Source organism: Plantactinospora sp. ZYX-F-223 (assembly GCF_039649625.1).
Classification (GTDB): domain Bacteria; phylum Actinomycetota; class Actinomycetes; order Mycobacteriales; family Micromonosporaceae; genus Plantactinospora.
The window spans coordinates 114,926-155,889 of the sequence record NZ_JBDJAV010000024.1 but is presented as its reverse complement, the minus strand read 5'-3'; the positions used below and the strand labels follow the sequence as shown (position 1 = coordinate 155,889).

The 40,964-nt window shown below is 72.4% G+C and carries 35 protein-coding genes (1 of these 35 cut by a window edge); 26 read left to right on the top strand and 9 right to left on the bottom strand.

Going from position 1 to position 40,964, the window contains the following annotated elements; genetic code table 11:
- A partial coding sequence (locus tag AAH979_RS24290; protein ID WP_346260422.1) for a transposase occupies positions 1–898 on the bottom strand: 898 nt, incomplete at its 3' end.
- Positions 899–1,032: 134 nt separating this feature from the next.
- Here AAH979_RS24290 and AAH979_RS24285 point away from each other — a divergent pair.
- From AAH979_RS24285 to AAH979_RS24265, 5 genes are all read left to right on the top strand, one after another.
- Complete coding sequence (locus AAH979_RS24285; protein ID WP_346260421.1) at positions 1,033–2,421, top strand: metallopeptidase TldD-related protein; 1,389 nt, start codon at positions 1,033–1,035, stop codon at positions 2,419–2,421.
- Between the two features lie 80 nt (positions 2,422–2,501).
- On the top strand, positions 2,502–3,203 hold the full coding sequence (locus tag AAH979_RS24280; RefSeq protein ID WP_346260420.1) for a hypothetical protein: 702 nt from the start codon (positions 2,502–2,504) through the stop codon (positions 3,201–3,203).
- Between the two features lie 332 nt (positions 3,204–3,535).
- Entirely contained in the window at positions 3,536–4,357 is an 822-nt protein-coding gene (locus AAH979_RS24275) for a hypothetical protein (RefSeq protein WP_346260419.1), read from the top strand.
- 12 nt (positions 4,358–4,369) lie between these two features.
- Entirely contained in the window at positions 4,370–6,295 is a 1,926-nt protein-coding gene (locus AAH979_RS24270; protein ID WP_346260418.1) for a fumarate reductase/succinate dehydrogenase flavoprotein subunit, read from the top strand.
- Positions 6,295–7,386, top strand: a complete 1,092-nt coding sequence (locus AAH979_RS24265) for a succinate dehydrogenase/fumarate reductase iron-sulfur subunit (protein ID WP_346260417.1) — start codon at positions 6,295–6,297, stop codon at positions 7,384–7,386. The genes AAH979_RS24270 and AAH979_RS24265 overlap by 1 nt, the downstream gene beginning before the upstream one ends.
- Before the next feature lie 113 nt (positions 7,387–7,499).
- Here AAH979_RS24265 and AAH979_RS24260 read toward each other — a convergent pair whose 3' ends face one another.
- The gene (locus AAH979_RS24260; RefSeq protein ID WP_346260416.1) at positions 7,500–7,883 is read right to left on the bottom strand and encodes a (deoxy)nucleoside triphosphate pyrophosphohydrolase; all 384 of its coding nucleotides are present in this window, start codon (positions 7,881–7,883) and stop codon (positions 7,500–7,502) included.
- A gap of 269 nt (positions 7,884–8,152) precedes the next feature.
- Here AAH979_RS24260 and AAH979_RS24255 point away from each other — a divergent pair, with 269 nt between their 5' ends.
- Positions 8,153–8,464, top strand: a complete 312-nt coding sequence (locus tag AAH979_RS24255) for a 4a-hydroxytetrahydrobiopterin dehydratase (RefSeq protein ID WP_346260415.1) — start codon at positions 8,153–8,155, stop codon at positions 8,462–8,464.
- Positions 8,465–8,548: 84 nt separating this feature from the next.
- Positions 8,549–8,911, top strand: coding sequence for a PH domain-containing protein (locus tag AAH979_RS24250; protein ID WP_346260414.1), 363 nt, complete (start codon positions 8,549–8,551; stop codon positions 8,909–8,911).
- Positions 8,912–8,977: 66 nt separating this feature from the next.
- Here AAH979_RS24250 and AAH979_RS24245 read toward each other — a convergent pair whose 3' ends face one another.
- Positions 8,978–9,397, bottom strand: coding sequence for a helix-turn-helix domain-containing protein (locus AAH979_RS24245; RefSeq protein WP_346260413.1), 420 nt, complete (start codon positions 9,395–9,397; stop codon positions 8,978–8,980).
- Positions 9,398–9,511: 114 nt separating this feature from the next.
- Here AAH979_RS24245 and AAH979_RS24240 point away from each other — a divergent pair, with 114 nt between their 5' ends.
- Positions 9,512–10,387 carry an SDR family oxidoreductase gene (locus AAH979_RS24240; RefSeq protein WP_346260412.1) on the top strand — a complete coding sequence of 292 codons (876 nt, stop codon included), beginning with the start codon at positions 9,512–9,514 and terminating at the stop codon, positions 10,385–10,387.
- 17 nt (positions 10,388–10,404) lie between these two features.
- Here the strand turns inward: AAH979_RS24240 and ychF are convergent, their stop codons facing one another.
- Positions 10,405–11,493 (bottom strand): redox-regulated ATPase YchF, encoded by a 1,089-nt coding sequence (ychF, locus tag AAH979_RS24235; RefSeq protein WP_346260411.1) that lies wholly within the window; start codon positions 11,491–11,493, stop codon positions 10,405–10,407.
- A gap of 254 nt (positions 11,494–11,747) precedes the next feature.
- Between ychF and AAH979_RS24230 the strand changes: the two genes are divergently transcribed.
- The 8 genes from AAH979_RS24230 (at position 11,748) to AAH979_RS24195 (ending at position 22,021) form a co-directional block, all read left to right on the top strand.
- Positions 11,748–13,397, top strand: coding sequence for an AlkA N-terminal domain-containing protein (locus tag AAH979_RS24230; protein ID WP_346260410.1), 1,650 nt, complete (start codon positions 11,748–11,750; stop codon positions 13,395–13,397).
- 5 nt (positions 13,398–13,402) lie between these two features.
- Entirely contained in the window at positions 13,403–13,906 is a 504-nt protein-coding gene (locus AAH979_RS24225; RefSeq protein WP_346260430.1) for a methylated-DNA--[protein]-cysteine S-methyltransferase, read from the top strand.
- A 195-nt stretch (positions 13,907–14,101) separates the two neighbouring features.
- Positions 14,102–14,284, top strand: coding sequence for a hypothetical protein (locus AAH979_RS24220; RefSeq protein WP_346260409.1), 183 nt, complete (start codon positions 14,102–14,104; stop codon positions 14,282–14,284).
- A gap of 195 nt (positions 14,285–14,479) precedes the next feature.
- Positions 14,480–16,507, top strand: coding sequence for an ABC transporter ATP-binding protein (locus tag AAH979_RS24215; protein WP_346260408.1), 2,028 nt, complete (start codon positions 14,480–14,482; stop codon positions 16,505–16,507).
- Positions 16,504–18,414 (top strand): ABC transporter ATP-binding protein, encoded by a 1,911-nt coding sequence (locus AAH979_RS24210; protein ID WP_346260407.1) that lies wholly within the window; start codon positions 16,504–16,506, stop codon positions 18,412–18,414. Before AAH979_RS24215 ends, AAH979_RS24210 begins: the two co-directional genes overlap by 4 nt.
- A 156-nt stretch (positions 18,415–18,570) precedes the next feature.
- Positions 18,571–20,262 (top strand): serine hydrolase domain-containing protein, encoded by a 1,692-nt coding sequence (locus tag AAH979_RS24205; RefSeq protein ID WP_346260406.1) that lies wholly within the window; start codon positions 18,571–18,573, stop codon positions 20,260–20,262.
- A 32-nt stretch (positions 20,263–20,294) separates the two neighbouring features.
- A complete protein-coding gene (locus tag AAH979_RS24200; protein ID WP_346260405.1) occupies positions 20,295–20,966 on the top strand; it encodes a response regulator transcription factor in 672 nt (223 codons plus the stop codon).
- A complete protein-coding gene (locus AAH979_RS24195) occupies positions 20,963–22,021 on the top strand; it encodes an ATP-binding protein (RefSeq protein WP_346260404.1) in 1,059 nt (352 codons plus the stop codon). The genes AAH979_RS24200 and AAH979_RS24195 overlap by 4 nt, the downstream gene beginning before the upstream one ends.
- Positions 22,022–22,080: 59 nt before the next feature.
- On the opposite strand, the gene AAH979_RS24190 is transcribed toward AAH979_RS24195, so the two are convergent.
- The gene (locus AAH979_RS24190; protein ID WP_346260403.1) at positions 22,081–23,001 is read right to left on the bottom strand and encodes an aminoglycoside phosphotransferase family protein; all 921 of its coding nucleotides are present in this window, start codon (positions 22,999–23,001) and stop codon (positions 22,081–22,083) included.
- A 126-nt stretch (positions 23,002–23,127) separates the two neighbouring features.
- On the opposite strand from AAH979_RS24190, the gene AAH979_RS24185 reads away from it, so the two are divergent.
- Together AAH979_RS24185 and valS are read left to right on the top strand one after the other, a co-directional pair.
- Positions 23,128–23,730: a hypothetical protein gene (locus tag AAH979_RS24185; protein WP_346260402.1), complete on the top strand. Its 603-nt coding sequence runs from the start codon at positions 23,128–23,130 to the stop codon at positions 23,728–23,730.
- A gap of 71 nt (positions 23,731–23,801) precedes the next feature.
- Entirely contained in the window at positions 23,802–26,414 is a 2,613-nt protein-coding gene (valS, locus tag AAH979_RS24180) for a valine--tRNA ligase (RefSeq protein WP_346260401.1), read from the top strand.
- A gap of 127 nt (positions 26,415–26,541) precedes the next feature.
- Here valS and AAH979_RS24175 read toward each other — a convergent pair whose 3' ends face one another.
- A complete protein-coding gene (locus AAH979_RS24175; protein ID WP_346260400.1) occupies positions 26,542–27,807 on the bottom strand; it encodes a M14 family zinc carboxypeptidase in 1,266 nt (421 codons plus the stop codon).
- A gap of 494 nt (positions 27,808–28,301) precedes the next feature.
- On the opposite strand from AAH979_RS24175, the gene AAH979_RS24170 reads away from it, so the two are divergent.
- Complete coding sequence (locus tag AAH979_RS24170; protein WP_346260399.1) at positions 28,302–28,898, top strand: hypothetical protein; 597 nt, start codon at positions 28,302–28,304, stop codon at positions 28,896–28,898.
- A 391-nt stretch (positions 28,899–29,289) separates the two neighbouring features.
- Here AAH979_RS24170 and AAH979_RS24165 read toward each other — a convergent pair whose 3' ends face one another.
- Entirely contained in the window at positions 29,290–31,185 is a 1,896-nt protein-coding gene (locus AAH979_RS24165) for a serine hydrolase (RefSeq protein WP_346260398.1), read from the bottom strand.
- A gap of 114 nt (positions 31,186–31,299) precedes the next feature.
- On the opposite strand from AAH979_RS24165, the gene AAH979_RS24160 reads away from it, so the two are divergent.
- The 5 genes from AAH979_RS24160 to AAH979_RS24140 all read left to right on the top strand — a co-directional run bounded on the left by AAH979_RS24160 (position 31,300) and on the right by AAH979_RS24140 (position 36,794).
- Positions 31,300–33,117, top strand: a complete 1,818-nt coding sequence (locus AAH979_RS24160) for a glycoside hydrolase family 3 N-terminal domain-containing protein (protein WP_346260397.1) — start codon at positions 31,300–31,302, stop codon at positions 33,115–33,117.
- Between the two features lie 95 nt (positions 33,118–33,212).
- Positions 33,213–34,109, top strand: coding sequence for an ATP-binding cassette domain-containing protein (locus tag AAH979_RS24155; protein WP_346260396.1), 897 nt, complete (start codon positions 33,213–33,215; stop codon positions 34,107–34,109).
- The gene (locus AAH979_RS24150; protein ID WP_346260395.1) at positions 34,106–34,888 is read left to right on the top strand and encodes an ABC transporter permease subunit; all 783 of its coding nucleotides are present in this window, start codon (positions 34,106–34,108) and stop codon (positions 34,886–34,888) included. Before AAH979_RS24155 ends, AAH979_RS24150 begins: the two co-directional genes overlap by 4 nt.
- 48 nt (positions 34,889–34,936) lie before the next feature.
- Positions 34,937–36,076, top strand: coding sequence for a sensor histidine kinase (locus AAH979_RS24145; RefSeq protein WP_346260394.1), 1,140 nt, complete (start codon positions 34,937–34,939; stop codon positions 36,074–36,076).
- 40 nt (positions 36,077–36,116) lie between these two features.
- On the top strand, positions 36,117–36,794 hold the full coding sequence (locus AAH979_RS24140) for a response regulator transcription factor (protein ID WP_346260393.1): 678 nt from the start codon (positions 36,117–36,119) through the stop codon (positions 36,792–36,794).
- A gap of 27 nt (positions 36,795–36,821) precedes the next feature.
- Here the strand turns inward: AAH979_RS24140 and AAH979_RS24135 are convergent, their stop codons facing one another.
- Positions 36,822–37,436, bottom strand: coding sequence for a hypothetical protein (locus tag AAH979_RS24135; protein WP_346260392.1), 615 nt, complete (start codon positions 37,434–37,436; stop codon positions 36,822–36,824).
- 151 nt (positions 37,437–37,587) lie between these two features.
- Positions 37,588–38,361, bottom strand: coding sequence for a hypothetical protein (locus AAH979_RS24130; RefSeq protein WP_346260391.1), 774 nt, complete (start codon positions 38,359–38,361; stop codon positions 37,588–37,590).
- Between the two features lie 59 nt (positions 38,362–38,420).
- On the opposite strand from AAH979_RS24130, the gene AAH979_RS24125 reads away from it, so the two are divergent.
- Together AAH979_RS24125 and AAH979_RS24120 are read left to right on the top strand one after the other, a co-directional pair.
- Positions 38,421–39,614: a DNA recombination protein RmuC gene (locus tag AAH979_RS24125; protein ID WP_346260390.1), complete on the top strand. Its 1,194-nt coding sequence runs from the start codon at positions 38,421–38,423 to the stop codon at positions 39,612–39,614.
- Between the two features lie 186 nt (positions 39,615–39,800).
- A protein-coding gene (locus AAH979_RS24120) for a S8 family serine peptidase (protein WP_346260389.1) crosses the window boundary here: on the top strand, positions 39,801–40,964 show its 5' end (the start). 2,115 nt of this gene lie beyond the right edge of the window; only the first 1,164 of its 3,279 coding nucleotides appear in the window; the start codon lies at positions 39,801–39,803; the stop codon falls past the right edge of the window.

Below are 40,964 nucleotides of genomic sequence, written 5' to 3'. Positions count from 1 at the left end.
AGCCACGATCGACAAGTTCCCGCTTCGCCGCACCAATCGCCGCATCAGCAGCCTTGCCCGCCATCCGGGACCTGGCCAGGAACGTCGGCTTGAAATCCTCGACCGCGATCGTCGCGTGGTTGTCGACGATCTTCTTCGCCCAGACACGGGCATCGTGGGCGTTCTGCCGGGCCGCCTTCTTCGCCAGCTTCGCCGCCTGACGCTTGGCGCGCAGGTAGCCGTTCGACGGCTTCACACCCCTGGGCCGCCGGCGGCGGGCCATCCGGCGTTGGAGTTTGGCGAGTTCGGCGGCGCACCGTTTCCGGTGGCCGAGGTACGGCAGGTCGTAGGCCGCGTCCGTCGTTGTCGCGGTCGTGGTGACACCCCAGTCGACACCGATCGCACCCTCGGCATCGGGGGCGGGCGCGATGTAACGGCGCACGACGAAGGAGGCGTACCAGTGCCCGAGCGTGTCCCGGTAGACCCGGACACTGCTCGGATCGGACGGCAACTCGCGAGACCAGACGACCGGAACGGTGACGCCGCCGGGCAGCCGCAGCCGACGGTCGCGAACCGAAAACCCACGCCTGGTGTATTCCAGACTGGGCACGGCGTCCTTACGCCGTTTGACCCTAGGCCGACCCCGTCCCTTCACCCTGAACGAGTGCTGAAGGGCCAGAGCGTAGCTACGCAACGTCTGCTGCTGCGCGACCTGAGACCCTTCGCGCAGCCACGACGAGCGGGCCCGCGCCTCGGTCAACAACCTCGACAACCTGCCAAAGGTGGGTCTGCGGCCGGTTCTGTACTGGTGGACAGCCTCGTTCCACAGCCAACGACACCGCCCCCACTCGCCAAGCAGCGCGGCCTCCGCAGTCGCGCCAGGACGCAACCGGAAGGTGTACCGCACCACCTCTTCCACACCCGCGAGCATCCCAGCCCCATCCGACAGTTCCGGCCCCGCAGAGGAGTCGACGCCATGCCAAAAACCAACAGCACACCGGACCACCCTTACCTCCCCATGGCCGAAGCCAGCGGTTTCTCGGGCGGCTCTTGATGACATCCCCACTCGACCTCGCCGGCCAGGTCGTCGAACTCGTCCGGCAGGTCGCCGGGCCGGGTGCCGAGGCGGAGGCCGGCACCGAGCACGCCGAGCTGGCGCTGACCAGGTTCGCGAACTCCTTCATCCACCAGAACATGGCCGACGCCGTCACAACCGTGCGGCTGCGGCTGCACCTCGACGGGCGTACCGCCACCGGGTCGTCCACGATGGTGAGTGCCGAGGGAGTGCGTGACCTGGTCGAACGTACCGTCGCGGCGGTCCGGCACTGCCCGCCCGACCCGGGCTGGCCGGGGCTCACCCCACCGACCACGGTGGACGGGAGCGGCAACTGGGACGAGGCCACCGCCGTGGCCGGGCCGGAGCAGCGGGCCGAGCGGGTACGCGAGTTCGTCGAGACCGCCGGTGGGCTGGAGGCGGCCGGCTACTGCCGTACCGGGCAGCGGACCGCGGCGTTCGCCAACACGGCCGGGCACGCGGTGACCGGGCGGAGCACCGAGGCGGCGATGGACGGGATCGCCCGGTGCGGTGGCGCGGACGGGGTGGCCCGGCTGGGCTCGTTCCGCCTCGCCGACCTGGCCGGCGGCGTACTCGGCGCGCGCGCGTCGGTGAAGGCGCGGGCCGGGGTCGCCCCCGTCGAACTGCCCCCCGGGCGGTACGAGGTGGTGCTGGAGCCGACCGCCGTCGCCGACCTGCTACAGAACTTGTCGACCTACGGCTTCAACGGAAAGGCGTACAACGAGCAGCGCTCGTTCGCTGTGCCGGGGGAGGAACAGTTCGACCGGTCGATCACGCTGCTGGACGACGCGCTGGCCGGACCGGCGCTGCCGTTCGACGCCGAGGGCAGCCCCCGGACTCCGGTCGCGCTGGTCGAGCACGGCGTCACCCGGACGGTGGCGCACGACCGGCGGACCGCCGCCGAGGCCGGCACCTCCTCGACCGGGCACGCCGTGCCGGGCGGCGCGGCCACCGGGGCGGTCCCGCTGCACCTCGGGCTGGCACCGGCCGCGTCGCCGAACGGTGTGACCAGGCCGGGCGAGGTCTCCGGGCCGGTGGTCGACGCGGACACCGCCGCGCTGGTCGCCCAGGTACGGCGCGGGCTGCTGGTCACCGACCTCTGGTACACCCGGGTCCTCGACCCGAGGAGTCTGGTCGTCACCGGGCTCACCCGCAACGGCGTGTGGCTGATCGAGGACGGTGAGGTGGCCGCCGCAGTGCAGAACTTCCGGTTCACCCAGTCCTATCCGCAGGCGCTCGCCCCCGGCGCCGTACTCGGGATCGGCCGGCACTCGGTGTTGCAGTCCCAGACCTTCAGCAGCGCGTGGTGGTCGGCGCCGCCACTCCGGCTGGCCTCGTGGAACTTCACCGGCGGCGCCTCCGGCTGACCGGTCTCCGGGACGGCGGAACCTCCCCGTCGCCCCGCGCGGGGATGCCCGGATCGCGTCACGGTGCTTCACTGTGTGGCGTGACGGACGACGCGACCACCCCTGCCGCCGACGACGCGGGCACCGGCTCCCGGTACGGGCCTGACAGCCCGGGCCGGGCCGAGCCGGCGGGCAGGGCCGGCGACGTACCCCCGGGTGCGCCGGCCGGCACCGACCAGCCGGCCGGGCAGCGACGTCCGCCCGACCCGGCCGCCCGGCGGCGCCGCCGGCTGACCATCGCCGGAATCGCCGGTGCGGCGGTCCTGGTACTGCTGGTCTGCGGCTGCCTCGGCGCGTTCGCGGCCGGCCTGGGCCGATTCGCCCGGGAGTCCGACCACGAGCGGACGGCCCAGGCCCGGGGCGAGGATGCCTGCCGCGAGCTGGAGAGGCGGCTCAACCGGTTGACCCCGCCCGGTGCCGCCGGAAGTCCGGGCGAGCGGGCGGCGGCGATCCGGGACGAGAACGCCGCGGTACGGCCGTTCCTGTCCGAAATCGAGCGACTACGCGGCTGGTGGAACGAGGACCCCGACGACGACCGGGACGGTCGTGGCGAGTCCTGGCAGCGGCTGGTCGACGCCCGGGCCAGTTACGCGGACGCACTCGACCGGCAGGTGACCAACGGCGAGCCGGCGTTCTTCATCGCGCCGCGCGATCCGGCGGGCCGGCCTGTGGTGGACCGGTTGCAGCACGGGCCCGAGGAGTGCGCCTCGGCCGCCCGCAGACTCGGCGCGCCCGACCTGTAGACAGCGCACCAGAGCTGTCAGCAGTTCACGTTCCGCCGCTGAACCGAATCGTCCGCGCCCCGCTCGGCCACACCGATCCGGCCGTACCCGGCACGGTGGGCGTCACCGAGTGAAGTTATGCACAACCGCGCCCGGATCCGGGAACAGGACTTTCGTAATCGGCGGGAAACCCGCGAGACTCCCTTGCGCATGTGCTCGTCAACGTGCGGCGTAACGTGTGCACCGACGCGGACGCAGGTAGCGCGGCTGCGGGTCCTCCCCTGCCCCCGCGCGCCCCGCCGGAACACCATCCGTGCCCGTCAGCCAGACCGGGCCCCGTCAGGGAGACATAGATGACTACGAGGACGGCCCCACCTCCGGCCGGACTGCCGGGGAGCGTGCGCCAGCGCGCGGCCATCACGGCAAAAACCCTGCGTACCGACCGCTGGTGGTTCGCTCCACTGATCACGGTGATCGGACTCGGCGCCTGGGTCACGTACGCCACGGTGCGGGTATTCATGCACGACTTCTACTGGGTCGCGGATTACCACTACCTGACCCCGTTCTACTCGCCGTGCGTGACGGAAGCCTGCATCCCCGAGGCGGCGCACTTCGGCCGGGTGCTCCCCGGCTGGTGGATCATCCCAGACGCCGCGCTGACCCTGCCGTTCCTGCTGCTGTTCCGGCTCACCTGCTACTACTACCGCAAGGCGTACTACCGGTCGTTCTGGCTCTCGCCGCCGGCCTGCGCGGTCCCGGACGGGCACAAGACCTACACCGGCGAGACCCGCTTCCCGCTGCTCGGCCAGAACCTGCACCGCTACACCTTCTACGCCGCCGTGATCATCTCGCTGATCAACAGCTGGGACGCGGTCCTCGCCTTCCACAGCCCGAAGGGCTTCGGCTTCGGCCTCGGCAACCTGGTCCTGCTCGGCAACGTGGTGATGCTCTGGGCGTACACGCTCTCCTGCCACTCCTGCCGGCACATCGCGGGCGGCCGGTTGAAGCACTTCTCCCAGCACCCGGTGCGGTACCGGTTCTGGACGTTCGTCTCGAAGCTCAACGTCCGGCACATGCAGCTCGCCTGGATCACCCTGGGCACCTTGGCGCTGACCGACTTCTATGTCATGGCGCTCTCCGCCAACTGGTTCGACGACCTGCGGTTCATCAACTAAAGGGCCTCTGACATGACTACCCGAATCGAACGACACCACTACGACGTCGTCGTCATCGGTGCCGGTGGTGCCGGCCTCCGCGCGGCGATCGAGGCCCGGCTGGCCGGGAAGCGCACCGCGATCATCTCGAAGTCGCTGTTCGGCAAGGCCCACACCGTGATGGCCGAGGGCGGCGCCGCCGCCGCGATGGGGAACGTGAACAGCCGGGACAACTGGCAGGTGCACTTCCGGGACACCATGCGGGGCGGCAAGTTCCTGAACAACTTCCGGATGGCCGAGCTGCACGCCAAGGAGTCGCCGCAGCGGATCTGGGAGCTGGAGACGTACGGTGCGCTCTTCGACCGCACCAAGGACGGGAAGATCTCGCAGCGCAACTTCGGCGGCCACGAGTACCCGCGGCTGGCGCACGTCGGCGACCGGACCGGCCTGGAGCTGATCCGCACCCTGCAACAGAAGATCGTCTCGTTGCAGCAGGAGGACAAGAAGGCGCACGGCGACTACGAGGCCCGGATCAAGGTCTTCGCCGAGACCACCATCACCGAACTGCTGCTCGACGGGGACCGGATCGCCGGCGCGTTCGGCTACTACCGGGAGTCCGGCGAGTTCGTCCTCTTCGAGGCCCCGGCCGTGGTGCTGGCCACCGGCGGGGTCGGCCGGTCCTACAAGGTCACCTCGAACTCCTGGGAGTACACCGGGGACGGGCACGCGCTGGCGCTGCGGGCCGGCGCCACGCTGATCAACATGGAGTTCCTCCAGTTCCACCCGACCGGCATGGTCTGGCCGCCCTCGGTGAAGGGCATCCTGGTCACCGAGTCGGTCCGGGGCGACGGCGGGGTGCTGAAGAACTCCGAGGGCAAGCGGTTCATGTTCAACTACGTCCCCGACGTCTTCCGGAAGCAGTACGCGGAGACCGAGGAGGAGGCGGACCGCTGGTACACCGACCCGGACAACAACCGGCGCCCGCCGGAGCTGCTGCCCCGGGACGAGGTCGCCCGGGCGATCAACGCCGAGGTCAAGGCCGGTCGGGGTACGCCGGCCGGCGGCGTCTACCTGGACATCGCCAGCCGGCTGCCGGCCGAGGAGGTACGCCGCCGGCTGCCCTCGATGTACCACCAGTTCAAGGAGCTGGCCGACGTCGACATCACGGCCGAGCCGATGGAGGTCGGGCCGACCTGCCACTACGTGATGGGTGGCGTCGAGGTCGACCCGGACAGCGGCGCGGCGGCCGGACACGTGCAGGGGCTCTTCGCCGCCGGTGAGGTCTCCGGCGGCATGCACGGCTCCAACCGGCTCGGCGGCAACTCCCTCTCCGACCTGCTGGTCTTCGGCAAGCGGGCCGGCGAGCACGCCTCGTCGTACGCCGGAGGGCTGGCCGCCCGGCCGAAGGTGTCGGCGGCGGACGTCGAGGCCGCGGTGGACCGGGCGCTGGCTCCGCTGGAGCGCGAGGGCGGGGAGAACCCGTACACGTTGCAGCAGGACCTCCAGGCGGTGATGGGCGACCTGGTCGGCATCATCCGGCGCAAGGGCGAGCTGGAGGAGTCGCTGGTCAAGCTGGCCGACCTGCGGGACCGGGTGACCCGGGTGTCGGCGGCCGGCGGTCGCCGCTACAACCCCGGCTGGCACCTGGCGCTGGACCTGCGCAACATGCTGGTGGTCTCGGAGTGCACCGCCCGGGCGGCGCTGGAGCGCGAGGAGTCCCGGGGTGGCCACACCCGGGAGGACTTCCCGACCATGGCGCCGCAGTGGCGCACGGTCAACCTGGTCTGCTCGCTCGACGGCGACAAGGTACGCCTGGAGCACAAGCCGCTGCCGAAGATGCGGGGCGAGCTGATCCAGCTCTTCGACCGCACCGAGCTGGCCAAGTACCTGACCGAAGAGGAGCTGGCGGACTTCGACGCCCTCACCGCAGAGGCGCACGCTGAGGAGGCGGCCAAGTAATGGCGACACAGAACGCGCCGGGCGGCACCGGCAAGGCCGGCGCCACCCGCCACTTCAAGGTCTGGCGCGGGGACGAGTCGGGCGGGGAGCTGACCGACTACCAGGTGCAGGTGAACGAGGGTGAGGTGGTCCTCGACGTCATCCACCGGTTGCAGGCGACCGAGGCGCCGGACCTGGCCTGCCGGTGGAACTGCAAGGCCGGCAAGTGCGGCTCCTGCTCGATGGAGATCAACGGCATGCCCCGGCTGGGCTGCATGACCCGGATGTCGACGTTCGAGGAGAACGAGACGGTCACCATCACCCCGCTGCGGACCTTCCCGGTGATCCGGGACCTGGTCACCGACGTCTCGTACAACTACGAGAAGGCCCGGGAGACCCCGGCGTTCGCCCCGCCGACCGAGTTGAAGCCGGGTGACTACCGGATGCAGCAGGTCGACGTCGAGCGGTCGCAGGAGTTCCGCAAGTGCATCGAGTGCTTCCTGTGCCAGAACACCTGCCACGTGGTCCGGGACCACGAGGAGAACAAGGTCGCCTTCTCCGGGCCGCGCTACTTCATCCGCGCCGCAGAGCTGGACATGCACCCGCTGGACGCGAAGACGGACCGCAAGGAGTACGCCCAGGCGTCGCAGGGTCTCGGCTACTGCAACATCACCAAGTGCTGCACCGAGGTCTGCCCCGAGCACATCAAGATCACTGACAACGCGATCATCCCAATGAAGGAACGCGTCGTCGACCGACGGTACGATCCAGTTGTGTGGCTCGGTAGCAAGATCTTCCGCCGTGGCAAGCAGAACGAGGTCGCGCAGGGCCAGCCCCCGCGCGACCCGGACGAACTCGGCTCGGTGCACTCGCACGCGGGCGGTTCGCACGAGCCCGAGGCCGAGGCCGGGGCGGAGCACGGCGTGCACTGGGGCCGGCAGGTCCCGCACCCGACCGCGCCCCCGCTGGACTCCCGGGGTCGGTTGGCGATCAGCGAGTTCACCTTCGACAAGGCGGCCGCGCCCTCACCGTTCGGTGACGACGTGACCTTCCCGCTGCCGGCCGAGGGGCTCAACTACAGCCACCCGGCACAGCCGCGCGACAAGGACTGACCCGTCTCGTGGCGCGGGCCGAGGTCACCGGAGGGTGAGTTCGGCCCGCGCCCGGGGCCGGTACCGGTCCGGCGACGGGCGACGGGCGACGGTGTTCAGCACCAGCCGGTCGGTCAGGACGCGGCCAGCACCGGGCGCAGCGCCGCCACGATCGGTACGTCCGCCGGCAGCCACGGCACGCTGTCCAGCTCTTCCGGGCGCAGCCAGCGCAGTTCGGAGTGCTCCAGGGGCTGCGGCTGGTCCCCGTCGACGAGTGCGGCCAGATAGACCCGGAGCACCGAGCGGCCATGACCCATCCGGACATCCCGGCCGACCCGGTCACCGATCTCGACCCGTACGCCCAGCTCCTCGGCACACTCCCGGACCAGCGCGGCGACCTCGGACTCGCCCGGCTCGACCTTGCCACCCGGGAACTCCCACCGGCCGGCCACCTCCGGCGGGTGAGATCGCGCACAGGCGAGTACCCGGCCGGCAACCACGATGGCTGCCCCCACCACGACTTTCGGCTCCCGCCGTCCGCGCCCGGAATGTCCCCCAGTCGGCCCATCCCGGTCGTTACCGTTCGCCCAATCGGTCCGCACGGGCGTCCAGCGTGCCAGATCAATCGGGAATTCGGGTAGCTGCGCCGGACCCACCGGCCAATAGAAGACGGAAGGGTGGACGTGGACACACCAGCCGGCCAGCGACAGACTAGGGAGCACCGACCGAGACACGGGATGGCGACGATTTGGCCACAAGCCGGCAACGACGCCTGGGAGGTTTGGCGATGCGTGCTCTGTGGGGTGGCCGGATGGACCGCGACTACCTGAGCGACGCACTCACCCTACTGGGCGACTGGACCCGCGAGGGACAGCAGATCAAGCGGACCCTCATCCTCGACGACACCCAGCACGCGGCCCTCACCGAGCGGATAAAGGTCATCGCGGACGCGCTGCATCTCCGCCCGGAGGTCCGGCGGCTGGACGGGCACACCCAGATCAGGATCGGTCCCCGCGACGACAGCGAGATCACCGAGGGTGAGGTCACCCTCGCCGCCCGGATCGAGGACGTCTACCGCGCGGTGACCGCTCCGAACTGACCGGCCGAGGCCCGGCCTGTCCTCCTCGGACGCGGCAACCAACGGCGCGGTGCGGTGGTGGCGGGCCCCTCCTACCCTCGGATCATGGCCAACGTCACCTATGACCGTCGTGAGCAGCTCAAGCAGATCGAGAGCGGTCTGCTCGACGGGGAACAGGTCATCGCCGTCTACGACGCCATCGGCACGGGCACCGGGTTCATCGGGCTGACCGACCGACGCGTGATCATCCAGGACAAGTCGTTCGTCGGCAAGAAGTTCGCGATCACCAGCATCCCGTACTCGAAGATCACCAGCGTGAGCGTGGTGAGCAACAAGTCCTGGGGTGGTTCGTTCTTCTCCACCGGCGCCATCGCGATCAACGTCGGCACCCACACCTACGAGGTGGAGTTCCGTGGCGACCAGAAGAGTCACCACGTACACAACGTGATCCTGCACTACATCTCGTGACCATCGACCGGCTGCTGTCCGGCCGGTCGCCGGCGGAGGACGCACCCGGGACGGACCCGCCGACGCTCAGGCTTCCCGTGTCGCGTCGTACGCCTTCCGGGCGGTGAGGACGTCGTCCAGCCGGCCCTCGACCCAGCGGGCCAGCGCCGACACCTGCTGCGCGACCTCCCGTCCGGTCGGGGTCAGCGAGTAGTCCACCCGGGGCGGGATCACCGGTTTGGCGGCGCGGTGCACGAAGCCGTCCCGCTCCAGGGTCTGGAGGGTCTGCGCCAGCATCTTCTCGCTCACCCCGCCGACCTGGCGGCGCAGCTCGCTGAACCGGTACGACCGGTGCAGCAGCGCGGCCAGCACCAGCACGCCCCAACGGCTGGTGACGTGTTCGAGCACCCCCCGGGACGGGCAGTCCACCCGGTTGACGTCGGGCGCCGTGCCGCCCGATCCGGACGGAACCCGACCGGAGGGGGGCGAATTCTCGGTTACGCTCACGTCACTACCTTACTCTGAAGTGGGTACTGTCACCAGATCCCATACCACTCCTACAGTGAGTGCAGGACGTGCGGCGTGCACCTGCGCCGCCAGACGACTGGAAGAAGCACTCAGATGAGCATCGTCATCACCGGGGCGACCGGCCAGCTCGGCCGCCTGATCATCGCCGACCTGCTCGCGGGGGGCGTGCCGGCGGACGGGATCACCGCCGTCGCCCGGAGCAAGGAACGGGCGGCCGAGCTGGTGACCCTGGGCGTCGGGCTGCACGTCGCCGACTACGACGAGCCGGACACCTTCACCCGGGCCTTCCAGCCCGACGACCGGGTACTGCTGATCTCCGGCAGCGAGGTCGGCAGGCGCATCCCCCAGCACGCCGCGGTGATCGAGGCGGCCCGGGTCACCGGCGTCGCCCAGTTGGCCTACACCGGGGTGTTCGGCGGCCCCCGGGCCGACTTTCAGCTCGCCACCGAGCACCGGGAGACCGAGCAGCTCATCCTCGACTCCGGCCTGCCGTACACGTTCCTGCGGAACAACTGGTACTCCGAGATGTACGCCGTCAACGAGCTGCCGGGGATCCTGACCCGGGGTGCCATCGTCACCAACGTCACCCCGGGCAGCCGGATCGCCACCGCCACCCGGGCGGACTACGCCGCCGCCGCGGCTGTCGTGTTGCGCGAGGAGGGGCACCTGGGCAAGGCGTACGAGCTGAGTGGCGACACCGCGTGGACCTTCGAGGAGTTCGCCGAGGAGGTGTCCCGGCGCAGCGGCCGGACGGTCGTGCACACCTCCCTGCCCGGCCCGGAGCGGGCGGCGATCCTGACCAGCGCCGGTGTCCCCGCCCCCTTCGCCGACATACTGGTGGAGGTGGACGAGGCGATCAGCCGGGGTCGGCTCGCCGGCACGCCCGGTGACCTGTCCCGACTCATCGGCCGCCCGACGACGCCGGTCGCCGACACCATCGCGGCGAGCCTGGCCGCGCAGGCCGGCTGAGTCGAGCCCGACCGCAGTCAGACGTTGAAGCGGAACTCCACCACGTCGCCGTCCTGCATGACGTAGTCCTTGCCCTCGATCCGGACCCGGCCGGCGGCCTTGGCGGCTGCCATCGAGCCGGTGGCGACCAGGTCGTCGTACGAGACGATCTCGGCCTTGATGAAGCCGCGCTGGAAGTCGGAGTGGATCACACCGGCCGCCTCCGGCGCGGTCGCCCCGATCGGGACGGTCCAGGCCCGGGCCTCCTTCGGCCCGGCGGTCAAATACGTCTGCAACCCCAGGGTGCGGAAGCCGACCCGGATGAGCTGGTCGAGACCGGGCTCGGACTGCCCGATCGACTCCAGCAGTTCCCGCGCCTCGTCCGGAGGCAGGTCGGTCAGCTCCGACTCGACCTTGGCGTCCATGAAGATCGCCTCGGCCGGTGCGACCAGCAGTCGCAGCTCGTCGAGCAGGTCGGCGTTGTTGAGTTCCGCCTCGTCGACGTTGAAGACGTACAGGAAGGGCTTGGTGGTCAGCAGGTGCAGCTCGCGCAGCTCGGCCACCTCGATCCCGGCGTTGGCCGCGCCCGCGTAGAGGGTGACTCCGGTGTCGAGCAGCTCGGCTGCCTTCTTCGCGGCGGTGACGGCGGCGGCCCGGTCCTTGCGGACCTTCGCCTCCTTCTCCAGCCGGGGCAGGGCCTTCTCGATGGTCTGGAGGTCGGCCAGGATCAGCTCGGTGTTGATCGTCTCGATGTCGTCGCCGGGCGAGACCTTGCCGTCGACGTGCACCACGTTGGGGTCGGAGAAGACCCGGACGACCTGGCAGATCGCGGCGGCGTCCCGGATGTTGGCCAGGAAGGCGTTGCCCCGGCCCTGGCCCTTCGACGCGCCCCGGACCAGGCCGGCGATGTCGACGAAGGAGACCGGCGCGGGGATGATCTTCTGCGAACCGTGAATCTCGGCGAGCTTGTCCAGCCGCTCGTCCGGCAGGCCGACCACCCCGACGTTCGGCTCGATGGTGGCGAACGGGTAGTTCGCGGCGAGTACGTCGTTCTTGGTCAGCGCGTTGAACAGGGTGCTCTTGCCGACGTTGGGCAGGCCGACGATGCCGATGGTCAGTGAAGTCATGCGAACGCGACTGCCTCTCTCGTAGCCTCCGGCGACCCGGTGTGGTCCACCGGCCCGGCCCGGGATGAAGTCTACGGACGCTCCCGGACCGGTACCGCGACGGGCGAGACCCGGCGGCCGGGCCACCGCTGACCGACCGGCCGGAGCGCGCCGGCCGCTCCGGACGGTGACCTCGGCCACCAGGCGGTCGGGTACGCACGGCCAGGTCCGATTCCCGCGAGTCAACGAGCCCGGCACGCGGCACCATCGAAGGCATGGAACTGGACTTCGAACGGTGCTATCGGGCGGTCGACAGCCGGGACCAGCGGTTCGACGGCTGGTTCTACACCGGCATCACCACCACCGGCATCTACTGCCGGCCGTCCTGCCCGGCGACGACCCCGAAACGGCAGAACGTCCGGTTCTATCCGTCGGCCGCCGCCGCCCAGCGCGCCGGGCTGCGCGCCTGCCGGCGCTGCCGGCCGGACGCCGCCCCCGGATCGCCGGAGTGGAACGTCCGGGCCGACATCGTCGGACGGGCGATGCGACTGATCGCCGACGGTGTGGTCGACCGGGCGGGGGTGCCGGGGCTGGCCGGCCGGCTCGGCTACACCGAACGGCACCTGCACCGGATGCTGGTCGCGGAGGTCGGCGCCGGGCCGCTCGCCCTGGCCCGGGCCCAGCGGGCGCAGACCGCCCGGATCCTGGTCGAGACGACCGACCTCGGGCTGGCCGAGATCGCCTTCGCCGCCGGCTTCGGCAGCGTACGGCAGTTCAACGACACGATCCGCGAGGTGTATGCGGTGGCACCGTCCCAACTGCGCGACGCCGCCCGCCGCTCGGCCGGTACCGGCTCCCGCCGCGCTTCCGGGACGACGGTCGGGGGCGGCGTCTCCGGTCCGACGGCGTCGGCGGTCCCCGGCGGCTCGAACGGCACACCGGGGACGATCGCACTGCGGCTCGCCTACCGGGCACCGCTGCACGCCGACGCGCTGCTGGACTTTCTCGCCCTGCGGGCGGTACCGGGGATCGAGGAGGTCGAGGCCGGGTCGTACCGCCGCGGCCTGCGGCTGCCGAACGGGCCGGCCGAGATCGCCATGACCCCGATGCCCGGGTACGTCGCCGCCACCCTCCGGCTCGCCGACGTCCGTGACCTGGCCCCGGCGGTGGCCCGCTGCCGCCGCCTCTTCGACCTGGACGCCGACCCGGAGGCGGTGGACGGGGTGCTCGGCGCGGATCCGGCGTTCGCCGAGGCGGTGGCGAAGGAGCCCGGCATCCGGGTGCCGCGTGCGGTGGACGGCTTCGAGATGGCCGTCCGGGCGATCGTCGGCCAGCAGGTCTCGGTCGCCGGGGCGCGTACCGTGCTGGCCCGGCTCGCCGCCGCCGTCGACACCGACGCGCCGACCGCCCCGGCCCGGGACGCTGACCCGCCCGGCCGGGTGGACCGGCTCGACCCGACCGCCGTCCCCACGGACTCGGCTGTCAAGCCGGCGGGATCGACCGCCGGGCCGGCGGGATCGACCGCCGAGGCAGCCGGACCCGCCGGACTGCGCGCGTTTCCGACCGCCGAGGAGGTGCTGGCGCTGCCGGACTCCGCGTTCGGCATGCCGGCCGCCCGGCGGGCGACGATCCGGGCGCTGGCCGAGGCGGTCGCCGCCGGCGACCTGGACCTGGACCCCGGCGCGGACCGGGCCGAACTGGTCGACCGGCTGACCGCGCTGCCCGGCATCGGCGCCTGGACCGCCGGCTACGTCGCGATGCGGGCGATCGGCGACCCGGACGTCTTCCTCCCCACCGACCTCGGGGTACGCCGGGGCGCCGCGGCGCTCGGCCTCCCCGACGACCCGTTGAGCCTCGACGCGTACGCCGGCCGCTGGCGGCCCTGGCGCTCGTACGCGGTGATCAGACTATGGAGAGCAGAGTGAACGAGATGTACAGCGGCCGGATCGAGACGCCGGCCGGACCACTGACCGTCCTCACCGACCTGGAGGGCGTGGTGCACGCCGCCGGCTTCACCACGGACAGCGCCAACCTGCTCGGCCTGGTGCACCCCCGACTGCGTCGGGAGGTCCGGGAGCGGTCCGAACTCGGCCCGGTCAGCGCGGCCGTGCGGTCCTATTTGGACGGGGACCTGACCGCGATCGACGCGGTACCGGTCGTGCAGCACACCGACGGCGAGTTCATGGCCCACGCCTGGAACACGTTGCGACAGGTCAAGCCGGGCGAGCCGATCACCTACACCGAATTCGCCGAGCTCTCCGGCCGGCCCCGGGCGGTCCGGGCCGCGGCGATGGCCTGCGCCCGGAACGCGGCGGCGCTCTTCGTACCGTGTCACCGGGTGCTGCGCACCGACGGCGGGCTCGGCGGCTTCCGGTGGGGGCTGCCGGTGAAGACCTGGCTGCTCGCGCACGAGCGCCGGGCGGACGTCCCTTAGAAGGCGGCTGGCAGTCCCTCCAGCAGGTCAGCCCGAGCGCTCGGCGGACGTCCGCAAGGAAGCCAGCCGGAGGGTTTCCGAGCAGGCCGGCTCGACCGCCGCGACATCCGGATGCGGGTGTCGCGGCGGAATATACTGACGGCCACCGATCAGGGACCGTGCCGGTCCCGGCCGCACGGCCTGGCATCGGAGGAGATGCCGTCGGCGGAGCCGGACCGGGTCGACGCGGCCCGCTCCCGGCTCGCCGCGCGGTACGCCGAACTGCTCCGCACACTGGTGCTGGCCGCACCGCCGCCCGCCGGGTTCGACCCCGAACGCCTCCGGGTGCAGGCCGAGCGGCTGGCGGAGCGACGCCGCCGGTACGCCCACCAGCACTGAGCCGCCGATCAGCACCGACCGGGCGGCGCACCGCACCCGGCAGGTGTGTCGCGAGCGCCGCTTTGCAGCGGGGCGCCACCTGAGCCGTCGACCAGCGCCGATCCGCCGACCGGTGCCCGCCGGACCCGTTCCGGCGACGCCAGGTGACAACAACACGACTCATCCGGAAGCTGGATTTGCCATTAACGTCATGGCATGGCGCCGGATCGTGACGACGAGCCCACGGTCCGGGGCCGGCCGGGCTTCCGGCTGCCCGCCCGGCTGGGGCTTCGCCGGAGGGGGCAGCCGTCGCAGCGCACCGCCGACCCGCCGCCGCGGCACACCACCGACCAACCGTCGCAGCGCACCACTGAGCCACCGTTGCGGCGCCGGCTCCGGCTGCCCGGCAATCCGTTGCCCCGCAACCTCTGGCGGCTGCGGCGCTACCTCCGCCCGTACCGGGTGCAACTGGTCTGGCTGCTGCTCGCGGCGTTCGCGGCGACCGGGGCGAGCATCGCCGTACCGCTGGTCGTGCAACGGGCGGTGGACGGCCCGATCGCGCACCGCGACCCCGGCGGCCTGCTCCGGCTCGGCGGGCTGGCGCTGCTGCTCGGGCTCGCCGAAGCGGCGTTGATCTTCATCCGGCGGTGGGCCCAGTCCTCCTCGGCGGTCGGGATGGAGGCCACCATCCGGGACGAGATCTACGCCCACCTGCAACGGCTGCACATCGGCTTCCACGACCGCTGGCAGTCCGGCCAGTTGCTGTCCCGGGTCACCAGCGACCTCTCGGTGATCCGGCGCTTCCTCTCCTTCGGGCTGCTCTTCCTCGTCGTGAACGTCACCACCTACCTCGCCGTGGTGACACTGCTGATCACCTTGCACCCGGGCCTCGGGCTGCTGGTGGCGGCCGGCGCGGTGCCGCTGTTCCTGGCGAGTCGCCGGTTCACCCGGGCCTACCTGCTGGCGGCCCGGCGGCTCCAGGACGAGCAGGGCGACCTGGCCACCCTGATCGAGGAGTCCGCGCAGGGCATCCGCACGGTCAAGGCGTTCGGCCGGCGCCCGGAGATGACCCGGCGGTTCGCGGCCGGCAGCCGTACGCTGCACGACACCGCGACCGGCAAGGGCCGGCTGCTCGCCCGTACCTCCGCACAGTTCGACCTGATTCCCAACCTGACCCTGGCGGCGGTGCTGGTGGCTGGTGCGGTCGCCGTCGCGGAGGGTTCGCTGACCATCGGCGGACTGGTCGCCTTCGTCAGCCTGCAACTGATGCTGATCTGGCCGATCGAGTCGCTCGCCTGGATCATCGCCAACGCCCAGGAGGCGATGACCGCCGCCGACCGGATCTACGAGGTGCTGGACACCCCGCCGACCGTCGTCGACCGGCCGGACGCGGTGGCGCTGGCCGGGCCGGACGGCGCCGGTCGGGGCGGCGCGCTCCGCTTCGACGGGGTGTGGTTCGGCTATCCAGAGGGGCCTCCGGTGCTGCGCGGTGTCGACCTGGCGGTCCAGCCCGGCGAGACGCTGGCCATCGTCGGCGCCACCGGCTGCGGCAAGACCAGCCTGCTGTCACTGGTACCGCGCCTCTACGACGTCACCGCCGGCCAGGTCACCCTGGACGGCCGGGACATCCGGGACATCCGGCTCGACTCGCTGCGCAGCCGGGTCGGGATCGCGTTCGAGGAGCCCACGCTCTTCTCGATGTCCGTCCGGGAGAACCTCACCCTGGGCGGGGCCGACGCGGGCGACGACGAGGTACGCGCCGCGCTCGCCGTGGCCCAGGCCGACTTCGTGTACGACCTGCCGTGGGGGCTGGACACCCGGATCGGCGAGCAGGGGCTCTCCCTCTCCGGCGGGCAACGGCAACGGCTGGCCCTGGCCCGGGCGGTACTCAGCCGGCCCGGGGTGCTGGTGCTCGACGATCCGCTGTCGGCGCTGGACGTACACACCGAGGCGCTGGTCGAGCGGGCGTTGGCCCGGGTGCTCCGGGACACCACCGCACTGGTGGTGGTGCACCGGCCCTCGACCGTCGCCCTCGCCGACCGGGTGGCACTGCTCGCCGACGGCCGGATCACCGCCGTCGGTACCCACGCCGAACTGCTGCGCGAGGTGCCCGCGTACCGGGCGGTGCTCTCCGCCGAGGACACCGGCCCCGCCGAGGACACCGGCCCCGCCGAGGCGGCCCGCGACAGCCGCCGCACCGAGGCTGCCGAGGACAGCGACGACCTGGGACTCGTCAGGTCATGACGGCAGCCGGTCCGGTCGACGGCGCGGCGGCGGAGTCCGCCGACGACCCGACGACGGCCACCACCCCGGACCTGGCCCGGTGGCGGGGCATCGCCGCCGACCCGGAGGCGGACCGGACCGCCGCCGAGACCGGCACCGCGCAGGGCATCGCCAGGCTCCGCAGCCGCAGCCGGGTCCTGCTCGGCTCGCTGATCCGGCCGCACCGCAGGTTGATCGGCGTGGCGGTGGCCCTGCTGCTGCTCCAGAACGCGGCCGGGATGGCCGGGCCGTACCTGGTGATGCTCGGTATCGACCGGGCGATCGGGCCGCTCCGGGCCGGCGACCCCGGTCCGCTCGTCGCGGTGGCGACCGCGTTCGGGCTGGCCGCCGGAGCCGAGTACGCCGGCAAGCGCGGCTTCCTCACCCTCTCCACCCGGATCGGCCAGGCCATCCTGCTCGACCTGCGCCGCCGGGTGTACGACCACTTCCTGCGGCTGTCGGTCAGCTTCCACGAGCGCTACACCTCGGGCCGGCTGGTGGCCCGGCTGACCAGTGACATGGACTCGATCGCCGAGCTGGTCGACGGCGGCATCGACGACCTGGTGCTCGCCGTGCTCTCCATCGTCTCGGTGGCCGGCGTCCTGCTCTGGCTGGACCTGCCGCTGGCCGCGGTGACCCTGCTCGCCTTCCCGTTCCTGCTCTGGCTGTCCCGCTGGTTCGCCCGCGCCTCCGCGTCCGCCTACCGGCGTACCCGGGAGACGGTCGCGCTGGTGATCGTCCACTTCGTCGAGTCGCTCGGCGGGATCCGGGCGGTGCAGGCGTTCCGGCGGGAGCCGCGCAACCAGCAGATCTTCGCCACCGTCAACGACGACCACCGGCGGGCGAACCTGCGGGCGTTCCGGCTGATCGCCACCTACTCACCGGCGATCAAGGTGATCGGCAACGTGACCATCGCGGTGGTGCTGGCGTACGGCGGCATGCGGGTGCTGGGCGGGCAGGCCGAGATCGGCGTACTCGCCGCGTTCCTGCTCTACCTTCGCCGGTTCTTCGAGCCGATGCAGGAGTTGAGCCAGTTCTACAACGCGCTCCAGTCCGCCACGGCAGCGCTGGAGAAGCTGGCCGGGGTGCTCGACGAGCGGCCCGGCGTACCGGAACCGGCCGCTCCCCGCCCGTTGCCGACCGGCCCGGTCCGGGGTGCGGTCGAACTGGACACGGTGACCTTCGGCTACCGCGCCGACACCCCGGTCCTGCCGGAGCTGAGCCTGTCGATCCCGGCCGGCCAGACGGTGGCGCTGGTCGGCGCGACCGGGGCCGGGAAGTCGACGGTGGCGAAGCTGGTCGCCCGGTTCTACGACCCGACCCGGGGCACCGTCACCCTGGACGGCGTCGACCTGCGCGACGTGGCCGACGCCGACCTGCGCCGGACGGTCGTCATGGTCACTCAGGAAAACCATCTCTTCGCCGGATCGGTGGCGGACAACATCCGGTTCGGCCGGCCGGGTGCGGACGACGAGGACGTGGTCGCGGCGGCCGACGCGATCGGCGCGCACGACTTCATCGCCGCGCTGCCCGCCGGGTACGCAACCGACGTGCACCGGCGCGGCGGCCGGCTCTCCGCCGGGCAGCGGCAGCTCGTCGCGTTCGCCCGGGCGTTCCTCGCCGACCCGGCGGTGCTGATCCTGGACGAGGCCACCTCGTCGCTGGACATCCCGAGCGAGCGGCTGGTGCAGCGGGCCCTGCGGACCATCCTCGCCGACCGGACCGCGATCGTCATCGCCCACCGGTTGTCCACAGTGGAAATCGCGGACCGGGTGCTGGTGCTGGACGGCGGCCGGGTGGTCGAGGACGGTCCGCCGGAGCTGCTGATCGCCCGAGGCGGCCGGTACGCCGCCCTGCACCGACAGTGGCGCGACTCGCTGCTCCAGTGAGCCTCCGACCCGGCCCATCGCAGTCCGGCGGACGCCACGGTCCGACGCTGACCGCCGCGGATCTCCCGACCGCCGGCCGGGCGGTCCCGCTGTGGCGGGGCGATCCCGGCCACCTCGTTTACCTCAGGTTCGCACCGGTACTCCTAGCTTCGGCCCATGACCAAGCACTTCAGGTTCATCGCGGTGGCGATGATCGCGGTGTCGCTGGCCGCCTGCACTGCCAAGAGCGGTCCGCCGGAGTTCGAGCCGGGTTCTCCGGCTGCCACCGGTGCCCGCTGCGACGGCCGCATCGACGCCGCCTTCGGCGCATGGGCTCGGGCCGGGTTCAGCGGCTCGATCGCGATTTCGACCGGTGGGCGCTTCGACTGCCTGGCCAGCTACGGATCGGCGGACGAGGCCGCCGGCACCCCGAACACGGTCGATACCGTCTTCAGCATCGGCTCGGTCACCAAGGCGTTCACCGCCGCCACCGTGTTCCGACTGGCGGACGACCGCAAGCTGGCGCTCGACGACCGGGTCGGCAGCATCCTGCCGGAGCTGACCGGTCCGGTGGCCGGGGTGACCGTCCGGCAACTCCTGCTGCACACCAGTGGGCTGAACGGCACGCACGGCACCGACCACAAGCCGCTGGACCGGGCCGGCGCGCTGTCGGCGATCGGCGGCCTGAAGCTGGCGTTCGCGCCGGGCACCGGTTACGCCTACTCGAACGCCGGCTACACCCTGCTGGCCCTCGTGATCGAGAAGGTCTCCGGCCGGAGCTACCGGGACTACACCATGGCGGAGATCCTGCCGCTGCCCGACGGCCGGGTCGCCGGCGGATTCTGGGACGGCCAGCCGGCCGCGCCGGGTCCTCGCGCCGTCGGCCGGCTCGACGGCGGCCAGACCGGTGAGTCGGGAGAGTTCTCCGGACCGCACTGGGCGGTCGACGGCAACGGCGGGCTGGCGATGACCACTCGGGACCTGGCGGCCTGGACCCACGCGCTCTTCACCGGCCGGCTCGTCTCGGCCGCGTCGGTGCAGGCGATCGGCACCCCGGGGTACGACCTGGGCAAGGGCCGGTCGGAGACGCCCGGCTGGGTGGCGTACGGCGCCTCCGCGTACGGCAAGCCGTTCCTAACCACCGCGGGTGGGGGTGGCGACATCGGCCACAACGCCGTGGTGGTGTGGGTACCCGAGGGCGAGCGGGTGATCGCGATGGCGTCCAACCGGCCCGAGGTGAGCGCCGAGAAGCTGCTCGAAAAGGTGGGCCCGGCCCTGCTCGCCGGCGCTCCGCTGCCGACACCCAGCCCGCCCCCCGGCGGCACCGCCCCGGCCGCTACCGTCGGGAAGTACCGGCTGGAGACGGGAGGTGGGTTCGAGGTGACCGCCGCCGGCAACCAGACCTCGATCTCCGCGAGCGGTGCCGACGCCGTTGCCGCGCTCTTCCCGCCGCGCGGCGTCTCCGCCGACGAGCTGCGGCGGCACGAGGAGCGGGTGCTGGGGCTACTCGACGGGAAGACTCAGGAGGGCCGCAAGGAACGCAAGGCACTGGAGGCCGCGTTCGGGCGGATCACCGGCATCACTCCCGGCGGCACCGTCGTCCGGGACGGCGAGCTGCACAGCTATGTCTCCGTCACCACTGACTCCCGGACGGTCCTCGGGTGGTTCGCGGTCAACCAGGAGGGCGGGGTCGAGGCCGCCGAGGTGGACACCGGACCGCCGACCCTCACCCTCACCTCGGCCGGTGCCGGCCGCTACCGTCCCGACGACCCGACCGGCAGCGGCCTGGAGGTGGTCGTCGAGTTCGCCGCGGGCCGGCTGACCGTCACCGGACCGGACGGCCCGTACGTCGCCAAGCTGGCCGGCTGACCGGCCCCGGTCCCGCTCCGAGGAGCCACGCCATGCGCATCCTGCTGGTCGAGGACGACCCCGATCTCGCCGAGGTGGTCGCCCTCGGCCTGCGCAACGAGTCGTACGCGGTCGACCTGGCGACCAGCTACGCCGACGCCGAGGAGCTGCTCCGGATCACCGGCTACGACGTCGCCTGTCTCGACCTGGGGCTGCCGGACGGGGACGGGCTCGACCTCGTCCGGCGGCTCGGCCGGGATCCGGAGCTGCACCGGCCCCGGCGCTGCCTGGTGTTGACCGCCCGGGACTCCGTGACGGACCGGGTAGCCGGGCTCGACGCGGGTGCGGACGACTACCTGGTGAAGCCGTTCCACTTCGCCGAACTGGTCGCCCGGCTGCGGGCGCTCGGGCGCCGGGGCGACCTACCCAACTCGACGCTGCGGGTCGGCGACCTGACCCTGGACCTGGCCGCGCACCGGGCGTGGCGGGCCGGCACCGAAATCGGGCTGACCGCCCGGGAGTTCTCGCTGCTGCGCTACTTCATGCACCATCCCGGCCGGGTGCTCTCCGCCGAGGAGCTGCTGGAACACGTCTGGGACGCGCACGCCAACCCGTTCACCTCGTCGGTCCGGGTGATCCTCAGCCGGTTGCGCCGGAAACTCGGCGAGCCGGCGCCGATCGTCACCATCACCGGCGTCGGTTACCAGCTGGCGGAACCGTCGTGAGCCGCGGCTGGCGCTCGCTGCGGGTACGCCTCGCGGTGCTCGGCTTCCTGGCCAGTTACGTACCGGTCCTGCTGCTGTTCGGCGTGACCCTGGTGACCGACACCGAGACGACGACGCAGGCGCTGATCGGTGCGGAACCCGTCGAGCACACCACCACCGACCGGTCCGGCTGGGTCACCTGGACGGTTCTCGCCCTCGCCCCGGTCGCCGCCGGACTGGCCTGGTGGTGGGCCGGCCGGGCGGTCGGCCCGATCGACCGGATCCGGCGGGTCGTCGAGGAGATCGAGGGAGCGGACCTGAGCCGGCGTACCGGGCTCGACCGGGGCCCGACCGAGCTGGTGTCGCTCGCCGCGAGCTTCGACGCGATGCTCGACCGGCTGGAGCGGGCCGCCGACACCCAGCGGCAGCTCATCGAGGAGACCAGCCACGAGCTGCGCATCCCGCTGGCCGTCCTGGTCACCAATGCCGAGGTGCTGCTCACCCATCCAGAGCCCACCGTCGAGGTGTACCGGAAGGGACTCGAACGGTCCCGGACCGCGGCGGTACGGCTGCGGGCGACTCTCGACGAACTCCTGGTGGATGCCCGCGGCCGGGCCCGCGTCCTCGACCGGCAGCCGGCCGACCTGACCGCCATCGTCGGCCGGGTACTGGAGGACGCCGGCGTACTGGCCGCGAAGCGGGGGATCCGGCTCTCCGTCGGCGGGCCGCCGGACGCGAGCTGTGCGGTGGACGAACCGACGGTACGGCGTGCCGTCACCAACCTCGTCGACAACGCGATCCGGTACGCCCCGGCCGGCTCGACGGTACGGGTCGACGTCGAGGTCACCGACTCCGAAGTGGCCGTACTGGTCACCGACCACGGCCCGGGCGTCCCGGCCGACGAGCAGGAGCACGTCTTCCAGCGTTTCTGGCGTGGCCGGCGGGATGTCCCCGGCACCGGTCTCGGCCTGGCGATCGCCCGGCAGATCGCACTGGCGCACGGCGGCGACCTCACGCTGCGCTCACCGGGACCCGACGGCGACGGTTGCGAGTTCCGCCTCACCCTGCGCCGCTGACGCCGTACCGGCTCAGCCGGGACAGCAACGTGCTCAGCTCAGCCGGGACAGCAACGTGCTCAGCTCAGCCGGGGCAGCAGTAGGCGGGCGACGTCCAGGGCCCGGCTGGCCGGCGACGGGTCGCCCGGTTTCCACTCCTCGGCCGTCCAGACGTCCGAGAGCACCGCCATGACGAAGCCCCAGCCGACCACCCGGTCCACCGGCATCGCCAGCAGGTCGGCGAGCTGTTCGACCCGGGCCGGCACCAGGGCGGTCAACGCCGGGTCCCGGTCGTCCGGCTCGGGGTTGTAGAGCAGCGCGCCGACCTCGAACCCGGGATCGCCGACCAGCCCGTGCGGGTCGATGGCGAGCCACGGTTCGCGCTCCGCGCGCAGGATGTTGTCGTGGTGCAGGTCGCCGTGCAGCACCACCCGTCCGGTCGCCGAGGCGCACAGCTCGCGCATCAGGCCGCCGGCTCGGGCGACGAGGTCGGCCGGCAGCGGCCCGCCGTCGCCGTGCACCGCCAGGTACTCGTCGAAGCCGGCGCCATAGGTCGAAAGGTCGGGCAGCGGGCAGTCGGCCGGCGGCGGTACGGCGAGCCGGCGCAGCACCTCCGCCGCCACCGAGGTCGCCTCGGCGTCCCGGCCGGGCACCAGGTCACGCAGCCGCCAGCCGGGCTCGGCCCGCTCCAGCAGCAGGGCACCCCGGTCGAGGTCGGCGCGGAGCAGGCGTACGGCGCCCCGGCCGGCGAACGCGGCCAGCGCCGGTGCCTCGGTACGCAGCGACTCCCCGCTCGGTACACCCAGCTTCAGCACCGCCGGCCGGCCGTCGGCACAGGTCACCCCGGTGACGTAGTGGAACGACAGGTCGTACGGCTCGCCGACGGTCAACTCCCAGTCGGCGGCCACCTCGGCGAGCACCCGGGGCAGTTCGGCGAGCCAGCGGTCGCCGTCCGACCCCCACACCTGCCGTACGTTGCGGGCCAGCGCGTCGGGAATCACGGCGTCCACGGTAGCCGGCGGATCGGCGGCAGGGCGGGATGTCGTACCCGGGCGGCAGGATGCGGGGCGACCAGAGTTCGTGGTCACGTCGGGGCGGCGGCGTGCCATCGGCCGCGGGGAGAGTCCATGGCGATACGGGTGCTGAGCCGGCGGCGCTCCGCCGCGACCATCGAGGCGGCGGCGCCAGGCGCGGTGGTGCTCGACGTGACCTCGCGCGGGCCCGACCCCTGGGTGCGGCTGAGCCCGTTCTATCCGCACGGCGGCATCCCGGTGCCGTTCTCGCCCGGCGTTTCCGGCGAGTCCGTGGAGGGGATCTGGCAGGCGCTCAAGGTCTTCGCCGGTGCCGACGTCGATCCGGGCCGGCTCGGCGTGACCACGATGAAGGGCCTGAAGCGGACGGTGCGCCGCTACGGGCCGGTGCGGGGGCACCGGGCCGGGCTGACCGGCGACCGACTGCTGGGCTACGCGGAGGCCCGGCGCCTGATCTACCTGCCGGCGTACCGGTGGGTGCTGGAGCATCCCGCGGCCGACCTGGTCGCCGAGCTGCGTCGGCTCTCCGCCGACCGGGATCTGGTGCTGCTGGACTACACCACCAACGCCGACGTCGCCGACCTGGGCACCCCGCTGTCGCACGCCGCCCTGGTCCGGTCGTTCGTGTCCGGGGAGTGGCCGGCGGAATCACCGCCGGGCGAGCCGGCCGGGGCACTGTCCGGCGGGGCCGCGGAATAACAGTCCGGCAGCGGGCCGGCGGTGTGGAAATCCCGGTCGTCCGGCCGGCCGTCTCCCGTACCATCGGCCAGATGACGGATACGGAGCGGCACCAGCGCACCGGCGTCCCGGAGCGGCCGAGCCTGGACGGGCTGGCCGAGAAGTGGGCCCGCCGGTGGCAGGAGGAGGGGACGTACGCCTTCGACCGGACGAAGAGCCGGTCGGACGTGTACGCGATCGACACTCCCCCGCCGACCGTATCCGGCGAACTGCACATGGGGCACGTCTTCTCGTACACCCACACCGACACGGTGGCCCGGTTCCAGCGGATGCGCGGCCGGACGGTCTTCTATCCGATGGGCTGGGACGACAACGGCCTGCCCACCGAGCGCCGGGTGCAGAACGTCTACGGCGTCGCCTGTGACCCGAGCCTGCCGTACGACCCGCAGTGGCAGCCGCCCGGGCGGCCGGTCGGCGAGGAGGCCCGGAAGAACCCGGTGGCGATCTCACGGCGCAACTTCGTGGAGCTGTGCGCCACACTGACCGCCGAGGACGAGCAGGTCTACGAGGAGCTGTGGCGGCGCCTCGGGCTGTCGGTGGACTGGTCGCTGACGTACACCACGATCGGCCCGACCGCCCGGGCCACCGCGCAGCGGGCGTTCCTGCGGAACCTGGCCAGGGGTGAGGCGTACTCCGCCGAGGCGCCCGCGCTCTGGGACGTCGGCTTCGGCACGGCGGTGGCCCAGGCGGAGCTGGAGGACCGGGAGCGGCCGGGGGCGTACCACCGGATCCGGTTCGAGGTGCTGGCGTCCGGGCCGGGCAGCGCCGGTACCCCGATCGGTCCCGGCCCCGGCCGCGACGACCCGTACGTCCACATCGAGACCACCCGCCCCGAGCTGCTGCCGGCCTGCGTGGCGCTGGTCTGCCACCCCGACGACGAGCGGTACGCCGACCTGGTCGGCGGCACCGTCCGCACCCCGCTGTTCGGCACCGAGGTGACCGTCTACGCCCACCCGCTGGCGGATCCGGCCAAGGGCACCGGTCTGGTGATGACCTGCACCTTCGGTGACCTGGCCGACGTGACCTGGTGGCGGGAGTTGCGGCTGCCGACCCGGGTGGTGATCGGCCGGGACGGCCGGCTGCTGCCCGAGCCACCGCTAGGGGTCGACCCGGACCCGTACGCCGGACTCGCCGGCCTGAAGGTCAACGCGGCCCGGCGGCGGATGGTCGAGCTGCTGGCCGCCTCCGGCGACCTGGTCGGCGAGCCGAGGCCGGTCACGCATCCGGTGAAGTTCTACGAGAAGGGCGACAGCCCGCTGGAGATCATCTCCACCCGGCAGTGGTATCTGCGCAACGGTGGTCGGGACGCCGAACTGCGGGCCGCACTGCTCGATCGTGGACACGAGCTGAACTGGGTACCGGCCCACATGCGGCACCGCTACGAGCACTGGGTGAGCGGGCTGACCGGGGACTGGCTGATCAGCCGGCAGCGCTATTTCGGCGTGCCGTTCCCGGTCTGGTACCGGCTCGACGACGCTGGCGAGCCGGATTACGACCAGCCTCTCACGCCGGACGAGGCCGTGCTGCCCGTCGACCCGACCTCCGACACCCCGGCCGGATACACCGAGTCGCAGCGCGGCCGGCCGGGCGGTTTCATGGCCGACCCGGACGTGATGGACACCTGGGCCACCTCGTCGCTGACCCCGCAGATCGTCGGCGGCTGGCTCGACGATCCCGACCTGTACGCCCGGGTCTTCCCGATGGACCTGCGGCCGCAGGGGCAGGAGATCATCCGTACCTGGTTGTTCGCGACCGTCGTGCGCGCGCACCTGGAGGCCGGGGTGCTGCCCTGGCGGGACGCGGTGCTCTCCGGCTGGATCCTCGACCCGGACCGCAAGAAGATGTCCAAGTCCAAGGGGAACGTGCAGACTCCGATGGGGCTGCTGGAGGAGCACGGCCCGGACGCGGTCCGCTACTGGGCGGCGAACGGGCGGCCCGGCACCGACCTGGCGTTCGACCCGGGCCAGATCCGGATCGGCCGGCGGCTCGCCACCAAGCTGCTCAACGCGTCCAGGTTCGCGCTCGGCCTCGGTGCCGGCGACGCCCTGCGGGCGCCGGCGACCGAGCCGTTGGACCGGTCGATGCTCGCCGGACTCTCCACTGTGGTCGCCACCGCCACCGCCGCCTTCGACCGGTACGACCACACCGAGGCGATGCAGGTCACCGAGGCGTTCTTCTGGCGGTTCTGTGACGACTACATCGAGTTGGTGAAGGAGCGGGCCTACGGCGAGGGTCCGGGTGCCGAGTCGGCCCGGGCCGCGCTGGCGGCCGCCCTCTCCACGCTGCTGCGGCTGTTCGCCCCGTTCCTGCCGTACGTCACCGAGGAGGTCTGGTCCTGGTGGCGGTACGGCTCGGTGCACCGCTCGCCGTGGCCGACGACGTACGAGATCCAGCGGGTGGCCGCCGACGGCGACCCGGACCTGCTGGAGCTGGCCGGCGCGGCGCTGACCCAGGTACGCCGGGCGAAGTCGGAACGAAAGGTGTCGATGCGCACCGAGGTGCCGCTGGCCGAGGCGCTCGGGCCGGCGGCGATGCTGGAGCAGTTGGCCAGCATCGCCGGCGACCTGAAGGCGGCGGGCCGGATCGGCAAGCTCGACTTCCTCCCCGACCGCACCCCGGAACTCGTCATCGCCTGCGCCTTCTAGCCGAGCAGTTCCCGGGTGAGCAGCTCGGTCCACCAGCGTTCGACGCGCTCGGGTGACCAGCCACGTCCGGCGCCGCCCCCACGAGAGGCCGGGACGCCAGTTCGTTCCGGTCGTCAGCTCCGCCTCGTCAGTCCTGCGGGACGTTCATCCGCTCCGGAATCGACTCGTAGCGCGCCGGGTCGAGGCCGGCCAGCGTCCCGTCGGTGACGGCGTCGATGATGCCGAACATCCCGACCTCGATCTGCTTGTTCAACATGCCGTTCTGCTTCTGGCTCCAGGACTGGGTCTGGCCCCGTGTCTCGAACAGGATGGTCGCGCTGCCCCGGAGGGCGAACGAGCCCAGTGCGGTACCGGGCAGGTTCGTGTCCTGCGGATAGCGCGTCACCTTGCTCTGCGGCGAGTCCCCGCCCTGCATGGCGTCGTACGCGGCGACGTTGATCCGCCGGGACGCGTCGTAGTCGAACTTGGGCCAGTTGCCGTGCTGTGCCGGGTCGGTGATGAAACGCCCCGAGATGGAGAGCGTGGTGAAGTCGTCCATCCCCTCACCGGTGTAGCAGGGCGCCTGGTTGTGCAGGTCGACGAAGACGTCCACGGTGCCGAACTCCCGCTCCAGGCCACGGTAGACCTCGCGGACGGTCTGCGCCTCGGGGGTCACGTACCAGCCGACCGAGGCGCTGTTGCCGGGGAAGTCGCCCGGCTGGGGAACGTAGTCGAGGTCCGGGTTGAAGTCGCGGTTCACGTCGAACCCGCCGAGCCGGGAGTTGTAGTTCCACGCCGGCTGGACCCCCGCCAACTGCGGGAAGTCGGCGACGACATCGTCCCAGCTCGTCGCGTTCTGCCGGGTGTCCAGCTCGCCGCCGTCGGCGTTGAGCCTCGGCACGGCGACCACGGTGACGGCCTTGCGGATCTCCGCGGAGCGGGCGGAGTTGTCGCCCAGCTTCTTGAGCGTCTCCAGCAGCGCGACGGTGCCGTTCATCTCGTTGCCGTGGATCTGGCTCTGGATCAGGACCACGGTGTCGCCCTCGCCGACCCGGGCGGTCCAGATCTCCCGCCCCTGGTTGGACAGACCGGCGACGTCGACGGCGACCTTGCCCCCGCTGGTCTGCTCGATCTGCGCAAGGCTGCGCCGCAGTTCGTCGTGGCTGATGAAGCCCTCGACGGGCTTGTTGCCGGTCTCCGTCCCGCAGTGCGACTGGAGGGGCTGGGCGGCGACCGGCCCGCTGGTCATCGCGACCGCCCCTGGTACGCCGACGAGCAGGGCGGCGGCCACCGCGAGGCGGCGCTTGAGCTGGCTGACGGCGGCGTCGGGTCCGGACGTTGACGCGGCGGCACCAGCCGTGCCGGATCGGGTGGTGGCTGGCTGACTGCTGTGGCGGGACAACCTCGATGACATGCGCTGTACCTCCGGTGGGGTGGGGGTCCGGCGTGACGCGGTCGTGTCGGACACAGATTGATCTTGCTGCACCGAGCCGCGGCCGGGGCCGACGGAAACAGTGAGAAATGTCCGCCGTGCCGTACGGCGAGTCGATGTAACAAAAGCCGGCCCAATTTCGCTGCGAATGTGTTCCCCGGCTTGAAATCGGAGACGCGAATCGAAACCGCCGACGTCCGCAGCGGGTCGCCACCTTTCGAGTACCCCTCACCGTCGGCCACCGCATCCCAGCATCAGCAGGTCAGAGGCTAGGCTCGCCACTCGGACCGGCACACCCGGAGCCGACACCGTTGCCTAGCAAATGGAAGCAGGAACGTCAACTCCTCACGCATCACAGGTAACCAGTCTTACGTTCCACCCCGGACGCCGACATGGGGCAGGCCGGCGTCGCCAGAATCCCGGCACGGCCTTTCCAGACGTCCGCTCAACCGCAATGAATTTGTAAGGAGAAACCGTTGCCCTCCGCGAAGAATGCCCGCCGTTCCGTCTCGCTGACCATCGCCGCGCTGGCCGTGCTCTCCGCCAGCGGCTGCGGTGGCGACGGCGAACCCGCCACGTTCGGCGGTCCGGTCGACGCGGCCTCCTCGCCCGGCACGAAGGCAACCGCCAGCGCGCCGGCCCGGCTCAAAGAGATCACCTCGGCCTGCGAACTGCTTCCGGCCGATGCGGTGGTGAAGACCCTGGGCGGCTCCGACCAGACCAAGCTCAAGGCCACCGAAGCGCCGCCCGTCGAGGACGAGACCACCCGCTACACCTGCGCCTACCAGGACGGCAACCGCGAGGCGCTGTCGCTGGTCGCGACGGCGTTCCCCGACCGCGCCGACACCGTGACCGAGACGATCGACGCCATCGGCGAGGGCAGCCAGGCCAAGACGACCCGGGTCGACGGCGTCGGGGCGGACGCGGTGGCGTACACGGTCGACGGCGCCCGGGTGCTGGCCTTCGCCGTGCCGTACCAGCAGGAGCTGCGGTTGGTGGTGCTCTCCGGCCCGTCGGTCATTCCGCAGAGCAAGTTCGCCGCACTCGGCAAGCAGGTTGCCGCCCGGCTCTGAACCGGGACGGCACCAGTCTGAGCCGGCCGGCTGTCTCCGCGCCCTAGCGCCGGGCGGTCGGCCCGGCCGACCAGGATGGACGACCGACGGCCGACCAGGGGGTAGCTGGTGCGCGGACTGTCGAGCTGGGTGCACAGACGGGGCACGGAGAGTCGGGTTGGGCCGAGACGGCGCATGGCGAGGCGGTCCGGGTCGACCGGCCGGCGGGGGTCGGGGCTCGGCCAGCCCGGGACAGTGGGCGCACAGGCGGGGCAGCTCGACAGTCCCGCCGGCGGATATCCCAACCCCACACGCCTACGTGCTCACCGCCGAGCCCGAGCGTTACGGCGACAAGGGCGGCGCCGAACTGCCCGTAATCCCGATCTGACCCTCGCCGAGGCCGGCCCCCTGACTAACGACTCGACGGGGTCCAGCCCGTGGCGGTGAAGCGGGTCGCGTCGCTGCCCTCACCGGAGAAGAGCAGGCCGTTGGTGCCGACCACGAGCAGGCCGTCGACGTACACGCCGCGGCCTCGGGAAGTGCCGTCCGTGGTGTAGCTCCAGCGCAGGTCGGTGGTGCCGGCCGGCAGTTCCGCGAACGCCTGCCACCAGCGCCGGCCGCCGTAGCCGGTGACCGAGCCCTCGGCGGTCCACCGCCCGGTCGGGCCGACCAGGGTCACGTCGACCGGTGCCCAGGTCTCGCCGCCGTCGGCCGAGGTCTGGAAGTGCAGCAGGTCGTAGCGCGGCTCGGTGTCGTACCAGAGTTGGAAGCTGGCCACCGCCGCGCGGCCGGCGGCGCGGCGCAGCGGCGCGCTGAGGGTGACGCTGCCGCCGTCGAGGTCGTCCGCGCGCCAGGCGGTGCCGCCCATCGGCGGCCGGACCGGAGTCGCGTACGCCAGGTCGCGGGCCAGCGCCCGCCGGGCGACGTTGTTGCTGCCCCAGTTCCGATCCGGGTGTACCCGGTTGGTCAGCAGGATCAGGAAGGTGTGCACCAGCGGGTCGATCACGATCGAGGTGCCGGTGAACCCGGTGTGCCCGAACGCGACCGGCGAGGCGAGCCCGGACATGTACCAGTGCTTGTGCAGCTCGACCCCGAGCCCGCGGTCGCTCTCCGGATAGCGGCTCTCCAGGCGTGCGTTGTAGTTGACCAGCATGTCCCGGACCGTGGACTCGCGGAGGATCCGGGCACCCCGGTATTCGCCGCCGTTCAGCAGCATCTGGCAGAAGATGGCCAGGTCGGCGGCGGTGGAGAAGAGGCCGGCGTGCCCGGCCACCCCGCCGAGTGCCCAGGCGTTCTCGTCGTGCACCTCGCCCCAGACCATGCCACGGTTCGCGTACGGCTGGTATTCGGTGGCCGCGATCCGGTGCCGGAGCGCCGGTGCCGGGTTGTAGCCGGTGTCGACCATCCGCAGCGGCCCGGTCACCTCGCTGGCGACGAGCTGCTCCAGCGGGCGGCCGGTCACCCGCTCCACGAGTACGCCGAGCGCGATCAGCCCGAGGTCGGAGTAGACGTACTGGTTGCCGGGGCTGGCACCGGCGGCGAACGGGGTGGCCAGGGCGGCCGCCTCCCGCTCCTCCGGGGTCGGGTAGCTGCTCCACAGTGGCGCGAACGCGGGCAGCCCGCCGGTGTGGGTGAGCAGCATCCGTACGGTCACCGCCTCCTTGCCACCGGCGGCGAACTCCGGCAGGTAGCGCACCACCGGCGCGTCCAGCTCGACGGTGCCGCGCTCGACCTGGCGCAGCGCCACCACGGTGGTGAAGAGCTTGGAGATCGAGGCGAGGTCGAAGATGGTGTCCTTGCGCATCGGGATCTGCTGGTCGGCCGGCAACTCGACACCGATCCGCCCGGGTGCCGGCCCGACCTCGCTGTACTTCACCGCCGTGCCGACCGCCTCGTGCCGGACCACCACCCCGTCCTTGGCGGCCAGCAGCACGGCTCCGGCGTACGTCGGGAAGGTGGGGTGGTCCGGGGTCGGCGTCAGGTACGCCTCGGCGTCGGTGCGCAGCCGGTCGACGTACTCGGGCAGCAGGCCGACCTCCTGCGGCCGGCCGGCCCGCAGCGTGCGCCGGGCGAACCGGACGTCGCCGGGCTCGACGGTCGGCGGCCCGCTCTGCCATCCTCCGCTGCGGCCCCCGGGCACTGCCTGGCCCACCTTGGGACCGGTCACCGCCTGGCCGACTTTCGGTCCGGCGGTCGCCGCGTGCGGTACGGCCAGGGCCGCGAAAAGGACCACCGTGCCGACTCCGGCACCGAGGAGTCCGGTGCCGATCCTCCGACGACGCATCGCCACCACCTCCGTGCCGGTCATCGAGCACGACCAGAATGAAGGTTTCCTTCGCCATTGGCAATAACACAGAAGCTTCTTGCCCTTCACCGTGGGGGCGACTAATTTACAGAGTCGGATGAATCACCTGGAGGTGCCATGCGGACCCGGCTACTGGCAGCAAGCGTCGCGATCGCCCTGCTCGTCGCCGGCGGCGCCAGCCCGCCCGCCCAGGCCGCACCGTCCACCCGGGGCACACCGTCCCCGGTGGACCGGCTGATCGCCCGGATGAGCCTCCCGGAGAAGGTCGGCCAGCTCTTTGCCACCTACGTCTACGGCGGCTCCGCCACCGCGCCGAGCGCGGCCGACGCCACCGCCAACCGCCAGGCGTACGGAGTGGAGACCGGTGCCGAGGTGGTCGCGAAATACCACCTCGGCGGGGTCATCTACTTCTCCTGGTCGCACAATCTCGACTCACCCCGGCAGATCGCCACGCTCTCCAACGGGCTCCAGGCGAGCGCCGCCGCCAACGGCCCCCGGATCCCGCTGCTCATCTCCACCGACCAGGAGCACGGCATCGTGCAGCGGCTGCCGGCCCCGGCCACCCTCTTCCCCGGCAACATGGCGCTCGGCGCCGGGCGCAGCCTGGTCGACGCGTACACCGCCGCCCGGATCACCGGGCGGGAGTTGGCGGCCGTCGGCATCCAGCAGGCGTGGGCGCCGTCGGCCGACGTCAACGTCAACCCGGCCAACCCGGTGATCGGGGTACGCTCCTTCGGCTCCGACCCGCTGCTGGTGGCCGGGATGACCGCCGCCCAGGTGGTCGGCTTCCAGGCCGGTGCCGGGGTCAGCGTGGCCGCCAAGCACTTCCCCGGACACGGCGACACCCGGGACGACAGCCACACCGCGCTGCCGGTGATCCACCACACCCGGGACGAGTGGCAGCGGCTCGACGAACCGCCGTTCCGGGCCGCCATCGCGGCCGGAGTCGACACGATCATGACGGCGCACATCGTCGTACCGTCGCTGGACGACTCCGGCGACCCGGCCACGCTCTCCGCGCCGATCCTCACCGGGCTGCTCCGGGAGCGGCTCGGCTTCCGGGGCGTGGTGGTGACCGACTCGCTCGGCATGGCCGGGGTACGCCAGCAGTACGGCGACGACCGCGTCCCGGTACTCGCCCTCAAGGCCGGTGCCGACCTGCTGCTGATGCCGCCGAACCTCGACCTGGCGGTCAACTCCGTACTCGCCGCCGTCGCCTCCGGTGAACTCACCGAGGCCCGGATCGACCAGTCGGTACGCCGGATCCTCACCCTCAAGCAGCGCCGGGGCGTACTCGACGGGGTGCCGCCGGTCGACCCGGACGCCGCCGTTCGGGTGGTCGGGCAGCCTGCCCACCAGGCCGAGCTGCGGAAGATCACCGACCGTACCGTGACCGCGGTGCGCAACGACGCCAAGCTGCTGCCACTGCCGAAGGCCGACCGGTCGGTGCTGGTCACCGGCTGGAACTCCAGCGCCTTCGACAACGTCGGCACCCTCGCCGCCGGGCTGGCCGCCCGGGGCAACCGGACCAGCGCGCTGCCGACCGGGCTGCCGAACGACGCGAAGATCGCCGAGGCGGTGGCGGCGGCCCAGGCCAACGACCTGACGATCGTGCTGACCCAGAAGGCCTTCGACACCACGGTCACCGACCCGAACGCCCGGCAGCAGAAGCTGGTGCACGCGCTGGCCGCCACCGGCAAGCCAGTGGTGGTGGTCGCGGTGCGGGACGCGTACGACGTCGGGCACTTCGACGACGTGCCGACCCAGCTCGTCACGTTCGGCTACACGAAGGCGTCGATGGAGGCGCTGACCCGGGTACTCGCCGGAGAGGTCGCACCGCGCGGCAAGCTCCCGGTCAGCGTGCCGGACCCGGCCGACCCGGCGACGGTCCGCTACCCGTACGGCCACGGCCTCACCTGGCGGCTCCGCCGCTAGCAGCATCACGTACGACTTCCGGCGTACGGCCGGGGCGTCGACGACCAGCCTCGCGGCGGTCGGCGGGCGGCCCGGCCACGCCTAGCGTCGGAGTCATGATTGAGGTGCAGGCGCTGACCAAGCGCTACGGCGAAACCCTCGCCGTCGACGAACTGTCGTTCGCGGTGAAACCCGGCCAGGTCACCGGGTTCCTCGGGCCGAACGGAGCCGGCAAGTCCACCACCATGCGGATGATCGTGGGGCTGGACCGGCCGACCGGCGGGACGGTGACGGTGGCCGGTCGCCCCTACCGCGACCACCCCGCGCCGCTGTGCCAGGTCGGTACGCTGCTCGACGCCAAAGCGGTGCACCGGGGACGGAGTGCCCGCAACCACCTGCTGGCGCTGGCCCAGACCCACGGGATCGGCCGGCGGCGGGTCGACGAGGTGCTGGAGACGGTCGGGCTGACCGTCGTGGCGGACCGGCGGGCCGGCGGCTTCTCGCTCGGGATGGGCCAGCGGCTCGGGATCGCCACCGCACTGCTCGGCGACCCGGCGGTGGTGATGCTGGACGAGCCGGTCAACGGGCTCGACCCGGACGGGGTGCTCTGGGTACGCAACCTGCTCAAGGGGCTGGCCGCCGAGGGACGTACCGTGCTGGTCTCCAGCCACCTGATGAGCGAGATGGCGGTCACCGCCGAACACCTGGTGATCATCGGTCGGGGGCGACTGCTCGCCGACACCACGGTCGCGGACCTGATCGCCCGGGTCGCCGTCGGCAGCGTGCTGGTGCGCTCGCCGCACGCCACCGAGCTGGCTGAACTGCTCACCGCGCACGGTGCCGCGCTGACCGGGGTCGAGCCGGGCGTGTTCCAGGCCGCCGGGCTGGCCGCCGAGCGGATCGGCGACCTGGCCCTGGCCGGCGGGCTGGCCGTGCACGAGCTGACCCCGCGCCGGGCGTCGCTGGAGGAGGCGTACATGGAGTTGACCCGGGAGGCGGTGGAGTACCGGTGAGGATCACGTTCACCAGGGTGGTCCGGTCGGAGTGGACGAAGCTCCGCTCGCTCCGCTCCACCTGGCTGACCCTGGGTACGGTGCTGCTGCTCGCGGTGGGGCTGGCCGGCGCGATCGGCTACGGCGTACGCCGCTCGGTGCAGTCCGGCGAGCCGGCCCCGTCCGTGGCCGACGCGGTCGCGATGGCGTTCCTGCCGATGGACTTCCTGATGCTGGTGATCGGCGTCTTCGGGGTGCTGCAGATCTCCGGCGAGTACGGCACCGGCGCGATCCGGGCCACCCTGACCGCCGTACCCCGGCGCTGGCCGGTGCTCGCCGCCAAGGCGGTCGCCCTGACCGGGGTCACCGCACCGGTTCTCGCGGTCACCTGCCTCGCCGCGTTCCTGACCTGCCAGGCCGGGCTGGGGCCGGACGGCGCGTCGCTGGGCGATCCCGGGGTTCCCCGCGCGATCGCCGGAGCGGCCGGATCGGCGGTGCTGATGGGGCTGCTCGGGCTCGGCCTCGGTGCGATGCTTCGGCACACCGCCGGGGCGATCACCGCGCTGGTGGTACTACTGATGGTCGTACCGGCACTGCTCGGGCCGGTGCTGCCGGGCGACCGGGAGGAGGCGGTGTTGAAATACGTACCGGCCCTCGCCGGTCAGGCGATGTACAGCCTGCACGGTGACGGCAGCCCGATCGAGATGCTGGCGCCCGCCCCGGCCAGCGCGGTGCTGGTGGGCTGGGCCGGCCTGCTGCTGCTCGGCGGGGTCGCCGTGCTGCGTCGGCGGGACGGATAGCTCGCCGTGCCCGGCACGCTCCCGCTGGCACGGACGACCCCGGCGTGGATGTCTGACCTGCTCCGGCGGCATCCCCGGTGGGTCGACGCCGGCCTGGTCCTGCTGCTCGGGCTGGCCAGCGGACCGGTGGCGCTGGCCGGCACCGGAGTGGACGCCTGGCTCTGGTTCGTCGCCGTGCACGCCCCGCTGGTCTGGCGCCGGCAGGCCCCGGTCCTGGTCTGCTGGGCGGTGTACGGCCTCGCGATCGTCTCGGCGGTGCTGGTCGGCATCCGGGTCAACGGGGTCCACCCGGAACTCGTCGTCGCGGTGGCGATCTACACCGTCGCCCGGTACCGCCCGCAGCGCCACGTCTGGCCGATCGTCGCGGCGACCGAGATCCCTGCGGTCGTACTCCTGCTGCCGGGTGGGCCGAACTGGACCTCACTCGGCTTCATCACCTGTGGGCTCGCCGCGACCGTGCTGCTCGGGGTGACGGTGCGGATCCGCCGGGCCTACCTGGCCGAACTGGAGGAGCGGGCCCGCCGGCTGGAACGGGAACGGGACCAGCGGGCCCGGCTCGCCGTCGCCGCCGAGCGGGCCCGGATCGCCCGGGACCTGCACGACATCGTGGCGCACAACCTCGCCGTGATGGTGGCGCTGGCCGACGGCGCCAGCTACGCCGCCGGTACGGCTCCACAGCGGGCCGCCGAGACCATGGCCCAGGTGTCGGCGACCGGTCGGCAGGCGCTCGGCGAGATGCGCCGGCTGCTGGGGCTGCTCCGCGACGAGGCGGCCGGCCGGGCGCCACAGCCGGGCCTCGGCGACCTGGATTCGCTGGTCGCGCAGGTCCGCACCGCCGGGCTCCGGGTCGGGCTGACCGTGCACGACGCGCCGCTGGCCTGCGGTCCGGGCGCCGGGCTCGCCGTCTACCGGATCGTCCAGGAGGCGCTCACCAACACCCTCAAGCACGCCGGCCCGGCCGCCGAGGTGCAGATCCGGCTGTACTCCCGGCCGGACGGCCTGCACCTGGAGATCCTCGACGACGGCGCCGGGCGTACCGCCGAGGCGTCGAGCGGTGGGCACGGGTTGGCTGGGATGATCGAGCGGGCCGCCGCGTACGGCGGGGAGGTCGAGGCCGGGCCCCGGTCCGACGGCCCCGGCTGGCGGGTACTGGCCCGGCTGCGGCTCGACGACGAGGAGACGACGTGACCCGGGCGGCCGAGCTGACCGGGCGGGGTGGGGAGACGGCGTGACCATCCGGGTGCTGCTCGTCGACGACCAGCCGCTACTCCGGCTGGGCTTCCGGATGGTGCTGGAGAGCCAGCCCGACCTGGCGGTGGTCGGCGAGGCCGGCGACGGTGCGCAGGGCGTCTCGATGACCCGTACGCTCGGCCCGGACGTGGTGCTGATGGACGTCCGGATGCCGGTGCTGGACGGCATCGAGGCGACCCGGCAGATCGTCGAGTCCGGCGCCCCGGCCCGGATCCTCGTGCTCACCACGTTCAACCTCGACGAGTACGTCTTCGCCGCGCTGCGGGCCGGGGCGAGCGGGTTCCTGCTCAAGGACGTACCCCCGCCGGACCTGCTCACCGGGATCCGGGCGGTGGCGGCCGGCGACGCGGTGGTGGCGCCCAGCGTGACCCGGCGGCTGATCGACGCCTTCGCCGGACACCTGCCGGACCCGTCCACCGGGCGGTCCCCGGTCGACGAGCGGCTGCACCGGCTGACCGACCGGGAACGGGAGGTGCTGGTGGAGGTGGCCCGGGGCCGCTCCAACGCCGAGATCGCCGGGCTGCTCACCGTCTCCGAGGCGACCGTGAAGACCCATGTCGGGCGGATCCTCGGCAAGCTCGGCCTGCGGGACCGGGTCCAGGTGGTGGTCTTCGCCTACGAGGCGGGCATCGTACGCCCGGGTGACGAGCGCTGACCGGTCCGCTGGAGGACGGCGCCCGGCTCAGAACTGGAACGGCCAGTCGCGCAGGAAGCGCAGGCCGAGCAGGAAGGCGATCACCGCCGGGCCGACGGCCAGGGTGACGGCCTGGGCCCGGTACTGGATCCGGTGCCGGAGCAGTTCCAGCCCGTTGGCCAGGATGATCACGCCGCCGACCATCATGAAGCCGCCCCACCAGCCGGTCGAGCCGAAGTCCACCGCGTCGTTGACCAGCAGCAGGAACGTGATCCCGAGCGCGGCGGTGTTCAGCGCCAGCATCGCGACCGTGCGGTGGAACGCCCGGGGCAGCGGATCCGGCGACCGCCAGTGATAGGTGCCGGCGACGGCCAGCGCCGGAAGGGTGATCATGAACGGCCAGCCGCGCCCCATCACCCCCAGCATCAGCATCGCGCCGACCGCGAAGACCAGTCCGCCGACGCAGGCCAGCAGGTATCCGACGAACGCGCGCCCGCCGCCGCGGGCCAGCAGGGGTCCGCCGGACGCCGCGATCAGGGCTCCGGGTACCAGCACGAAGCCGGCCCACCAGTGGAACCGGTCGATCGACTGTGCGGTCACGGTCACCACCACGACCCCGAGTCCCGCCACAGCCAGGCTGGTCAGCCAGCGTCCGGCAATCACCAGCCGGCGCCTCCCTACGGTCTCCACGTCAACGCTCACAGTTGACGACTCTGCCGGCTGGCCCTCGCAAGGACCATCCCGTCAGCCCTACCATCCGCCGGACGGTTAGCCCGAAGACCGGACAGACCCCCGGGACAATCCGGTCGTACCGCTAAAAGTCTCCACCGCCGCCGAAGTCTCCGCCGCCGAAATCCCCACCGCCGAATCCGCCTCCACCGAAGTCTCCGGCACCGGGATCCGCCGCCCCTCCCGCGTCGCCGTCATCCGCGCCGTCGGCGACGCCCTCCTGGTAGCCGGCATCGGAGCCGTACCCCGGATCGGCGAAGGCGGGCGAGAAGAGGGCGTCGGCGATCAGCACGCCGCCGAGCACCCCGGCACCGGCCGCCAGGCCGGTCTTCCACCACGGCGTCGAATACCAGCCGGCCGGCACCGGCCGGCCCTGCATCCGCCCACCGGGGTAGTAGTAGGGCGTCCCCGCCCCCGGGTCCGGCCCGGCCCGGAACGTCTCGCCCTGGACCTGCACCTCCCTGGGCACGGTGACCGCACCGACGCCCCGGGCGGCGGCCAGCGGCGGCAGTTCCGGCCCCGGATCGATGCCGAGCGCCACCCGGGCCGCCCGGACGTACGCCAGCCCCTCCAGGGCGGTCTCCCGAGCCAGCTCGTACTGCCGGGCGCTGCGCGCCTGTTCGAGCTGGGCACCGGCGGCGTTGTAGCGCTCCCCGGCGTCGGCCAGCGCCTGCCGGACCGCCGGTTCGGTGCCGTGCAGGTTCATCAACTGCCCGCCCAGCCGCTCGTACCAGCGACCGGCCTCGGCCCGCGCGTCGGCGAGTTCCCGGGCCTGCCGGGCGGCGCGCTCGCGACGCCACCAGAGGACAGCACCGCCGAGCAGCACCACCAGCAGCAGGAACCAGAACACCTCGCCCATCACCCCACGGTACCCACCACCACCGGCGAGTACTCGCGCCGCTGCGCCGGGCGCCTGGCATGCTCTGTGAGGTGGACCTCTCGACCGTGGCGGTGGTGATCGTCTGCCTCGTCGCGGGCGGGGCGATCGGCTGGCTGGCCGCGACCGCACGGTCGACCGCCGAGATCGCCCGGCTGGACGCGACCCTGCGGGCCACCCGGGAGGGCGAGGGCCGGCTGGAGCAGTCGATGCGGGCGCTCTCCTACGAGGCGACCGCCCAGTCCCAGGAGGCGGTGGCCCGGGCGGTGGCGCCGCTGCACGAGACCCTGCGCCGCTACGAGCAGCGGGTCGCCGAGCTGGAGCACGACCGGGTCGACGCGTACGCCGAGCTGCGCGAGCAGGTCCGCGCGATGACGGCGGTCTCCGGCGAGCTGCGTACCGAGACCAAGCAGCTCGTCGCCGCGCTGCGCGCCCCGCAGGTACGCGGCCGCTGGGGCGAGCACCAGCTCCGCCGGGTGGTGGAGGCGGCCGGCATGCTGGAGCACTGCGACTTCGCCGAGCAGGTGACCGCGGCGACCGAGCACCAGGTGGTCCGCCCCGACCTGGTGGTCCGGCTGCACGGCGGCCGCTCGGTGGTGGTGGACGCGAAGGCACCGTTCGACGCGTACCTGACCGCCATGGAGGCCCGGGACGAGCAGGGCCGGGACCGGCACCTGGACGCGCACGCCCGGCACCTGCGGGCACACGTCGACGCGCTGGCCGCCAAGTCCTACTGGGCCGCCTTCGACCAGTCCCCGGAGTTCGTGGTGCTCTTCGTGCCGGCGGACCCGTTCCTCGACGTGGCGCTGCAACGCGACCCGACGCTGCTGGAGCACGCGTTCGCCCGCAACGTGGTGCTGGCCACCCCGGCGACCCTGGTGGCGCTGCTGCGTACCGTCGCCTACTCGTGGCGGCAGGAGGCGCTGGCCCGCAACGCGGTGGCGGTGCACGCGCTGGCCCGCGAGCTGTACGGCCGGCTCGGCACCCTCGGCGAGCACGTCGCCAAGCTGGGCGGGGCGCTCGGCGGGGCGGTGACCGCGTACAACCGGGCGGTGGGTTCGCTGGAGGCCCGAGTACTCGTCAGCGCGCGCAAGCTCGCCGAGCTGGGCGTGGCCGGCGACGACCTGCCGGTGCCGCCGCAGGTGGAGACCGCGCCACGCCAGCCGCAGGCGCCCGAGCTGGTCGATCCGCCGACCGCACGGCACCTGGAGATTCCCCGGCCGACCCAGCTCTGACCGTCCGAATCGGAACCGGCGTTCAGCCGGTCATCGACGCCGATCCGCCCAGCTACCGCGCCGATCGGTCCACTCAGATCACGGGGTGGTCACAACGCGGAGCGCGATAGTGACAGGCATGTGCACGGCGACCGAGGATTCCGGTCACGTGTGCCCTGCGCTGTAGGGCCTGTTCTCCCGAAGGACATGAACGTGAGTAGATCCCGTGCCTGGCGCCGACGGACCTCCGCCGGGGTACTCGCCTCGGTCGTGGTCCTGAGCGGCCTGACCCTGGCCACCGGTGCCACCCCGGCGAGCGCCGATCCGACCGCCGCCCCCGAAACCCTGAAGTCCGATCCCACCGACACCCTGGGCCCGCGCGACCTGGAACTGCTCGCCGAGGCGAAGTCCCGCAAGGAATCCCGGGTGACGCTGCTCATCGCGGCCGACAAGGGCCGGTCGGCCGCCGTCGTCGCCGGGCTGCGCAAGCTCGGCGGCATCATCGCCAAGCGGGCCGACCAGGTCGGTTACGTCCGCGCCAGCGTACCCACCTCGGCCGTGCCGGCCGCCGCGGCGCTGCCCGGTATCGCGGCGGTGGACCTGGACGACAAGGTCAAGCTGCCGGAGCCCGAGCCGACCCCCACGCCGGCCCGGGCACAGGCGCGGGCCAAGGCGGCGGTGCCCGGTCCCGGAGCCGACACGCCGGCCCGGAACCCGTACATGCCGACCCACGAGATCGGGGCGGTGGACTTCAAGGCCGCGCATCCGACCTGGGACGGCCGGGGCGTCACGATCGGCATCATGGACACCGGGGTCGACCTGGACCACCCGTCGTTGCAGACCACCTCGACCGGCGAGCGCAAGATCGTCGACTGGTTCACCGCCACCGACCCCATCTTCGACGGGGACGCCACTTGGCGGATCATGCGTGACCAGGTGACCGGCCCGAGCTTCAGCTACGCGGGTGCCACCTGGACGGCGCCGGCCGGGACGTACCGGATCAACCGGTTCGCCGAGTCCATCACCGCCGGGAGCGCCCCGGCCGGTGACATCAACCGGGACGGCGACACCACGGACCTGTTCGGCATCCTCTACGACCCGACGAGCCACGACATCCGGGTCGACGCCAACGGCAACCGGGACTTCACCGACGACGCGGTGATGCGCCCGTACGCCGAGCGCTACGACGTGGGCCACTTCGGCACCGACAAGCCGGACACCCCGGTACGCGACCAGACCCCGTTCGTGGTCGAGTTCCGCGAGGACGTGGACACCACCCCGGCCGGCCTGCCGGGGGCGTACGACTTCGTCAACATCGGGGTGGTCGAGGACTCGCACGGCTCGCACGTCGCCGGCATCACCGCCGCGAAC

Excerpts from the sequence above, each read along its gene's own strand:
- AAH979_RS24285 (WP_346260421.1), top strand. The coding sequence starts at position 1,033 with ATGACATCCCCACTCGACCTCGCCGGCCAGGTCGTCGAACTCGTCCGG.
- AAH979_RS24275 (WP_346260419.1), top strand. The coding sequence starts at position 3,536 with ATGACTACGAGGACGGCCCCACCTCCGGCCGGACTGCCGGGGAGCGTG.
- AAH979_RS24270 (WP_346260418.1), top strand. The coding sequence starts at position 4,370 with ATGACTACCCGAATCGAACGACACCACTACGACGTCGTCGTCATCGGT.
- AAH979_RS24265 (WP_346260417.1), top strand. The coding sequence starts at position 6,295 with ATGGCGACACAGAACGCGCCGGGCGGCACCGGCAAGGCCGGCGCCACC.
- AAH979_RS24255 (WP_346260415.1), top strand. The coding sequence starts at position 8,153 with ATGCGTGCTCTGTGGGGTGGCCGGATGGACCGCGACTACCTGAGCGAC.
- AAH979_RS24250 (WP_346260414.1), top strand. The coding sequence starts at position 8,549 with ATGGCCAACGTCACCTATGACCGTCGTGAGCAGCTCAAGCAGATCGAG.
- AAH979_RS24240 (WP_346260412.1), top strand. The coding sequence starts at position 9,512 with ATGAGCATCGTCATCACCGGGGCGACCGGCCAGCTCGGCCGCCTGATC.
- ychF (WP_346260411.1), bottom strand. The coding sequence starts at position 11,493 with ATGACTTCACTGACCATCGGCATCGTCGGCCTGCCCAACGTCGGCAAG.
- AAH979_RS24230 (WP_346260410.1), top strand. The coding sequence starts at position 11,748 with ATGGAACTGGACTTCGAACGGTGCTATCGGGCGGTCGACAGCCGGGAC.
- AAH979_RS24225 (WP_346260430.1), top strand. The coding sequence starts at position 13,403 with ATGTACAGCGGCCGGATCGAGACGCCGGCCGGACCACTGACCGTCCTC.
- AAH979_RS24220 (WP_346260409.1), top strand. The coding sequence starts at position 14,102 with ATGCCGTCGGCGGAGCCGGACCGGGTCGACGCGGCCCGCTCCCGGCTC.
- AAH979_RS24215 (WP_346260408.1), top strand. The coding sequence starts at position 14,480 with ATGGCGCCGGATCGTGACGACGAGCCCACGGTCCGGGGCCGGCCGGGC.
- AAH979_RS24210 (WP_346260407.1), top strand. The coding sequence starts at position 16,504 with ATGACGGCAGCCGGTCCGGTCGACGGCGCGGCGGCGGAGTCCGCCGAC.
- AAH979_RS24205 (WP_346260406.1), top strand. The coding sequence starts at position 18,571 with ATGACCAAGCACTTCAGGTTCATCGCGGTGGCGATGATCGCGGTGTCG.
- AAH979_RS24200 (WP_346260405.1), top strand. The coding sequence starts at position 20,295 with ATGCGCATCCTGCTGGTCGAGGACGACCCCGATCTCGCCGAGGTGGTC.
- AAH979_RS24185 (WP_346260402.1), top strand. The coding sequence starts at position 23,128 with ATGGCGATACGGGTGCTGAGCCGGCGGCGCTCCGCCGCGACCATCGAG.
- valS (WP_346260401.1), top strand. The coding sequence starts at position 23,802 with ATGACGGATACGGAGCGGCACCAGCGCACCGGCGTCCCGGAGCGGCCG.
- AAH979_RS24175 (WP_346260400.1), bottom strand. The coding sequence starts at position 27,807 with ATGTCATCGAGGTTGTCCCGCCACAGCAGTCAGCCAGCCACCACCCGA.
- AAH979_RS24165 (WP_346260398.1), bottom strand. The coding sequence starts at position 31,185 with ATGACCGGCACGGAGGTGGTGGCGATGCGTCGTCGGAGGATCGGCACC.
- AAH979_RS24160 (WP_346260397.1), top strand. The coding sequence starts at position 31,300 with ATGCGGACCCGGCTACTGGCAGCAAGCGTCGCGATCGCCCTGCTCGTC.
- AAH979_RS24155 (WP_346260396.1), top strand. The coding sequence starts at position 33,213 with ATGATTGAGGTGCAGGCGCTGACCAAGCGCTACGGCGAAACCCTCGCC.
- AAH979_RS24145 (WP_346260394.1), top strand. The coding sequence starts at position 34,937 with ATGTCTGACCTGCTCCGGCGGCATCCCCGGTGGGTCGACGCCGGCCTG.
- AAH979_RS24130 (WP_346260391.1), bottom strand. The coding sequence starts at position 38,361 with ATGGGCGAGGTGTTCTGGTTCCTGCTGCTGGTGGTGCTGCTCGGCGGT.
- AAH979_RS24125 (WP_346260390.1), top strand. The coding sequence starts at position 38,421 with ATGCTCTGTGAGGTGGACCTCTCGACCGTGGCGGTGGTGATCGTCTGC.